Origin of the sequence: Caulobacter sp. UNC279MFTsu5.1, from assembly GCF_900114015.1 — a bacterium.
Lineage (GTDB): Bacteria > Pseudomonadota > Alphaproteobacteria > Caulobacterales > Caulobacteraceae > Caulobacter.
In genome coordinates this window covers 1-45,218 of sequence record NZ_FORN01000049.1, presented here as the reverse complement: position 1 = coordinate 45,218, position 45,218 = coordinate 1, and the positions used below count along the sequence as shown (strand labels likewise).

At 70.3% G+C, this 45,218-nt stretch carries 38 protein-coding genes; 19 read left to right on the top strand and 19 right to left on the bottom strand.

All coding sequences use genetic code 11. From position 1 onward, the window contains the following. Window positions 1-215: 215 nt before the first annotated feature. A complete protein-coding gene (locus tag BM066_RS21635) occupies window positions 216-2,180 on the bottom strand; it encodes a transglycosylase domain-containing protein (protein WP_018062169.1) in 1,965 nt (654 codons plus the stop codon). Between the two features lie 285 nt (window positions 2,181-2,465). On the opposite strand from BM066_RS21635, the gene recQ reads away from it, so the two are divergent. Both recQ and BM066_RS21625 read left to right on the top strand, forming a co-directional pair. After that, window positions 2,466-4,340, top strand: coding sequence for a DNA helicase RecQ (gene recQ, locus BM066_RS21630; RefSeq protein WP_177218523.1), 1,875 nt, complete (start codon window positions 2,466-2,468; stop codon window positions 4,338-4,340). Between the two features lie 74 nt (window positions 4,341-4,414). Continuing rightward, window positions 4,415-4,711 carry a hypothetical protein gene (locus tag BM066_RS21625; RefSeq protein ID WP_018062167.1) on the top strand — a complete coding sequence of 99 codons (297 nt, stop codon included), beginning with the start codon at window positions 4,415-4,417 and terminating at the stop codon, window positions 4,709-4,711. 2 nt (window positions 4,712-4,713) lie between these two features. Here the strand turns inward: BM066_RS21625 and mmcB are convergent, their stop codons facing one another. The 5 genes from mmcB to BM066_RS21600 all read right to left on the bottom strand — a co-directional run bounded on the left by mmcB (window position 4,714) and on the right by BM066_RS21600 (window position 7,622). Further along, window positions 4,714-5,187: a DNA repair putative endonuclease MmcB gene (mmcB, locus tag BM066_RS21620; RefSeq protein ID WP_089930237.1), complete on the bottom strand. Its 474-nt coding sequence runs from the start codon at window positions 5,185-5,187 to the stop codon at window positions 4,714-4,716. Window positions 5,188-5,226: 39 nt separating this feature from the next. Then, entirely contained in the window at window positions 5,227-5,493 is a 267-nt protein-coding gene (locus BM066_RS21615) for a Txe/YoeB family addiction module toxin (RefSeq protein WP_018062165.1), read from the bottom strand. Next, window positions 5,490-5,744 (bottom strand): type II toxin-antitoxin system Phd/YefM family antitoxin, encoded by a 255-nt coding sequence (locus BM066_RS21610; RefSeq protein WP_018062164.1) that lies wholly within the window; start codon window positions 5,742-5,744, stop codon window positions 5,490-5,492. The genes BM066_RS21615 and BM066_RS21610 overlap by 4 nt, the downstream gene beginning before the upstream one ends. 123 nt (window positions 5,745-5,867) lie before the next feature. Next, on the bottom strand, window positions 5,868-6,398 hold the full coding sequence (locus BM066_RS21605; protein WP_018062163.1) for a lipocalin family protein: 531 nt from the start codon (window positions 6,396-6,398) through the stop codon (window positions 5,868-5,870). Window positions 6,399-6,497: 99 nt separating this feature from the next. Next, complete coding sequence (locus tag BM066_RS21600; RefSeq protein WP_018062162.1) at window positions 6,498-7,622, bottom strand: ferritin-like domain-containing protein; 1,125 nt, start codon at window positions 7,620-7,622, stop codon at window positions 6,498-6,500. 158 nt (window positions 7,623-7,780) lie between these two features. On the opposite strand from BM066_RS21600, the gene BM066_RS21595 reads away from it, so the two are divergent. Then, window positions 7,781-8,488, top strand: coding sequence for an NAD-dependent deacylase (locus BM066_RS21595; protein ID WP_018062161.1), 708 nt, complete (start codon window positions 7,781-7,783; stop codon window positions 8,486-8,488). A 13-nt stretch (window positions 8,489-8,501) separates the two neighbouring features. Here the strand turns inward: BM066_RS21595 and BM066_RS21590 are convergent, their stop codons facing one another. Next, window positions 8,502-8,939, bottom strand: coding sequence for an SWIM zinc finger family protein (locus tag BM066_RS21590; protein WP_018062160.1), 438 nt, complete (start codon window positions 8,937-8,939; stop codon window positions 8,502-8,504). A 303-nt stretch (window positions 8,940-9,242) separates the two neighbouring features. Between BM066_RS21590 and BM066_RS21585 the strand changes: the two genes are divergently transcribed. The 5 genes from BM066_RS21585 (at window position 9,243) to BM066_RS21565 (ending at window position 18,751) form a co-directional block, all read left to right on the top strand. Then, window positions 9,243-9,824 carry an RNA polymerase sigma factor gene (locus tag BM066_RS21585; RefSeq protein ID WP_018062159.1) on the top strand — a complete coding sequence of 194 codons (582 nt, stop codon included), beginning with the start codon at window positions 9,243-9,245 and terminating at the stop codon, window positions 9,822-9,824. Further along, window positions 9,793-10,764: a FecR family protein gene (locus BM066_RS21580; protein ID WP_018062158.1), complete on the top strand. Its 972-nt coding sequence runs from the start codon at window positions 9,793-9,795 to the stop codon at window positions 10,762-10,764. Before BM066_RS21585 ends, BM066_RS21580 begins: the two co-directional genes overlap by 32 nt. 381 nt (window positions 10,765-11,145) lie before the next feature. Next, complete coding sequence (locus tag BM066_RS21575) at window positions 11,146-13,959, top strand: TonB-dependent receptor (protein WP_018062157.1); 2,814 nt, start codon at window positions 11,146-11,148, stop codon at window positions 13,957-13,959. A gap of 51 nt (window positions 13,960-14,010) precedes the next feature. After that, complete coding sequence (locus tag BM066_RS21570) at window positions 14,011-17,178, top strand: amidohydrolase family protein (RefSeq protein ID WP_018062156.1); 3,168 nt, start codon at window positions 14,011-14,013, stop codon at window positions 17,176-17,178. Between the two features lie 13 nt (window positions 17,179-17,191). After that, entirely contained in the window at window positions 17,192-18,751 is a 1,560-nt protein-coding gene (locus BM066_RS21565; RefSeq protein ID WP_018062155.1) for a flavin monoamine oxidase family protein, read from the top strand. A gap of 65 nt (window positions 18,752-18,816) precedes the next feature. On the opposite strand, the gene BM066_RS27385 is transcribed toward BM066_RS21565, so the two are convergent. Then, window positions 18,817-19,572, bottom strand: a complete 756-nt coding sequence (locus tag BM066_RS27385) for a metallopeptidase family protein (RefSeq protein WP_018062154.1) — start codon at window positions 19,570-19,572, stop codon at window positions 18,817-18,819. A gap of 137 nt (window positions 19,573-19,709) precedes the next feature. Between BM066_RS27385 and BM066_RS21555 the strand changes: the two genes are divergently transcribed. Next, entirely contained in the window at window positions 19,710-22,022 is a 2,313-nt protein-coding gene (locus tag BM066_RS21555; RefSeq protein WP_018062153.1) for a cell cycle protein kinase DivL, read from the top strand. 174 nt (window positions 22,023-22,196) lie between these two features. Here the strand turns inward: BM066_RS21555 and BM066_RS21550 are convergent, their stop codons facing one another. From BM066_RS21550 to sdhC, 6 genes are all read right to left on the bottom strand, one after another. Beyond that, entirely contained in the window at window positions 22,197-22,517 is a 321-nt protein-coding gene (locus BM066_RS21550; RefSeq protein ID WP_089930236.1) for a 2Fe-2S iron-sulfur cluster-binding protein, read from the bottom strand. Between the two features lie 45 nt (window positions 22,518-22,562). Beyond that, window positions 22,563-23,813, bottom strand: coding sequence for an NAD(P)/FAD-dependent oxidoreductase (locus BM066_RS21545; RefSeq protein WP_018062151.1), 1,251 nt, complete (start codon window positions 23,811-23,813; stop codon window positions 22,563-22,565). Between the two features lie 163 nt (window positions 23,814-23,976). Beyond that, entirely contained in the window at window positions 23,977-24,759 is a 783-nt protein-coding gene (locus BM066_RS21540) for a succinate dehydrogenase iron-sulfur subunit (RefSeq protein ID WP_018062150.1), read from the bottom strand. Window positions 24,760-24,770: 11 nt separating this feature from the next. Continuing rightward, entirely contained in the window at window positions 24,771-26,558 is a 1,788-nt protein-coding gene (gene sdhA / locus BM066_RS21535) for a succinate dehydrogenase flavoprotein subunit (protein WP_018062149.1), read from the bottom strand. Then, complete coding sequence (sdhD, locus tag BM066_RS21530; protein ID WP_026176558.1) at window positions 26,558-26,965, bottom strand: succinate dehydrogenase, hydrophobic membrane anchor protein; 408 nt, start codon at window positions 26,963-26,965, stop codon at window positions 26,558-26,560. The genes sdhA and sdhD overlap by 1 nt, the downstream gene beginning before the upstream one ends. Before the next feature lie 2 nt (window positions 26,966-26,967). Beyond that, the gene (gene sdhC, locus BM066_RS21525; RefSeq protein ID WP_018062147.1) at window positions 26,968-27,375 is read right to left on the bottom strand and encodes a succinate dehydrogenase, cytochrome b556 subunit; all 408 of its coding nucleotides are present in this window, start codon (window positions 27,373-27,375) and stop codon (window positions 26,968-26,970) included. Between the two features lie 236 nt (window positions 27,376-27,611). Between sdhC and BM066_RS21520 the strand changes: the two genes are divergently transcribed. After that, a complete protein-coding gene (locus tag BM066_RS21520) occupies window positions 27,612-29,795 on the top strand; it encodes a hybrid sensor histidine kinase/response regulator (protein ID WP_089930235.1) in 2,184 nt (727 codons plus the stop codon). A 26-nt stretch (window positions 29,796-29,821) separates the two neighbouring features. On the opposite strand, the gene BM066_RS21515 is transcribed toward BM066_RS21520, so the two are convergent. From BM066_RS21515 to BM066_RS21505, 3 genes are read right to left on the bottom strand one after another with little or no spacing between them, the layout of a single operon-like run. Further along, a complete protein-coding gene (locus BM066_RS21515; RefSeq protein WP_018062145.1) occupies window positions 29,822-30,406 on the bottom strand; it encodes an NUDIX hydrolase in 585 nt (194 codons plus the stop codon). Between the two features lie 9 nt (window positions 30,407-30,415). After that, the gene (zapE, locus tag BM066_RS21510; RefSeq protein WP_018062144.1) at window positions 30,416-31,534 is read right to left on the bottom strand and encodes a cell division protein ZapE; all 1,119 of its coding nucleotides are present in this window, start codon (window positions 31,532-31,534) and stop codon (window positions 30,416-30,418) included. A 41-nt stretch (window positions 31,535-31,575) separates the two neighbouring features. After that, window positions 31,576-32,487 carry a LysR family transcriptional regulator gene (locus BM066_RS21505; RefSeq protein ID WP_018062143.1) on the bottom strand — a complete coding sequence of 304 codons (912 nt, stop codon included), beginning with the start codon at window positions 32,485-32,487 and terminating at the stop codon, window positions 31,576-31,578. A gap of 126 nt (window positions 32,488-32,613) precedes the next feature. Here BM066_RS21505 and BM066_RS21500 point away from each other — a divergent pair, with 126 nt between their 5' ends. Both BM066_RS21500 and BM066_RS21495 read left to right on the top strand, forming a co-directional pair. Next, a complete protein-coding gene (locus BM066_RS21500; protein WP_018062142.1) occupies window positions 32,614-33,369 on the top strand; it encodes an SDR family oxidoreductase in 756 nt (251 codons plus the stop codon). An 83-nt stretch (window positions 33,370-33,452) separates the two neighbouring features. Then, a complete protein-coding gene (locus BM066_RS21495) occupies window positions 33,453-33,644 on the top strand; it encodes a hypothetical protein (RefSeq protein ID WP_018062141.1) in 192 nt (63 codons plus the stop codon). On the opposite strand, the gene BM066_RS21490 is transcribed toward BM066_RS21495, so the two are convergent. Then, window positions 33,641-34,276 carry a hypothetical protein gene (locus tag BM066_RS21490; RefSeq protein ID WP_018062140.1) on the bottom strand — a complete coding sequence of 212 codons (636 nt, stop codon included), beginning with the start codon at window positions 34,274-34,276 and terminating at the stop codon, window positions 33,641-33,643. The two genes, BM066_RS21495 and BM066_RS21490, sit on opposite strands and share 4 nt — an antisense overlap. Window positions 34,277-34,380: 104 nt before the next feature. Between BM066_RS21490 and BM066_RS21485 the strand changes: the two genes are divergently transcribed. The 7 genes from BM066_RS21485 to trxA all read left to right on the top strand — a co-directional run bounded on the left by BM066_RS21485 (window position 34,381) and on the right by trxA (window position 44,552). Next, window positions 34,381-35,235 carry a 1-acyl-sn-glycerol-3-phosphate acyltransferase gene (locus tag BM066_RS21485; protein ID WP_018062139.1) on the top strand — a complete coding sequence of 285 codons (855 nt, stop codon included), beginning with the start codon at window positions 34,381-34,383 and terminating at the stop codon, window positions 35,233-35,235. Further along, the gene (gene tsaE / locus BM066_RS21480) at window positions 35,232-35,687 is read left to right on the top strand and encodes a tRNA (adenosine(37)-N6)-threonylcarbamoyltransferase complex ATPase subunit type 1 TsaE (protein WP_018062138.1); all 456 of its coding nucleotides are present in this window, start codon (window positions 35,232-35,234) and stop codon (window positions 35,685-35,687) included. The genes BM066_RS21485 and tsaE overlap by 4 nt, the downstream gene beginning before the upstream one ends. Further along, the gene (gene amgK / locus BM066_RS21475; protein WP_089930234.1) at window positions 35,620-36,762 is read left to right on the top strand and encodes an N-acetylmuramate/N-acetylglucosamine kinase AmgK; all 1,143 of its coding nucleotides are present in this window, start codon (window positions 35,620-35,622) and stop codon (window positions 36,760-36,762) included. The genes tsaE and amgK overlap by 68 nt, the downstream gene beginning before the upstream one ends. Continuing rightward, a complete protein-coding gene (murU, locus tag BM066_RS21470; protein WP_018061078.1) occupies window positions 36,759-37,499 on the top strand; it encodes an N-acetylmuramate alpha-1-phosphate uridylyltransferase MurU in 741 nt (246 codons plus the stop codon). The genes amgK and murU overlap by 4 nt, the downstream gene beginning before the upstream one ends. Before the next feature lie 2 nt (window positions 37,500-37,501). Beyond that, entirely contained in the window at window positions 37,502-40,486 is a 2,985-nt protein-coding gene (addB, locus tag BM066_RS21465) for a double-strand break repair protein AddB (RefSeq protein ID WP_089930233.1), read from the top strand. Window positions 40,487-40,625: 139 nt separating this feature from the next. Further along, on the top strand, window positions 40,626-44,099 hold the full coding sequence (gene addA, locus BM066_RS21460; protein WP_089930238.1) for a double-strand break repair helicase AddA: 3,474 nt from the start codon (window positions 40,626-40,628) through the stop codon (window positions 44,097-44,099). A 117-nt stretch (window positions 44,100-44,216) separates the two neighbouring features. Beyond that, window positions 44,217-44,552: a thioredoxin gene (gene trxA, locus BM066_RS21455; protein ID WP_018061274.1), complete on the top strand. Its 336-nt coding sequence runs from the start codon at window positions 44,217-44,219 to the stop codon at window positions 44,550-44,552. Between the two features lie 226 nt (window positions 44,553-44,778). Here the strand turns inward: trxA and BM066_RS21450 are convergent. Next, window positions 44,779-45,218, bottom strand: a 440-nt coding sequence (locus tag BM066_RS21450) for an NPCBM/NEW2 domain-containing protein (protein WP_177218350.1), incomplete at its 5' end; no start/stop codon positions are given.

The window sequence follows — 45,218 nt, the reverse complement described above, 5'->3', positions numbered from 1 at the left end:
CGCGGGCTTCCGGATAACGACCGCGCGGAGCGATCGGGCTTCGTCGAAACGGTATTCTTTTTCCAAACTTCGGACGTCGTCCGGCGCTCCGCGACCCTTTCCGTACGCTCAGCGGGTTTCCGCGTGAGGATGAGAAGCCGTGCCGGTGAACACTTGCCCCCACCTGACCGCTTCGCGGTCTGTCCGCCCCAAAAAGGGGGCGGAGCCCGAGATCATCAGTAAGGCAGCTGCTCCGGCGCCGGGGTTCCGGCCGGCGGGACTTCGGCGGCGGGGCCTTCCGGCGTGGCGGACGGGTCCAGCAGGGCGCCGATCGGGTCGTCGGTGGCCGGGCCCGGCGGCTCGATCACCCCGCCGGGAATCGGCGTGGCCTTCAGGCGCGGCAGGGCCGCGGCCATGAAGTTATGCCAGATCTCGGCCGGGGCGCCGCCGCCGGTGACCCGCTTCATCGAGGTGTTGTCGTCCTTGCCGGTCCACACCGCGGTGACGAAGCCGCCCGTGTAGCCGACGAACCAGGCGTCGCGGTAGTCGCTGGTGGTGCCGGTCTTGCCGGCGATGTCGTAGCCCGCGACCTTGGCCCGCGCGCCCGTGCCGTCGGCCACCACCTGGCGCATCATCTGGTTCATGTACTGCAGCGACGGCGAGGCGATCACCGCCGGGCGCGGGCTCTTGTCGACGCTGTGGTCGTACAGGACCTTGCCGCTGGTGGTGCGGATCCGCTCGATGCCGTAGCCCTTGGCCTGGAAGCCGCCGTTCGAGAACGGGGCGTAGGCCTGGGCCATCTCCATCGGCGAGACCTCGACCGCGCCCAGGGCCATCGACGGGTCCAGCTGGATCTTGCTGGTGATCCCCAGCCGGCGGGCGGTGGCGGCGACGTTGCTGGTGCCGACCTCGCTGGCCAGGCGCGCGGCGACCGTGTTGATCGACTGGGCCAGGGCGGTCTGCAGGGTCATCGGACCCAGGTACTTGTTGGTGTAGTTCTTGGGCTCCCAGTTGCCGATTTTGACCGGCTCGTCGACGACCATGACGCTGGGATTGCGGCCCTGGTCCATGGCGGTCAGGTAGACGAACGGCTTGAAGGCCGAGCCGGCCTGGCGGCGGGCGCTGGTGGCGCGGTCGAACTGGCTCTCGCTGTAGTCGGCGCCGCCGACATAGGCGCGGATGCGGCCCTCGCCGTCCATGGCCACCAGGGCCGCCTGCTGGACGCCCTGGGTCTTGTGGCCGTCGACCCCGACCTGCACCGAGCGCTCGGCGGCCACTTGGATCGGCAGGTCCAGGGTGGTCTCGACCACCAGGTCCTCGGTCGGCTCGCCGACCAGCGAGCGCACCTGGGCGTCGACATAGTCGGTGAAATACTGGGCGCGCTGGTTGGCCAGAGTGGCCGAGACGCGGACCGGCTCCTTGAAGGCCTCGTCGCGCTGCTCGGCGGTGATGGCCTTCATCCGCACCATCTCGTCCAGCACGATGGTGGCGCGGCGGGCGGCGCGGTCGCTGGCCGAAACCGGCGAATAGCGGGCGGGCGCCTTCATCAGCCCGGCCAGCAGGGCGGCCTCGCCAACGGTCAGCTGCGAGGCGGGCTTGTTGAAATAGCGCTGCGAGGCGGCCTCGATGCCGTAGGCCCCGGCCCCGAAATAGACCCGGTTCATGTAGAGGGCCAGGATCTGCTTCTTGCTGAACTTCAGCTCCAGCCAGACGGCCAGGATCAGCTCCTGGGCCTTGCGGCGATAGTTCTGGGCCGGGCTGAGGAACAGGTTCTTGGCCAGCTGCTGGGTGATGGTCGAGCCGCCGCGCTGCGGGCCGCCCTCGTGGCTCAGGTTCCAGACCAGCGAGCGGGCGATGCCCCAGGGGTTGAAGCCGATGTGGTGGTAGAACTGGCGGTCCTCGATGGCGACGAAGGCGGCCGGCACGTATTCGGGCAGGGCGTCCAGGTCGACGGGCGGGGCGTACTGGCTGCCGCGCACCGCCAGCAGGGCGCCCGAGCGGTCGAGATAGTTGATCGAAGGCTGGCGCTTGACGTCGTACAGCTTGGAGGTGTCGGGCAGGTCGCTGGCGAACACCGCGAAGAAGGCGACGACGAAGATCAGGCCCCAGACGCCGAGCACGATCGTCCAGTAGAGCAGCGCCTGCAGGGGCGTGCGTTGCGGCTTCGCCGGCTTGTTCCCGCCGAAGGTACCGTTGGCCATGTCGTCCTTGTCCCGAAAGGCGCGGATATCCCGGGGGCGCGCCGAAATCCGTTTAGCCGAAGCTCACAAAAGGCGCGACAAGATTGACGAGAGATGAACGCCCATTCGCCCACCTTGCGCCCCGCGCGTGTTCATGGTTCGTTTCAGCTTCCGATCGTACCGCGAACACGCTGATGAGCCGCCTTGCAGACCCGATGAAGCCGATGTCCGCTTTCAAGCCGAATTTGAGGGCGGGATCGTGGCGCCGCGCTTGGCCTGGCCTCCGCGCGCTGTCAAAAGACGCTCGTGTACGATCATCCTGATTCCGCCTACGCCGCCCATTCTCATGGGGGGTCCGCTTCGCTCGACGCGGCGCGCGAGGTGCTGCGCCGCACCTTCGGCCACGCGGACTTCCGGGGCCTGCAGGCCGGGGTGATCGGCGAGCTGCTGGCCGGGCGCAGCGCCCTGGCCGTGCTGCCCACCGGCGGCGGCAAGAGCCTGTGCTACCAGATCCCCGCCCTGGTCCGTCCGGGCCTGGGCCTGGTGGTCTCGCCGCTGATCGCCCTGATGGCCGACCAGGTGGCCGGCCTGCAGCAGGCCGGGGTCGCCGCCGAGCGCCTGGACTCCAACACCCTGCCGGGCGAGCGGGCCGAAATCTGGCGGCGGATCGACGACGGACGCCTCGACCTGCTGTACCTGTCGCCCGAGGGCCTGATGCAGCCGTCGATGCTGGAGCGGCTGTCGCGCCTGCCCCTGGCGCTGGTCGCCGTGGACGAGGCCCACTGCGTCAGCCAGTGGGGCCACGACTTCCGCCCCGAATACCGCATGCTGGGCCGACTGGCCGAGGTGTTCCCGCACGCCCCGCGCCTGGCCGTCACCGCCACCGCCGACGCCCGCACCCGCGACGACATCCGCAGCGAACTGCGCCTGCAGGGCGCGGCCGAGTTCGTCGACAGCTTCGCCCGCCACGAACTGGCCCTGAACGCCGAGCGCAAGAAGGGCAAGGGCCACGACCGGGTCATCGAGCTGGTCACCGAGCGTCCCAACCGCGCCGGCGTGGTCTACGCCGGCAGCCGGGATAGCACCGAGAAGCTGGCCGAGAAGCTGATCGCCGAGGGGATCCCGGCCCTGGCCTACCACGCCGGCCTCGACAAGGGCGTGCGGGCCCGGCGGCTGGAGGAGTTCCTCGAGGCCGACGAGGCGGTCATGGTGGCGACCATCGCCTTCGGCATGGGGGTCGACAAGCCCGACGTCCGCTTCGTGATCCACGCCGACCCGCCGGCCGCCATCGAGGCCTACTGGCAGGAGATCGGCCGGGCCGGCCGCGACCGCCAGCCGGCCGAGGGCATCACGCTCTACAGCTCGGCCGACCTGGCCTGGGCCGTGCGCCGCATCGAGGCCCAGAGCGCGCCCGACGAGGTCAAGGCGGTTCAGCTGCGCAAGCTGCGGCAGTTCTACGCCATGCTGGAAGGCGTCACCTGCCGCGCCGCCGCCGTCCGCCGCTATTTCGGCGAGGAGGGGGTCGAGCGCTGCGGGGTCTGCGACATCTGCGTCTCGCCGCCCACCGGGGTTGATGCGACGCAAGCCGCCCAGAAGGCCCTGTCGGCCGCCCACCGAATGGGCGGACGGTTTGGGCGCGGCCGCCTGGTCGACCACCTGCTGGGCAAGACCAAGGACGTGACCCAGGCCGAGGCCCAGATGTCGACCTTCGGCATCGGCAAGGAGTTCAGCCCCCAGGGCTGGCGCGACCTGATCGACACCCTGGTGTTCGAAGGCCTGCTGCGCGAGGACCCCAACGACGGCCGGCCGCTGATCGGCCTGGGCGACGGCGAGGGCGTGCGCCAGGTCTATCGCGGCGAACGCCCGGTCTCGCTGCGCCAGCAGCCGGGCGCCGCCGACAGCCCGGGCCGTTCAGGGGCTGGCAAGACCGCCCGCAAGCGCCAGGCCCTGACCGTGCCGCTGGAGGACCAGGCGCTGTTCGAGGCCCTGCGCGGCTGGCGGCGCGAGGAGGCGGCGCTGCAGCACGTGCCGCCCTATGTGATCTTCCACGACGCCACCCTGGCCGAGATCGCCGCCGCCCGTCCGGCCACCCTGGGCGCCCTGGCCAAGGCCGGCGGCGTGGGCCAGGGCAAGCTGGACCGCTATGGCGAGGCGGTGCTGAAGGTGGTGCGGGACAACTAAGTGGCGCCGGCGAGGGAAACGTTTCGCGGCGCGATGTGTTAGGCTGGTTGGCGCCTCTATCCGCAGGAATTCGCATGACCGACTTCACGATCAAGACCCCGGCCCCCAAGGCCTCCGCCAAGACGACGGCCAAGGCCGGCGTGAAGCGCGCCAAGGCCGCCGTGGAGAAGGCGGTGGAGACCGTGGCCGAAAAGACCGAGGTCGCCCGCGCCTACGCCGCCGAGAAGGCCGAGGTCGGCAAGACCTGGAGCGTCGAAAAGGCCAAGGTCGCCCACCACCAGGCCGAGGAGCATCCGGTCGCCCTGGCGGTCGGGACCTTCGTGGCCGGCCTGGTGTTCGGCTTCCTGCTGGCCCGCAATTTCGATCGCTAGCCCTACAGCGACAGCCGCTCGGCGGTGACGCCGGCGGCGCGCAGGGCGGCCATCCTGGCGAAGGCCAGGGTCAGCGCCTTGCGCCGCGCCGGGGCCAGCGGCGCGACCGGCGCCTCGCGCACCACCGCGCCGCCGAAGCCGTCGGCGACGATCAGCCCCGGCTCGTCGGGCAGGATCCTTTCGGGAAAGTCCGGCGACACCGAGAAGTAGAAGGCGTCGCAATAGGGGGCGTATTCGGGCCACTTGCGATCGACCCGGAAGTCCTCCAGCCCCGACTTCACCTCGACGATCAGCACGTCGCCCTTGGGGCCCAGGGCCATCAGGTCGGCGCGGCGGCCGTTGGGCAAGGTGACCTCGGCCAAGGGCGCATAGCCCAGCGAGACCAGGAACCGTCCGGCCCCGCGGGTCACCAGGCCGGTGGTCTCGGGCCGCGAGGACCCCAATGGCGGCTGTTGAAGATCGATGACGACGTCCATGCCGGAACCTTGTTCCAGCTTTGTTCGGGGATCAAGAGGTCAGTAATGGTAGCGGCATTGCGCCAATTCCAGTCGCTGGTCATCACCTGAACCGGCGACGCGGTAGACCAGCCGGTCCTCCAGCGTGATGCGTCGCGACCACCAGCCCTTCAAGTCGCCTTTCAGCGGCTCGGGCTTGCCCGTGCCCTTGAACGGCGTGCGTTGGCATTCCTTGATCAGGGCGTTCACCCGATCCAGCGTGGTTTGGTCGCTAGCCTGCCAGTGCAGATAGTCTTCCCAGGCCTCCTCCGAGAAGACGAGCTTCACGGCTCGATCAGCGTCCGCTCGAACCCTTGTCCGGCATCCAGTTGGGCGATCGACCTGCGCAGGCGATCGGCGTTGGCCGGCGACGACAGGAGATGCAGGGTCTCCTCCATGGCATGCCAGTCCGACAGCGAGACCAGCACGACGGACTCGGCCTTCTGGCGCGTGACCACGACCGGTGCGCGATCCTCGACCACCCGGTCCATGACTGCCTTCAGGTTGGCGCGCGTGTCGGAATAGCTGATCACGTCCATTGCTGATCCTCCAAGGCCCCCAAATATGTACAAATTTACGTACACATTCAAGTCTGCACGCCCTCGAATCGGACGACCCCGCCATCGGGCGGATCGCGGTCGTCTTGGAGGAGCGCCCAGACGCTAGGCCGGCGGCTGCTGCGGGTATTCCAGCTTGGCGTAGCCCAGGATCTTGACGCGCTCCAGGGCCCTCGCCTTGGCCGTCGGGTCCATCACCGCCTTGCGCGACAGCAGCCAGACGAAGTTGCCGCCCGGGGTGGCCATGATCGCCCACGAATGGTCGTCGGCGCAGTCGAGCACCCAGTATTCCTGCTTCTTCAGCCCGCCCAGGAAGCTCATGGTGAAGCGGGTGTTCTGGGAATTGGCGATGATCCTGCCGGTGGTGTCGAACGCCTTGGCCGCGCCGCCGGCCGAGCCCTTGCGGCAGACCTGGTGCACGGAGAAGCCGTCGCCGCCCTTGCCGGTGAACTCGGTGGTCGGGGCCTCGCAGTCGCGCTGGCCGGCGTTGGGCGTGCGGGCGATCTCGTACCACTTGCCCGTATAGAAGCTGGCCGCGATCGGCCTGGCCGGCGGCTTGGCGGCCGCCAGGGCCTGGGTCGAGAGCATCGGGGTCGCGAGCAGGCCCGCGGCGATCAGGATCTTAAGTCTGCGCATGACGCCTATCTTGCCCCACAAGGCGCCAGAAACGCAAAGCGCCCCGCCGAAGTTCCCTTTCAGGTTTCGGTCGGAGCGCTCGCGGTCGGGTGGACCGGCCTATTCGGCGGCGATGGTCGCCGGCGTGGCCCGGTCCCTGAAGTTGATGGCCTGCAGGTGGCGGATGCCCTCCTCGGCGATGTCGTCGCCGACCATCCGCTCGCCCTCGCCCTTCAGCTCGTCCAGGTCGACGTACATGGCGTAGAAGGCCTTGGTGCGCTCGGTGATGATGCCGGCGTTCAGCAGCGTCTTGACCAGCACCCGGAAGATGTTGGTCTGCTCCTTCATGTGCTCGCGACGCACGTCGTCGGTCATGATCTTCCCGTACTCCTCGACCACCTTGTCGGGATCCAGGCCGAACTCGGCGTAGAGGTCCAGCTGCTGGTGCGGCGAGACTAGGTTGAACAGCAGGGTCTGGAAGCAGTGCGCCGCCCAGTCCTCGATGATCGCGTGCTCCTCGGGGCTCAGCTTGGGCACCGTGCGGTCGGCCCAGATCTTCCCGAACTTGTGGTGGAAGGCCTCGTCGGTCATCACCAGCTGCAGCATCTTCTTGCCCAGCGGGTCGTGGATCTGGGTGTAGAAGGTGGCGAAGGCGCCCATGGCCAGGCCCTCGACCAGCATCTGCATGCCGATGATCTTCTTGTAGACCTCGGGCGCGGCGATGATCTCGACCAGCAGGGCCTTCAGGGCCGGGCCGCAGGCGACCGGCTTGCCCCAGCGGGCCTTGATGTACTTGGCGAAGGCGGTGACGTGGCGGGCCTCCTCGCGGGTCTGGTTGGCGGCGTATTCCTGGGCGCCCTGGTCCTTGAGCACGTGGCACAGGCTGGCCGACAGGTTCAGCGCCCCCTGCTCGCCGTGCAGGATCGACGAGAAGCTGCGCAGCACTGACTGGTTGATGAAGCGGATGCGCTGCTTGGGATCGCTGAGATGGTCGGAGACGTAGTCGGTCGACAGGGCGATCACCAGGTCCTCGGGAACCAGCGCCTGGTTCTCCATGTCGAACGGCTCGTCGTAATCGATATAAGCCTTGTCCAGCGGATCCCAGAAGTGGTCGTGGGTCGCGGAAATGATCTTGTCGAAGGCGGTCGAGCGGTTGCTGTAGCGGTCCAGTTCGAGCATCGACTCGAAGTCGTCCGGCGCCACCGCGTCGTACATGGCGTCCTTGGTGATGTTCTTGTCCGTCACGGGAAGCTCCTCGCCTATGGGTCTGGACAGGATCCGTCTGACGCGGGTCTCTTGCCCATCTAAACACTGTCAACTCAAAGAGCCGGCGGGGTCAAATTAAAAATGACGACTGCGTCATGTTTGCAGCAAGCGCCCGGAGGGGCTGGAGAATCGCCGCCATGGGCCTGAACGTCTTCGTCCTGACCGGGGCCGGGATCTCGGCCGAGAGCGGCCTGGGCACGTTTCGCGACGCCAGCGGGATCTGGACGCGGTACGACCTCAGCGAGGTGGCCACGCCCGAGGGCTTCGCCCGCGACCCGGCCAAGGTGCGGGCCTTCTACAACGCCCGCCGGGCCAATCTGGCGGGCGCGGCGCCCAATGCGGCGCACGCGGCCCTGGCCCGGCTGCAGAAGGGCCTTGCGGCGCGCGGCGGGCGCCTCTTCCTGTGCACCCAGAACGTCGACGACCTGCACGAGCAGGGCGGCTGCGTCGATGTGATCCACATGCACGGCGAATTGCGGGTGACGCGCTGCCACGCCTGCGGGACGACCTGGCCGGACCTGGCGCCGCTGCGCGCCGACACCGCTTGCGCTCGCTGCGGCGAGACCGGAACGGCCCGGCCGCACGTGGTCTGGTTCGGCGAGACGCCGCTGTTCCTGCACGGGATCGAGGACGCCCTGGAGGACAGCGACCTGTTCGTCGCCATCGGCACCTCGGGCGCGGTCTACCCCGCCGCCGGCTTCGTGGCCCAGGCCCGGCGGCTGGGGATCCGCACCTGCGAGCTGAACCTGGAGCCCTCCGACAACGCTCGCGCCTTCGACGAGCGCCGCTACGGCCCGGCGACGGAGGTGGTGCCGGCCTGGGTGGACGAGGTGTTGGGCGGGTAAGGTTCGGGTTTCCCTACCCCTCCAGCCCCGCCAGGACCTTCGGGTCCTTCTTGGCCAGTTCGACGATCCGCTCGATCAGGGCGTCCTTGCTCTCCAGCGCCAGGCCGTCGCGCAGGCGCGCCAGACGGTCGCGAACATAGCCCCGGCCCGTCGCGTCCAGCAGGTTGGCGGCGACGACCACGGCCGCCTGGTGCTTGCAGGCCCCGAACTTGTCGAAGCCGGGGCAGGTGCAGGCGCCCTCTCCGTCCGGGGCGCGCAGGGTGACGACATAGAGGTCGCCGGCGCTGCCGGTCACATGGCCCGTGACGGCGTCGTCCTCGATCGCCACCAGGTCGACGGCCCCGGCCTCGGCCATGGCCGCGCCGCTCTCGAACCAGCGCTCGTCCATCCGGCCGCGCCAGGCGCCCTCGTCAAGGAAGGGGAGGTCGATAAGGCTGTCGCCGTGGCTCATGCTTCCTCCTCGAGGCGATGGATGTCGTCGTCCGGCAGGCCGAAGAGGCGGCCGATCTCGGACTGGGGACGATCCCCATACCGTCATTGGCGCGATCGGCCCATGGCTTTTCGACCGCCTTTCCCGCGCGGTCTCGCCCGGCGGGGCGCTCGCGATGGCGCGCCCGAGGCGCCGGGGACCGGGTTCTGCTCCCTGCGACGGCGCCGGGCCCGGCGCAGGGGCTAAGTGCCTGGCGACCTGTTGCCGGTCCTCTCTGGGGATCGGAACCTCGACCCAGCCTGGATCGTCATCGTCGAGGGGCCGTTGAAGCAGAGCCGCGCCGAGATCGTCGCCTTCGTTGGCGGCCAGATCCTTCCGCACGAGGCCGACGTGCGAGCCTGGCTGCGCCGGTCGGGCAGCTCGGCCGCCGACATCGACGACGTGGTCCAGGAGACCTATTGCCGCCTGGCCGGGCTGGACAGCGTCGCCCACATCACCAGCGGCCGCGCCTATTTCTTCCGGACGGCGCGCAACATCGCCATCGAGAAAATTCGCCGCGCGCGCATTGTTCGCATCGACTGCGTCACGGAAATCGACGCCCTGAACGTCGTAGATGATGAGCCTTCTCCGGAACGCGTGGTCGCCGGGCGTCGCGAACTGGGGCGGGTGCAGCAGCTGATCGAGGGATTACCCGAGCGGTGCCGACAGATCTTCACGCTTCGCCGGATCCACGGCCTGTCGCAGAAGGAGACCGCCCTGCGGCTGGGGGTGACCGAGAACGTCGTGGAAATGCAGTCGGCGCGGGGCTTGCGTTTAATCCTGCGCGCCTTATCGGAAGCGACGGCGCAGGATCGTCCGGTGGTCGGCAAGGCTCATGAACTCCATTCCGTCCGCAAGCGAGATTGACGAGGAGGCCGCCGACTGGGCCGCCCGCGTCGACGCGCGCGGCCTGGACGTGGACCACGACCCCGAGCTGCGGGCCTGGCTGAAGGGCGACGCGCGCCGGGCCGGGGCGCTGCTGCGCGCCCAGGCGGCGATCAGCTTCCTGGATCGCGGCCGGGCCCTGGCCGGCGCCGCGCCGCCGGTCGAGGCCGTTCCCGCCGAGCGCCCCAGCCGCCGCGCCCTGATCGCCGGCGCGGGCGGGATGGCCGCCGCGCTGGTCGGCGGGGTCGGCCTGTGGCGCGCGCGGCCCCAGCGGCTGGAAACCCGCCTGGGCGAAATCCGGCGGGTGCCGCTGGCCGACGGCTCGCTGGTGGCGATCAACACCAAGACCGCGCTGGACGTGGCGATGAAGCCCCGATCGCGGCGGATCGTCCTGAAGGAAGGCGAGGCCTGGTTCCAGGTCGCCAAGGACCCCGAGCGCCCGTTCGTCGTGGCGGCGGGTCCCGTCCGCGTCCGGGCCGTGGGCACGGCCTTCTCGGTGCGGCGCGGCGACGAGGCCGGGGCTGGCGTCGACGTGATGGTCACCGAAGGCGTGGTCGAGACCTGGGTCGAAGGCGATCCGTCGCCGCGGCGACGGGTGGCGGCCGGCGGCCGCATCGTCCTGGCCAGCGCCGTCTCGCCGACGGTGGCGCAGTCGCCGTCCGAGATCGAGCGCAGCTTGGCCTGGCGCAACGGCGAGATCGCCCTGGATGGCGAGAGCCTGGAGCAGGCCGCGCGGCTGTTCAACCGCTACAACAGCCGCCAGATCGTCATCGAGGATCCGGAGCTGGCGCGGGAACGCTTCGTCGGCCTGTTCCAGACCAACGAACCCGAAAGTTTCGCGGCCGCGGTCGCGGCCACGCTGGGCGCGGTCGTCGCCGACGACGCCGGATCCATTCGGATCAGCCGCGCTCATATTTCCTGAGCTCACATTTCAACCATTTCTTATATTCGAGAAGAATATCGCTCATTCGCCATGGCGATATGAGTAAATCTGCGCCTCCATGCATGTATACTGGCTTAGTATAGACAGACCCCATCGCCCTATTGTCCCGCGACCTTCGAAGCGGGGATGCTCATGAGAATTCAAAGCGACGAACGCGCGGCGGCCAAGACCGCCGCGCCGACGAAGGGCCTTGCCGACGCGCATGCGAAACGGGCGCCCGACGCCGAAGCTGGCGCAAAAGCGGGCGTGTCGGGCCGTGATCGGATCAATCGCGCCGGCGACTGCCGGAAATCGGCGTCCGACCCCTCGTCCTGTCAGGAGGCCGCGAGCGGCGGACTTCGCAACGATGGGGGATTGTCGATGCGTGACTGGACGAAACGTTCCGCCAGACGGCGGCTGCTGTGCGCGGCTTCGGCCCTCTGGGCGCTGAGCGCGGGCGCAGCCCTGGCCCAGGCCATGCCGTTTCGGATCGACGCCCAGCCGGCGGCGGCGGGCATCCGCCAGTTCGCGCGCCAGGCCGGCGTGCAGATCCTGGTCCAGTCCGACGCCGCCCAGGGCAAGCGCACCGCGTCGGTGCGCGGGGCTCTGCCCGTCGACCGCGCCCTGGAGCAGCTGCTGTCGGGCACCGGACTGACGGTGATCTCCAACGACGGCAAGACGATCATCCTGGCGCCGCCGCGCACGGGCCTGATCCGGACGGGCTGGTCGAACGCCGCCGCGGGCGTCCCGGCCCCGGCGCCCGAACCGGTCCCGCCGCCCGAGCCCGAGGCGCCGGCCATCATGGACGAGCTGATCGTCACCGGCACCCGCTCGACCTCGCGCACGGTCACCGAAAGCATGGCGCCGATCGACGTCATCTCGGCCGCCGAACTGACCAGGAGCGGCAAGCAGTCGACCCGCGACCTGATCTCGACCCTGGTGCCGTCGGCCAACACCTCCAACAGCGGCGCCGGCGCCAGCTTCGCGATCAAGACCGTGTCGCTGCGCGGCTTGTCGGCCGACCAGACCCTGGTGCTGGTCAACGGCAAGCGCCGGCACAACACCGCCATCCTGTTCGTCAACGGCACGACCCAGAACGGCCAGTCGCCGCCGGACCTGGACCTGATCCCGTCGGCCGCGATCGAGCGGATCGAGGTGCTGCGCGACGGCGCCTCGGCCCAGTACGGCTCGGACGCCCTGGCCGGGGTGATCAACGTGATCCTGAAGAAGAGCCCGCAAGGCGGCTCCCTCAGCGCGCTCTACGGCAAGACCGCCGAAGGCGACGGCGAGACCGGCCAGATCTCCGGCAATCTCGGCCTGAAACTGGGCGAGGCCGGCTATCTGAACCTGACGACCGACGTGCGGATCACCGACCCGACCGATCGCGGCGACAAGACGCTGAACACCACCCAGATGTACTTCCCGCTGAACGCCCAGGGCCGGCCGGTGCGGGTGGGGACGGCCGGTTCGACCCCGGACCCGCGCGAAGCCACCGCCAACCGCCACACCAGCCACCCCGGCTCGCCCCAGGTGCAGCTGTTCTCGCTGGGCTACAGCGCCGGCTCGCCGATCACCGACGACATCGACCTCTATTCGTTCGGCACCTTCTCCAGCCGCAACACCGCCGCCTGGCTGACCTTCCGCAACCCGAACGCCGCCAACAACAACATCGCGGTCAATCCCGACGGCTACACCCCGCGCCTGTTCCTGAAGGACCGCGACTTCCAGGTGGCGCTGGGCGCCAAGGGCGCGGACCTGCTGGGCTTCGACTGGGACCTGTCGACGACCTTCAGCCGCGACGACGTCGACTATTACGAGAATTCGTTGAACGCCTCGCTGGGCCCGGCCAGCCCGACCTATTTCTACATCGGCGCGCTGAAGTTCCAGGAGTGGACCAGCAACCTGGACCTGACACGCGAGGTCGAGACCGGCGTCTTCGCCGCGCCGCTGTTCGTGGCCCTGGGCGCGGAATATCGCGACGACAAGTTCGAGATCGTGGCCGGCGAGCCGGCCTCCTACATCAACGGCGGCTATGTCGCCCCGGCCGGCAGCCCGCAGGCGGGCGTGGTCTTCGCGGGCGGCTCGCAGGGGGTGACCGGCTTCCCGCCGTTCTCGGCCGGGTCGTTCTCGCGCGACAACGTCTCGGCCTATCTGAACGTCGAGCAGAAGGTGACCGACAAGCTGGAGTTCGCCCTGGCCGGCCGCTTCGAGCACTATTCGGACTTCGGGAACGCCAAGACCTTCAAGCTGTCCAGCCGCTACGCCATCCTGCCGGGCCTGGCGATCCGGGGCACGGCCAGCACCGGCTTCCGGGCGCCGTCGCTGCAGCAACAGCACTACGCCTCGTCCAGCACCATCGGCGTGATCGTGCCGCCGGCCACGACCACCCAGCTCTATCCGGTGCAACTGCTGCCGCCGGACAACCCGGCCGCCATCGCCCTGGGCGCCAAGCCGCTGCGGCCTGAGAAGTCTGTCAACTATTCGATCGGCGTCGTGGCCCAGCCGCTGCCGCGGATGAACGTCACCCTGGACGTCTACCAGATCAAGATCGACAACCGCATCCTGCAGAGCGGCACGCTGGGCCCGAACGCGGCGGTCAGCAACGCCCTGGCCAGCCAAGGCCTGAACCCGCAGCAGGCGGCCTTCTATTACGGCAATTTCGCCGACACCAAGACGCGCGGCGTCGATGTCGTGGTCGACTACCGCACCGATCTTGGCGACCTCGGCTCGGTGCGCTGGACCCTCTCGGCCAACCACACCAAGAACCAGTTCACCCGTGTCGTGCAGCCGCCGCCGGCCCTGGCGGCAGCGGGGATCGTCTATATCGACCGCGTGAAGATCGGCGACCTGACCGTCGGCACGCCCAAGGACAAGATCATCCTGGGCGCCGACTGGACCCTGGGCAAGTTCGACACCAACCTGCGCCTGACCCGCTACGGCCAGGTCATCCAGCGCACGGCGCTGGCGACCAACGACGAGACCGTCAGTCCCAAGCTGATCGTCGACCTCGACCTCAGCTATGCGGCGACCGACAAGATCACGGTCAGCGTCGGGGCCAACAACCTGCTGGACGCCTATCCCGACAGCGTTCGCGCCGCCAACCGGGGCACCCCCGCCTTCGCCTACTACAACCAGTACGCCCCGTACGGGATCAGCGGCGGCTTCTACTACGCCCGCGTCGCCGCCCGGTTCTAGGCTTGCCGCCGGCCCGGGCGCGCGTCCGGGCCGGTCCTCTCGGAGTTCACGATGACCAAGAGTTCCAGGCGCGGCGTCAGCCGCCGCCGGCTTTTCTCGATCGGCGGCGGGGCGATCGCCGCCTCGGGGGTCGCCGCCCTGACACCGCCCGGCGCGGCGGCGGCCGACCAGCCGCTGGCCGCCGACACCCGCAAGGTCACCGCCACCGAGGGCACCAATATCTGCGCCACGGTCTCGCCCGACGGCAGGACCGTGGCCTTCGACGTCTACGCCATGCTGTGGCTGGTCCCGATCGAGGGCGGCGCCGCCAGGCGGCTCACCGACGAGGTCTACGAGATCGCCCAGCCCGACTGGTCGCCGGACGGCAAGACCCTCGCCTTCCAGTCCTATCGCGACGGCAATTTCCACGTCTGGACCATCGGCGCGGACGGGGCGGGTCTGAAACAGCTGACCAAGGGCGCGTTCGACTGCCGCGAGCCGCGCTGGTCACCGGACGGCAAGACGATCGCCTTCTCTAGCGACCGCGGCGGGCGCTACGGCGTCCACCTGCTGAACGTCGCCAGCGGCGCGGTCACCGCCTTCAGTTCCGGCCCCGGCGACGAGTTCGAACCCTCCTGGGCGCCGGACGGCAAGAGCCTGACCTTCACCGTCGACAAGGTCCGCATCGACGTCCAGGGCCTGGACGGGACGCGGCGGACGGTGGCCAAGGTCAAGGCCTCGGCCGACCGCTTCAACGCCGCCTCGGTCTCCAGCCCGGCCTTCACGCCCGACGGCCAGGATGTGGTCTTCACCGCCATCGAGAACGGCAAGGCCGAGCTGCGCAACGCCGCCGGCGTCGTGGTCGGGGGCGAGGACGTCTTCCCGTTCCGCGCCTCGTGGCTGAAGTCCGGCGAGTTCCTCTACACCGCCGACGGCCAGATCAAGCTGCGCAAGCCGGGCGGCGAGGCCAAGGTCGTGGCCTTCACGGCGACCGTTCCCGTCCTGACGCCGCGCTACACCAAGAAGAGCCGCGACTTCTTGTCGGCCAGGACCCGGCCGGTGGTCGGCATCGGCAGCCCCACCCTGTCGCCCGACGGCCGCCAGGTGGTGTTCCGGGCGCTGAACGACCTCTACCTGCTCGACATCGGCGGCGGCCCGGCCAAGCCGCTGATCAACGACGCCTTCAGCAAGGTCGACCCGGCCTGGTCGCCGGACGGCAAGACCCTGGCCTATTCGACCGACAAGGGCGGCTCGCTGGACCTCTGGCTGCGCGACATGGCCACCGGCGCCAGCCGCCAGCTGACCCGGTTCGACGGGGCGGCGGTGTCCAGCGCCTGGTCGCGCGACGGCAAGTCGATCGCCTTCCTCAGCCAGAACGGCGGGCTGTTCGTCGCCGACGCCGCGACCGGCGAGACCCGCCGCCTCTATGGCGACCTCTGGGAGCCCGGCAAGCCGAGCTGGGGACCAGGCGACAGGACCATCGCCTATGCCGCCTTCAAGCCCTATTCGGCCCGCTTCCGCGAGGGGCTCAGCGAGATCCTGACCGTCGACGTGGCCAGCGGCAAGGGAACCTACGCCCCGATCCTGCCCGACCGCTCGCTGGGCACGCGCGGCGACGACGGCCCGGCCTGGTCGCCGGACGGCAAGGCCCTGGCCTATGTCTTCGCCAGCCGGCTGCACGTCTCGCCGGTCGACGAGACCGGCAAGCTGCTGGGAGCGCCCAAGGCGCTGAACGACGAGGTCACCGACGCCGTCAGCTGGAGCGGCGACGGCAAGAGCCTGATCTACCTGTCGGCCGGCCAGCTGAAGCTGATCGCGGCGACCGGCGGCGCGCCCAGGACAGTTCCGCACGGCCTGACCTGGGCCAATGTCCGGCCCAAGGGACGGATGGTGGTCCGCGCCGCCCGCCTGTGGGACGGCCGGTCGCCGACCTTGCGCGAGAACGTCGACGTCCTGATCTCCGACGGCCGCATCGCCGGCGTCGCGCCGCGCGGCGAGGTGGCGGCGGACGTCCAGGTGATAGACGCGCCGACCGGCACGGTGACGCCCGGCCTGATCGACATGCACACCCATCGCCAGATGCAGGGCTACGGCTATGGCGACCGGGAGGGGCGGCTGTGGCTGTCGCTGGGCGTGACCACCACCCGCTCGCCCGGCGGCCCGGCCTATCACACGGTCGAGGACCAGGAGGCCATCGAGTCCGGCAAGCGGATCGGCCCGCGCTACTACGCCACCGGCGAGGCGATCGACGGCTCGCGGATCTTCTACAACTTCATGCGGCCGGTCACCGAGCCGGGCCAGATGGCGCTGGAGCTGAAGCGGGTCGAGGCGCTGTCATACGACCTGATCAAGACCTATGTCCGCCTGTCGGGCGAGCGCCAGAAGGAAGTCATCGCCTGGGCCCACGCCAAGGGCCTGCCGCTGACCTCGCACTACCACTATCCGGCCCTGGGCCTGGGCATGGACGGCATGGAGCACCTGGGCGCGACCAGCCGCACCGGCTACTCCCGCACGGTCAGCGCCCTGGGGAACATCTACCAGGACGTCAACGCCGCCTTCGTGGCCAGCAAGGCGGCGCGGACGCCGACCCTGTTCACCTCGACGGCCCTGCTGGGCGACGACCGCTCGCTGGTCGACGACCCGCGCGTCAAGGCGCTGTATCCGCCGTGGGAATATGCTCGCCTGCTGGAGCGGGCCAAGCAGATGGCGGCCATGGACCGCACGCCGATCCTGGCCTCACTGGCCCGCAACGTCGCCGAGGTGGCGCGCACCGTCCGGGCCGGCGGCCGCATCACCACCGGCACGGACTCGCCGATCGACTTCAACGCCGTCAGCCTGCACATGAACCTGCGGGCCATGGTCCGCTACGGCATGACGCCGTTCGAGGCCCTGGTCACCGCCACCAGCGCCTCGGGCGACTATCTGGACGAGCCGCTGGGGTCGATCGCCACCGGGAACTACGCCGACCTCGTCTGGGTCGACGGCGATCCGCTGGCCCGGATCGAGGACGCCGCCAAGGTCGTCAAGGTGATCAAGCACGGCCAGGTCCACACGATCGCCGATTTGATCGGTCCGTTCGCGGACCCTGCGCGGCATGCGTCGCTGGAAGGCGGCCGACGCTTCGTCTGCGAGGCCGCGGCCGAATACTGGTGGCACGAACCCGACTTCCTGGCCCAAGCTCGCGCTTCGTGCTGCGACGGGGCCTGCGGCTTCACGCCGACCTTCAGCCTTCAAGTCTAGCGAGGGGACGACCATGGGGATTTCGCGACGCCGGTTTCTGACGTCGGTGGGCAAGGCCGGCGGCTACGGGGCGCTGTACACCACTATGATGGGCATGGGCCTGCTGGCCGCGCCGCGCGCCTATGCCGGCGCGCCCAGGCTGGGCCTGGCCGGCGGCAAGGGCGCTTCGGTGGCCATCCTGGGGGCGGGCGTCGCCGGGCTGGTCGCCGCCTACGAGCTGCGCAAGGCGGGCTACGCGGTCACGGTGCTGGAGGCCCGCGACCGGCCGGGCGGCCGGGCCTGGTCGGTGCGGTCGGGGTCGAAGATCGTCCAGACCGGGCGGCCGGACCAGGTAGTCGACTGGGCCAAGGGACCGAACGACTATTTCAACGCCGGCCCGGCCCGCATCCCGCAGTGGCACCACGCCATCCTCGGCTACTGCCAGGAGCTGGGCGTGCCGCTGGAGGTGATGGTCAACGCCAACCGCTCGGCCAAGCTGGACTTCGGCGGCCAGGTGGTCACCGAGCGCCAGGCGGTCAACGACACCCGCGGGGCCTTCACCGAGCTGCTGGCCAAGGCCGTCGACAAGGGCGCCCTGGACCAGGAGCTGACCGGCGTCGATAAGCAGAAGCTCCTGGGCTACCTGTCGGCCTACGGCGACCTGTCGAAGAACACCTACGAGGGCTCGACCCGGGCCGGCTTCCTGGCCTCGCCCGGCGGCTACGACCATCCGCCCAAGGGCGGGCCGCCGCTGCGCATGGCCGACATGATGAAGGCGCGGTTCTGGGGCGCCAGCCTGATCTTCGAGGAGATCATCGACATGCAGGCCACCATGCTGCAGCCGGTCGGCGGCATGGACCGGATCTCCTACGCCCTCTACGAGCAGGTGAAGTCCGCGGTGAAGTTCGAGGCCGTGGTCAAGGAGCTGCGCAAGACGCCCAAGGGCGTGAAGATCGTCTATGCCGACAAGGCCGGCGCGCAGACGCTGGAGGCCGACTTCTGCCTCTGCACGATCCCGCTGCCGGTGCTGGCCAAGATCCCGTCCGACTTCAGCCCGCGCGTGAAATCGGCGATCGCCGCGGCCGAGTACCACCATGGCACCAAGGTGGCCTGGGAGAGCCGGCGGTTCTGGGAGCAGGACGACTTCCAGTACGGGGGCCTCGGCTGGACCGACGAGGCCAACGAGCTGGTCTGGTATCCCAGCGGCGGCATCGGCGAGAAGACCGGCATCCTGGTCGGGGCCTATTCGATCGGCTTCTCGGGACCCGACAATCCGGCCAAGTACGCGGCCATGTCGTTCGACGAGCGCTTCGCCCTGTCGCGCAAGGTGATCGACAAGTTCCACCCCGGCCACGGCCAGGAACTGGCCAGGCCCTTCACCGTCTCGTGGAAGCAGACGCCCTACAGCGAGGGCGTCGCCGTGGGCTGGAAGGAAGAACAGCGCGCCACCGACTACGCCGAACTGTGCAAGCCCGACGGCGCCTTCTACTTCGCCGGCGAGCACATGAGCTACATCAACGCCTGGCAGGAGGGCGCGGCCCTGTCGGCCCACGAAGCCCTCCGGCTGATCCAGGCGCGGGTCTCGGCGGCTTAAAACAACGGTTGTCATCCCGGACGAGCGCGCGGCGCGAAGATCCGGGATGACAACCGCTAGGTCCCCTACGACTGCTCGACGTGCTCGATGCCGGCGTCGCTGAAGCCGAAATGGTGGGCCGCTTCGTGCACGAAGACGTGCTCGACCAGCGCCTGGAAGCCGACTTCGCCCTCGCACCATTCGTCCAGGATCGGACGGCGGAAGAGCCGGATGCTCGAGGGCGACGGCGCCACGTCGAACACGCTGCGCCGCGGCAGGTCGACGCCCTCGTAGACCCCGGTCAGCTCGAAGGCGTCTTCGATCTCCAATGCATCGAGCGTCTCGTCGTCGGCGAAGTCCTCGACCCGGATCTGGACGTCCCCGACCGCCGCCTTGATCGCCAGCGGAAGGTTGGCCAGCGCATGGGCGGCGAGCGCCGCGAAATCCGCCAGCGACGGCGATCGGACCCCGCTCCAGCCTTCCCCGGGCCAAGCGCCGGACGGCGCGACCTGGCCCAGTTCGTCCGCCACCACCTGGGCGACCAGCTCGCCCAGGGCGATGTCGCCGCGCTCGCACCATTCGTCGAGGATCGGCCGGCGATAGAGAACCAGCGTCGGCGGGCCAGGATGGCCGCCCTGGAGCAGGCCCGTCAGCGCGAACGGATCCTCAACCCCTTGCTCGTCCAACACCGCGTCCGTGGCGAAGTCGTCGATGCGGAAGGCCAGCGCGCCGGCTTGGCGGCGGAAGTCTTCGGGCAGGTCGTCGAAAGCCCGGCGCGCCAGGGCGGCGAAGTCGTCCGGCGACGGGGCCAGGGTCGCGGCCAGGGGATCGGTCCAGGTCATGGTCGCTAGATAGGCCGCCGTCGTCGCCTCGGAAAGGCCGTGACGGCGGCGCTCATCGCGCTCTGGCCACGCGCGGCCTAATCTGTGAATCTGATTCGCTAACCACGTCAGCAGCCCGGGGGCCGACGACAAGCCTGATGACCTCGTCCGACTTGATCCTGGCCGCGACGGCCGGCGCGGTCTGCCTGGCCCTATGCGCCACCCTGTGGGCCATGTCGCAACGACGGCGGTTCGAGGACCACCTCGCCCGCCTGAAAGCCCGCGCCACGGCGCTGGAGACGCGGCTGATGGACAGCCAGGGGGCGGCCGAGGCCTTCGAGACCGCGGTGGTCGTCCTGCACGACCACGGCGTCGACCTGGTCTCCGGCGGGGACGCCCTGGCCGAATGCGCCGGGATCCTCGACGTCGCCGCCGACGCCCAGGCCGTGGTCGTGGCCCTGACGCAGGCCGATCCGTCCCACGCCCACAAGCTGAAGGCCCTGTTCGAGCAGGGCGAGGCCTGCGCCTTCGAAACGCGCGGCGCGCGCGGCGGCGTGGTGGTCGAGGGCCGGGCGGCCGGGACCCGGGCCTGGCTGCGCCTGGCCGCGGCCGCCGCCGACGAGACCGGCCTGCCCGACGCCCATCGCTTCGCCGCCTTCATGAACGGCCTGGTCGAGCCGGCCTGGATCTCGGGCGCCGACGGCGCGCCGGTCTGGGGCAACGCGGCCTATCTACGGGTCGTCGGGGTCGAGACGGCCGCCGACGCGGCGCGCGACAACAAGTCGATCGACCGGGCCGCCGACGCCCTGGCGATCGAGGCCGCCAAGGCCGGCGAGCTGCGCGAGCTGGTGCGCTGGGTGCCGCTGGACGGCCGCCGCCGCGCCCTTCGCTTCTCGGCCCAGCCGTTGGACGGCGGCGGGGTCGGGGTGTTCAGCAGCGACGTCACCGAGGTCGAGGACATGCGCGACGCGCTGAAGAAGCACGTCGCCGCCCACGACGAGACGCTGAACCACATCGCCGACGGCGTGGCGATCTTCAGCGCCGGTCGGCGCCTGGCCTTCCACAACACCGCCTTCGCCGAGCTGTGGGGCCTGGAGCCGGCCTGGCTGGCCGAGCGCCCGACCCACGGCGAGGTCTTGGACCGCCTGCGCCAGCGCCGCAGGCTCCCCGAAACGGTTGACTATGCGCGGTGGAAGGCCGCCGAGCTGGCGCGCTACGAGGACCTGGGGCCCCAGCCCGACGAGATGTGGGACCTGCCCGACGGCCGCACCCTGCGCGTCGTGCGCCAGCCCCACCCGCTGGGCGGCATGCTGCTGCTCTATTCCGACATCACCGGCGAACTGCGGCTGAAGGCCCAGTACAACGCCCTGATCCAGGTGCAGCAGGCCACGTTGGACAAGCTGAACGACGCGGTGGCGGTGTTCGGCTCGGACGGCCGGCTGCGGCTGCACAACGAGGCCTTCGAAAGCTTCTGGAACGTCTCGGCCCAGGCCCTGGAGGCGGCGGTCGACTTCGAGGGCGTGGTCGAGCTGTGCGTGCCGCGCCTGCACGACCTGAGCTTCTGGCGCGAACTGAAGGGCCGGGTGGCCGATCCCGACCCGCAGATGCGCGCCCCGACCTCGGGCGAGACCCGCACCTCGGACAACCGGATCGTCGTCTATCAGAGCCGCCCGCTGCCGGACGGCGCGACCCTGATCGCCTTCGCCGACGTCACCGACACCCGCGCCCTGCAGAACGCCCTGGACGACCGCTCGGCGGCCCTGACCGAGGCCGAGCGGCTCAAGCGCGACTTCGTCGGCAACGTCTCCTATGAGCTGCGTACCCCGCTGACGACGATCATCGGCTATTCGGAGCTGCTGGAGCGGGCCGACGGCCTCTCCGAACGCAGCCGCGGCCACGTGGCCTCGGTGCGCGCCGCCGCCACCCAGCTGGCCCGCTCGATCGACGACGTGCTGGACATGGCCCAGATCGACGCCGGCGAGATGGCGCTGGAGATCGAGGACATCCGCGTGGCCGGCCTGCTGGCCGACGCCCAGGAACGCTCGCTGAAGCCCGCCCAGCTGGGCGGGGTGACGCTGTCGGTGGAATGCGACAAGGACGTCGGCCTGATCCGCGGCGACCACAAGCGGCTGTCGCAGATCCTGGACCACCTGATCGAGAACGCCCTGCGCCAGACCCCGCCGGACGGGGTGGTCACCCTGTCGGCGCGGCGCGCCCTGGGCGAGGTGCGGCTGGACGTGTCGGACACCGGCCGCGGCGTGCCCTTCCACGTCCAGGCCCACATCTTCGACCGCTTCGTCGGCCGCGACCGCGGCGGCCCGGGCCTGGGCCTGGCCCTGGTCAAGGCGCTGGTCGAGCTGCACGGCGGCTGGGTGGCGCTGGAGAGCGAGCCCGGCGCGGGCTCGACCTTCACCTGCCATTTGCCGGAGACCCAGCAGCCGGGAGCGGCCCAGCCGGAGTTCGGGTTCTAATTTCCTTCTCCCCTTGCGGGAGAAGGTGTCAGCGAAGCTGACGGATGAGGGGTCGTACAAACGCAAAACGCCGCGACAGCGGAAAGGCTGGTCGCGGCGTTTCTGGTCTTCAACCCCTCGCCCGACCCCACTCCGTGGGGCCATCCTCTCCCGCAAGGGGAGAGGGAAACAGGATCAGTGCTGGCTTTCCGGCAGCCGCACCACCAGCCCGTCCAGGGCGTCGCTGACCTTGATCTGGCACGACAGGCGGCTGTTGGGCTCGACGTTCTCGGCGAAGTCCAGCATCGACTCTTCCATGGCCGACTTGTCGCCCGTCTTGGAAAGCCAGGCGTCGTCCACATAGACATGGCAGGTGGCGCAGGCGCAGGCCCCGCCGCAGTCGGCGTCGATGCCCGGCACGTTGTTCTTCACCGCGCCTTCCATGACCGTCAGGCCCGGCTTGACGTCGATGACGTGTTCTTCGCCGTCGTGCTCGATATAGGTGATCTTGGCCATGGGTCCCCTGGACTGGTTTGCCTGTCGTATTTTTGAACGGTCGTTTTACGCCGCTACTTCCTTCATGGAAATCGTCGGATCCGCCAGCTTCTCGACGCTGACCGGCGTGCGCCTGGCGATCAGCTGCTTGCCGGCCATGAATTCGGGCGGGGCGTTGACGGCCTCGACGGCCTGGACCAGGTCGCCCTTCAGGTGGAAGACGGCGAACCGGGCGGCGGCCACGTCGCCCCGCACCACCTGGCGGTCGGCGTCGAACGGCAGGCCGGCGATCTGCAGTTTCAGGTCGTACTGGTCGGACCAGAACCACGGGATCTCGTGCGGCGGCATCGGCCGGCCGGCGATGGCGGCGGCGGCCTGCTTGGCCTGCTCTAGGGCGTTGGGCACGCTTTCCAGGCGGAACTGGCGATCGTAGGTCGGCAGCGGCCGGTGGGTCAGGTCGCCGATGGCGAACACGAACGGGTCGGCCGTGCGCGCCTCGATGTCGACCACCACGCCGTTGGTGCAGTCCAGCCCCGCGTCGCGGGCCAGCTCCTCGTTGGGGATCGCCCCGACCCCGACCAGGGCGACGTCGCAGGCGATCACCGAGCCGTCGGCCAGCCGCACGCCGGTCACATGGCCGTCCTCGCCGTCGAAGCCGGCCACGTTGGCGTCGAGCACGAAGCTCACGCCGCGCGCGCCGTGATAGTCCTGGAAGAAGCGCGACAGGGTCTCGCAGGCCACCCGGGCCAGGACGCGCGGCTCCCGCTCGATGATCGTGGCCTGGCCGCCCAGGGCCATGGCCGAGGCCGCCGCCTCCAGCCCCACATAGCCGCCGCCGACCACCGCCAGCCGCTTGCCGGGACCCAGGGCGCTCTTCAGGGCCTCGGCGTCGGCCGCCGTGCGCAGCGCCAGGACGCCGGCCAGGTCGGCGCCGGGGATCGGCAAGGCCCGGGCCCGGGCCCCGGTGGCCAGGATCAGGTAGTCGTAGGGCAGGGTTTCGCCCGAGGCCAGGGTCACGGTCTTGGCGCCGCGATTGATCGAGGTCGCCACGCCGCCCAGGCGCAGGGAGACGCCGGCCTCCTCGTACCAGCTGCTGGGCTTGAGCTGCAGGCTGTCGGCGTCGGCCTCGCCCTTCAGCCAGGCCTTGCTGAGCGGCGGGCGCTGATAGGGCAGCAGGGGCTCGTCGCCGATCAGCACGATCGGGCCGGTGTGGCCATACTGGCGAAGGAACGCCGCCGCCGAACCGCCGGCATGACCGGCCCCGACGATGACGACGCGGCTGTTCAGATCGCCCGTGCCTGCTTCACTCAACGCCATCGTCCTCCCGTTCGAGCAAAGATGACGACCGCGTCACCTTTTTGCAAGCCGATCGGCCTTGGGCTCGAAGACCGGTCCCTAGCGCAGGGCGGGCCGGACTTCTACGGCGATGGAACAGGCCTCGTCCCGAGCCCGTCGAAGGACGAGGCGAGAGCGCGTCGTCCTAGACGACGCGCTCGACCAGCATCTTCTTGATCTCGGCGATCGCCTTGGCCGGGTTCAGGCCCTTGGGGCAGACCTGGGCGCAGTTCATGATCGTGTGGCAGCGATAGAGCTTGAACGGGTCCTCGAGGTTGTCGAGGCGGTCGCCCGTGGCTTCGTCGCGGCTGTCGATCAGCCAGCGATAGGCGTGCAGCAGGGTGGCCGGGCCCAGGTACTTGTCGCCGTTCCACCAGTAGCTGGGGCACGAGGTCGAGCAGCAGGCGCAGAGGATGCATTCGTAGAGGCCGTCCAGCTTGGAGCGGTCTTCGGGCGACTGCTTCCACTCGGTCTGCGGCTCGGGCGTCACGGTGTGCAGCCAGGGCTCGATCGAGGCGTACTGGGCGTAGAACAGCGTCAGGTCGGGGATCAGGTCCTTGACCACCGGCTGGCTGGGCAGCGGGCTGATCTGCACGGCCTTGCCGGGCGTGTCGGCGTGGCCGTGGGTGCAGGCCAGGGTGTTGCGGCCGCCGATGTTCATCGCGCACGAGCCGCAGACGCCCTCGCGGCACGAGCGGCGGAAGGCCAGCGTCGGGTCGATCGTGTTCTTGATATAGAGCAGGGCGTCCAGGACCATCGGGCCGCAGGCGTCGACGTCCACCTCGTAGGTGTCCCAGCGCGGGTTGCGGCCGTCTTCCGGATCGTAGCGGTAGATCTTGAACGACCGCGTGTTCTTGGCGCCGGCCGGGGCGGGCCAGTGCTTGCCGTTCTGGACGGTGGAGTTCTTCGGGAGGGTGAGCTGAACCATCGATCGTACCCTCAGTACACGCGCTGCTTGGGCGGGATGTAGTCGATGTCTTTCGACATGGTGTAGCTGTGCACCGGCCGGAAATCGATCTTCACCTGGCCGGTGCCCTGGTCGAGCCAGGCCAGGGTGTGCTTCATCCAGTTGGCGTCGTCGCGCGTGGAGAAGTCCTCGCGGGCGTGGGCGCCGCGGCTTTCGGTGCGGTTGACCGCCCCGGCCACGGTGACCACGGCCTGGCCGATCAGGTTGTCGAACTCCAGGGTCTCCATCAGGTCGGTGTTCCACACCAGCCCGCGGTCGCTGACCTTGATGTCCTTGGCCTTGTCCCAGACCGCGCCCAGGCGCTTGACGCCGCTTTCCAGGCTCTCGCCGGTGCGGAACACCGCGGCGTCCTCCTGCATGGCCTTCTGCATTTCCAGGCGCAGGGCCGCCGTCGGCGTGCCGCCATTGGCGTTGCGGAAGCGGTCGAAGCGGGCCAGGTGGGCGTCGGTCATGCTGTCCTTCAGCTCCGGCTGGGTGGCCATCGGCTTGAGGATCTCGGCGCAGCGCAGGGCCGCGGCGCGGCCGAACACCACCAGGTCGATCAGGCTGTTGGAGCCCAGGCGGTTGGCGCCGTGCACCGACACGCAGGCCGCCTCGCCAACGGCCATCAGGCCGGGGATCACCTGGTCGGGATTGTCGCCCGACTTGGTGACGACCTCGCCGTGATAGTTCGTCGGGATGCCGCCCATGTTGTAGTGCACGGTCGGCAGCACCGGGATCGGGGCCTTGGTGACGTCGACGCCGGCGAACACCTTGGCGGTCTCGGAGATGCCGGGCAGGCGCTCGTGCAGGATCTTCGGGTCCAGGTGGTCCAGGTGCAGGAAGATGTGGTCCTTGTTGGGGCCCACGCCGCGGCCTTCGCGGATCTCGATGGTCATGGCCCGGCTGACCATGTCGCGCGGGGCCAGGTCCTTCACCGACGGAGCGTAGCGCTCCATGAAGCGCTCGCCCTCCGAGTTGGTCAGGTAGCCGCCCTCGCCGCGGGCGCCCTCGGTGATCAGGCAGCCGGCGCCGTAGATGCCGGTGGGGTGGAACTGCACGAACTCCATGTCCTGCAGCGGCAGGCCCGCGCGCAGGGCCATGGCGTTGCCGTCGCCGGTGCAGGTGTGGGCCGAGGTGGCCGAGAAGTAGGCGCGGCCGTAGCCGCCGGTGGCCAGGATTACCATCTGGGCCTGGAACCGGTGCAGGGTGCCGTCGTCCAGCTTCCAGGCGGTGACGCCGCGGCAGACGCCGTCTTCCATGATCAGGTCGAGCGCGAAGTACTCGATGAAGAACTCGGTGTCGTGGGCCAGGGACTGGCCGTACATCGTGTGCAGCATGGCGTGACCGGTGCGATCGGCCGCCGCGCAGGTGCGCTGGATCGGGCCCTCGCCGAAGTTCTTGGTCATGCCGCCGAAGGCGCGCTGGTAAATCTTGCCGTCGACGGTGCGCGAGAACGGCACGCCCCAGTGCTCCAGCTCGTAGACCGCGGCCGGGGCGTTGCGGGTCAGGTATTCGATGGCGTCCTGGTCGCCCAGCCAGTCCGAACCCTTGACGGTGTCGAACATGTGCCAGCGCCAGTCGTCCTGGCCCATGTTGCCCAACGAGGCCGAGATCCCGCCCTGGGCGGCGACCGTGTGGCTGCGGGTCGGGAACACCTTGGTGACGCAGGCGGTCTTCAGCCCGGCCTGGGCGCAGCCGAGCGCGGCGCGCAGGCCCGAGCCGCCGGCGCCGACGACGACGACGTCGAACTTGTGGTCGATGAACTTGTAGGCCGACATCAGAGGGCTCCGGTGAAGGCGACCTTGAGGATCGCCACGACCCCAAGAGCGCCGCCGAGGACGCAGACGAAAAGATTGGCGAGGACCAGCACGGTCTTGGTCGTGAAGTCCGGGACGTAGTCCTCGATCACCACCTGCACCGCGCCCTTCAGGTGGATCAGGGCGACGACGATCAGCAGGCTGAGCAGGACGGTGTTGTGCGCGATGGCCACCCATTCGGCGGCGCCGTCGAAGCCCAGGCTCGCCAGCCGCAGGCCGGCGAACAGGCCCCACAGGGCCAGCGGGATCAGGGCTATGCCCGACACGCGCTCGGTGACGAAATGGCCGACGCCGTGGTGCGAGGCGCCCAGGCCGCGGGCCCGGGACATCGGCGTGCGGAAGCGGGCGGAGGACGAAGGACCAGCCATGATCAGAGCGCTCCGGTTTGGGCGGCGATGACCCAGACGACGATCGCGCCGACCACCGCGAAGGCGATGGCGCCGACGCCGGTCATGTCGGCGGTCTTGGGGGTGAAGCCCTTGCCCATGTCCCAGAAGGATTGCCGGACGGTGTAGGCGACGTTGTAGAGCAGGGCGACCGTCAGGCCGAACAGGACCAGCTTGCCGAGGAACGAGCCGAGCAGGCCGGTGTAGCAGGCGTAGGCGTCGGGACCGGAGGCCAGGGCCACGGCCCAGCCGGCCAGCAGCAGGACGCCGACATAGAGCGCGAACACAGTGGCGCGGTGCAGGATCGAGCAGGCCATGGTGATGTGCCAGCGCCAGACTTGCAGGTGCGGCGACAGGGGGCGGTCGGGAAGTCCCCCGCGGGTGTCGGTCATGGTTGCGTCCAACCTTTGGCTTTGTGCGTTGCGGGATGCTTTTAAGCGCGACTCCGGGGGTGTCAACGCGGCCGCCCTTGTTGAGAAACGTTCTCAAGGCATGAGGATGGACGCGATGGAATCCGTAAGCTGGGGCGTCGGCCAGGGCCGGGCCGATCGACGTTCGCCGACCACGTTCAACCTTTCGTTCAATCCTGAACGGTAAATAAGCCGTTGACGGGGTTAGGGTGCGTTCAATGGCTGCGGGGATTTCAACGGGCGCGCCGGCGGCTGGCCGCTGGCGACGCCGGCTCGGCGCGGCGTGCGACCTGCTGCGGGTCTCGGGTCGCGACACCGGCGGGATGGGCGCGCGGCTGGTGTTCTCGGCCGTCGTCTTCTGCGCCACCCTGCCCTATTCCAACGATCCCGCGCCCTTTCTCTGGATGGCGGCGATGGCCGCCCTGGCCGTCGCCGAGGCGCGCGCCTCGGACGGGGCCGCCGACCTCTTCGCCTGGATGCAAAGCGCCGGCTACGCCCTGGCCGGCTTCTATCTGACGTTCTTCCAGATCGGCGCGGCCCAGACCTTCGGCGTTACCCTCTACGGCGTGGTCATGTTCGAGATCCTGGTGCGCGACTACGCCCGGCCCCGGCGGCTGCTGACCAATCTGACGCCGATGCTGATCTCGATGGTCGTGGTCCAGTTGGGGGCGGGCGTGCGGCTGGTCGAGCGCGACCAGCCCTGGCGGATCGCCACGGTGCTGGCCACCACCTATCTGGTGTTCCGCGTCTTCCGTTCGCTGCAGATCGACCTGACCCGGGCGCGTCGCGACCTGGCCGAGGCGCGGGGGCGGGCCGAGGCCGACGCCCGCAGGATCCGCGAGGCCCACCGCATCGCCCTGATGGCCGAGGGCATGGCCGGGGTCGGTCACTGGCGCGTCGACCTGGCGAGCGGCGAGACCACATGGTCCGAAGGGGTGTTCCGGATCTATGGGCGGGAGCCCTCGGCGGGAGTCCCCAACCTGGGAACCCAGATGGCCCATTTCGACGTCGCCGACCGTCGCCGCTGGCGGGCCGGCCTGAAGATCGCGGCCAAGACGGGCGAACCCTTCGAATTCGAGGCGCGCCTCAGGCGGATGGACGGCGCGGCGCGCCACGTGGTCTGCCACGCGGCGGTCGAGCTGGGCGCTGACGGCGAGGCCGCCACCCTGTTCGGCGCCCTGATGGACGTGACCGAAGCCCGCGCCCGCGAGGTCGCCTTGCTGGACGCCAAGCTGCGCGCGGAAGCCGCCGCCGAGGCCAAGGCCGAGTTCCTGGCCAATATGAGCCACGAGATCCGCACGCCGCTCACGGCGATCAACGGCTTTTCAAGCCTGTTGAGCGACCTCCACGACCTGCCGCCCGACGCCGGCCTCTATGTTCGGCGGGTCAAGACGGCGGGCATGACCCTGCTGACCGTGGTCAACGACATCCTGGAATTCTCCAAGCTGGAGTCCGGCCACGTGGCCCTGTCGCCCCAGCCGTTCGCCGTGGCGCCGTTCCTGGACGATGTGATGGCCCTGTTCGCCGAGCAGGCCCGCGCCAAGAGCCTGGCGCTGTCGCTCGACCTCGACCCCGGCGTCCCCGCGGCCCTGGAGGCCGACGCCAACCGGCTGCGTCAGGTGATCGTCAACCTGGTCAGCAACGCCATCAAGTTCACCGAGACCGGCGAGGTGCGTCTGAGCGTGCGCCATGCTGACGGCGTGCTGCGCGTATCGGTGCGCGACACGGGCTGCGGCGTGCCCGAAGACAAGCGCGACGGCCTGTTCCAGCGCTTCTTCCAGATCGACGGATCGAACAGCCGCCGCTACGGCGGCACGGGTCTGGGCCTGTCGATCTGCAAGGGCCTGGTCGAGCTGATGGGCGGCTCCATCACCATGGAGTCCGCGCCGGGCGGCGGCTCGATCTTCGCCTTCGACATCCACGCCCAGGAAGCCGCGCCGGCGCCGACGGGCGTCAGCGCCGAGCGGGCCGGACCCGTCGCCCGCGCCCAGATCCTGGTGGTCGACGACGTGGCGGTGAACCGCGAACTGGTGCGCGCCATGTTGCAGGCCGTCGGCCACGAGGTCTCCGAAGCCGCCAGCGCGTCCGAGGCGCTGCGCCTGACCGCCTGCGAGCGGTTCGACCTGATCCTGATGGATCTGCAGATGCCCGAGGTCGACGGCTTCGCCGCCGCCCGCGCCGTCCGCGCCCAGGACAGCGCCAACCGCGACACCCCGATCATCGCGCTGAGCGCCGACGTCCTGCCCGAACATGTGGAGGCCAGCGCCCAGGCCGGCATGAACGGCCACATCGGCAAGCCGATCTCGCCGTTGGAGCTCCTGGGCGCCATCGAGCGCTGGAGCGGCTCGCGGGCGCCGGCCGATGGGGCGGTGGATCGGGAACGGAAGATCCCTCTCTCCTAGAGAGGGAGGGATCAAGAAGCAGCCCCCTACGCCCGAAACAGCGTCAGCGCCGCGTGCTGCAGCAGCATGATGGTCTTGGCGTCGCGGATGCGGCCGTCGGCGACCATGGCCAGGGCTTCGTCGATCGACAGCTCCAGCACCTCGATGTCCTCGCCCTCGTCCGGGTGGCCGCCGCCGTCGCCGATGCGCATCGCCGCGTCGTACTCGGCGACGAAGAAGTGCAGGATCTCGGTCACCGAGCCGGGGCTCATGAAGGCCTCGAAGACCTTGGTCACCACGCCGAGGCGATAGCCCAGCTCCTCCTCGACCTCGGCGCGGATTCGCACCTCCGGCTCGGCGTCGTCCAGCAGGCCGGCGGCGGCCTCGATCAGCAGGTCGTCATGGCCGTTGACGAAGGCCGGATAGCGGAACTGCCGCACCAGCAGCACGGTGCGCCGGGCCAGGTCGTAGGGCAGCAGCACCGCCCCGTTGCCGCGGTCGTAGACCTCGCGACTCTGGGTCTGCCAGGTCCCGTCGCGGCGCTTCCAGTCGAAGGTGGTCGTCTTCAGGACGTACCAGTTGTCGGAGAGCAGCCGGGTCTCGTGGACGCGGACACGGTCTTTCACGCTCATGACACTCTCCTAATCCCGCACCCGCGCCACGTAGTCGGCCGAGCGCATCTCCTGCAGGCGCGACACCGTGCGCTCGAACTCGAACGCCCCGTCGCCGGCCGGGTACAGCGCCTCGGGCTCGCCGTGGGCCAGGGCCACCAGCTTGGCGTCGGCCTCGTAGAGGGCGTCGACCAGGGTGTTGAACCGCCTGGCCGCGTCGCGCCGCTCGGGCGTCAGCAGCGGCACGTCCTCGAGGAACAGGGTGTGGAAGCGCTCGGCGATGGCCAGGTAGTCCTGCGGCCCCAGGGCCTGCTGGCACAGGCTGGCGAACGAGGCGCGCAGCAGGCCGCCGGCGGCGCGCGGGAAGCGCATCTTACGGCCGAGAACTTCCACGGTGGCCCCCGTCTCCTCGGCCCCGTCCAGCATGTCGGTCCACAGGCGGTCGAATTCGGCGAGGCTGGCCTTGTCGTCCGGGGCCAGCCAGGTGCGGGCCGCGCGCAGCCGGTCCAGCCGGAAGTCCACCGGCCCGCGCACGGCCACGACTTCCAGCTTCTCCTTCAGCATCTCGATGAAGGGGACGAAGAGCTGGCGGTTCAGGCCGTCCTTGTAGAGGTCGTCGGGCGGGCGGTTGGAGGTGGCGACCAGGGTCACCCCCTGGGCGAACAGGGCCTCGAACAGCCGGCCCAGGATCATGGCGTCGGCGATGTCGGTGACCTGCAGCTCGTCGAAGCACAGCAGGCGGGCGTCGGCGGCGATCAGGTCGGCGGTGGGGGCGATCGGGTCGTCGCCCCGGTGCTGGCCGAAGCGCGCCTTGCGCTCGGCCGCGTCGCCCTTGCGCCAGGCGTTGATGTGCTCGTGGACCTCCGCCATGAACACGTGGAAGTGCACGCGGCGCTTGCGGTTGACCGGGGCGCTGTCGAAGAACAGGTCCATCAGCATGGACTTGCCGCGCCCGACCGGCCCCCACAGATAGACGCCCTTCTGGCCCTTGGGCTTGCGGCCGAACAGCGAGAAGCCCGGCTCGCCGGCGTCGTTGAGGTCGGCCTCCAGCCGCGACAGGGCGTCGACCGCGGCGGCCTGGGCGACGTCGGGCTTGATCTCGCCCTGGGCCAGGCGTTCTCGGTAGGCGGTGCGGACGGATGTGGGCATCGGCGCTCCGGTTAGCGCGGCGCGGCCGGCGGGGGAAGCCCCTACGCCCGTCCCGGCGCGCGCAGGCGGCCGCGCATGAACTCGACCAGGGCCCGCAGGGCGGCCGAGGCGCCCAGGCGGCTGGGATAGTAGAGGTGCCAGGCCGTCGGTCCGGCGAGGTAGGGGTCCAGCACCCGCTCCAGCCGTCCGGTCAGCACGTGCGGCATGGCCAGGGGCTCGGGCTGGTAGGTCAGGCCCAGGCCGTCCAGCGCGCCCTTCAGCAGGAAGTCGAAGTCGTTGACGCTGATCGGGCTGTCGACCGCCACCTCGAACTCGCGGCCGTCCTCCTCGAATTCCCAGCGGTAGTTGTTCAGGCGGGTGGTCTGCAGGACGTTCAGGCAGGGATAGCCCTTCAGGTCGCGCGGATGCCCCGGCCGGCCGTGGCGCGCCAGCAGGGCGGGCGAACCGACCACGCAGAACTGGAACGGGTGCGACACGCGCACGGCCACCATGTCGGGCGCGATCATCTCGCCCATCCGCACCCCGACGTCGAAGCCCTCCTCGATGATGCTGATCTGGGCGTCGTCGACCACGATCTCCAGCCGCACGTCCGGATAGGCGCGGCAGAAGTCGGTGATCACCGGGGCCAGCACCATCCGCAGGGCCAGGCGCGAGGTGGTCACGCGCACCGTGCCCGCCGGACCCTCGCCGAGCGACCGCGCCGAGGCGGTGGCGGCCTGCATCGCCTCGACCGCCGGCTGGGCGCCTTGCAGGTAGCGCCGCCCCGCCTCGGTCAGCCCGACCTCGCGCGTGGTGCGGGCGAACAGCGCCACGCCCAGCCGGGCCTCCAGCTGCTTGACCGCGTGGCTGACCGCCGCCGGCGTCACGCCCAGGTCGGCCGCCGCCGTGGTGAAGCTTCGCCGCCGCGCCACGGTGGTGAACGCCACGACGCCGTCCAGCAGGTCGCGCTGCATTATCAAATCCTGTTTGAAACCGCATTCAAACTATCAAGGATTATCGCGGACGGGTCGAGCTCTCATCTTCCAGCTCACGGGGACGCCGACAGCGACGCCTACCCCGAGACATCAAGGAGAAATCGCATGTCCGCCAACCTCGAATCCAACATCGCCGGCAAGGTCGTGGTCGTCACCGGGGCCAGCAGCGGCCTGGGCGAAGCCACCGCCCGCCACCTCGCCGCCAAGGGCGCCCGCCTGGTGCTGGCCGCCCGCCGCATCGACCGGCTGGAGGCCCTGGTCGCCGAGATCACCGCCGCCGGCGGCCAGGCCATCGCCGTCCAGACCGACGTCACCGTCAAGGCCGAGGTCGAGGCCATGATCGCCGCCGCCGTCCAGGCCTTCGGCCGCGTCGACGTTCTGATCAACAACGCCGGCCTGATGGCCATCGCCCCGATGTCGGCCGCGAAGACCGACGAATGGGACCGGATGATCGACATCAACATCAAGGGCGTGCTGTACGGCGTCGCCGCCGCCCTGCCGGTGTTCGAGGCCCAGGGCTCGGGCCAGTTCGTCAACATCAGCTCGATCGCCGGCCGCAAGGTTTTCAGCCCGGGCGGCACGGTCTATAGCGGCACCAAGTTCGCCGTCTCGGCCATCTCCGAGGGCCTGCGCCACGAGGTCGGCGGCAAGATCCGCGTCACCGTGATCTCGCCCGGCGTGACCGACAGCGAACTGCGCCACGGCAGCTCGGACCCCGAGGCCCTGAAGGGCCTGGAGGACTTCTACCAGATCGCCATCCCGGCCGAGGCGATCGCCCGCGCCATCGCCTACGCGGTGGAGCAGCCGGCCGACGTCGACGTCAGCGAGATCGCCGTCCGCCCGACGCTGCAGGATTTCTAAACGTCCAAGCGCTCGCCTCCAGCCATGAAACGTGGCTGGAGGCGACGTCGTTGTTTCCCTGACATCGTCAGAAGGAGACCGACATGGCCCAACCCGAAGACCGGACGATTCCCTCCGACCTCGCCCCCGAAGGGGCGACCGCGGCGCTCTATGACGACGCCGACAACCTGGATCTTGACGCTGGCGCGGCCCCCCACGACGGCGACCTCGACCACCGCCCCGGAACCAAGACCCGCCAGGCGCGGAAGGCCGAGATCAGCAACCGGCCGGTTTAGACCCCCAGGTCCTTCCGCACGAAGCGGTAGGTCTCGCGCCGCTCGCAGGCGCAGGCCTTCATCGTCCCGTCCTTGGTCCACCAGACCAGCAGCGGATAGGCGAAGTTGACGCCATTGGCCTTGAGCAGCGGCCGCAGGTCCTCGACGGTCTTGCGGCCGGCCTCGATCACGGCGGTGCGGGCGACGTCGCCGTCGGCGGGGGCGATCCCCTTGGCCGTCCAGGCCTCGACCGGCGTGGCGTCCCACCTTTCCGACAGCGCCCAGCTGCGGTTGACCCACAGCTCGGCGACGGTCGCCCGCTCGGCCGGGGTCGACTTCGGCACGCCGTTGCGGTCGGCGCGGGCGATCTCGATCAGCCGGGTGTCGACGCCGGCCTTGTGCAGGCCCGGATATTCCTCGTACTTGAAGCGCACGCAGTCGGGACAGGTGCGGAAGCTGACCATGTAGAGCTTTTGCCCCTTCAGCCCCGGCGACACCCAGCCGGCGGTCTCCAGGATTTTGGCGATCTCGGCCTGGTTCCTGGTGATCGTCTTGGGCCGCCAGCGCAGCTCGACGTTCCAGTAGGTCAAGGCGCCCGCCCCGACGGCGGCGACCACGACGACGGCGACGAACCAAAGGCCGAAACGCTTCATGCGGGAATCCCCTCTCTACCGCCCCAACCTCCGACGTCGCGGCCGGTCCGTCAAATTTCCCGCCTCGCCTTGGAACCGCGCGGCGGCTTCTCTAGAGTCGGCGGATGAGCACCTCGCAGGCCGTCGATCCGGCCCGCCCCCACATCATCGACACCCTGATCGCCGAGCGGGCGCCCAAGCTGTGCGGCTCGCCGGCCTGGCCGCTGGCGCGCGGGCCGCTGCACGCCCTGCTCAGCTACGGCAAGGCCCGGGCGCTGGCGCAGGCCGTCGCCCCGATGGGCGGCCACGAGGCCCTGGCCTACGTGTCCGACCTGCTGAGCCTGGACGTGACGGTCCAGGGCCTGGACAACCTGCCCGCCAAGGGCGCGGCCCTGGTGGTCTGCAACCACCCGACCGGCATCGCCGACGGGGTGGCGGTCCATGACGCCCTGAAGGCCCGGCGCGCCGATCTCGTCTTCTACGCCAACGCCGACGCCGTGCGGGTCTGCCCGCGGCTGGACGAGGCGCTGATCCCGGTCGAGTGGGTCGAGGCCAAGCGCACCCTGACCCACACCCGCGGCGTGCTGGAGCGCACCCGCGCGGCGCTGAAGGCCGAACAGGCCCTGGTGATCTTCCCGGCCGGCCGCCTGGCGACCAAGGTCCAGGGCCGGCTGACCGACAAGCCCTGGCAGGCCTCGGCCGTGTCGATCGCCCGCTGGAGCGGCGCGCCGATCGTCCCGCTGCACTTGACCGGCCCGTGGTCGACCCTGTTCCACCTGTTCGACGGCCGGTTCCAGGAGCTGCGCGACATCACCCTGTTCCACGAGATGCTCAACAAGCGCGGACGGCGCTTTTCCCTGATCGTCGGCCGCCCGATCCCGGCCAAGGCCCTGGACCCCGACGCGGCCATGGCCACCGGGGCGCTCAAGCACTTCGTCGAGCGCGTGCTGCCCGCCAACCCCGACGCGGTGCTGCGATGATCGAGATTTCCCTGCCCGACGAGGCCGCCACCCAGACCCTGGGCCAGAGGCTGGCCCAGGCCCTGCGCCCCGGCGACGCCGTCTGCCTGACCGGCCCCCTGGGGGCGGGCAAGTCGACCCTGGCCCGGGCCCTGGTCCGCGCCCTGACCTCGCCCGACGAGGAGGTGCCCAGCCCGACCTTCACCCTGGTGCAGTTCTACGACGGGCCCGACTTCCCGGTCGCCCATTTCGACCTCTACCGCCTGACCGACCCGGACGAGGCCTACGAGATCGGACTGGAGGAGGCGCTGGAGGACGGCGCGGCCGTGATCGAATGGCCCCAGCGGCTGGAGGGGCGCCTGCCGGCCAACCGACTCGCTATAGACATCGTCCCCACGGGCGACGATGGGGAGGCGCGGCGCGCCACCCTCGTCCCGCACGGAACCTTCGAAGGACGCAAGCTTGAGCTCTGATCGCGAAACCCCCAAGGCGGCCTTCCTGGCGGCCCACGGCTTCGGCGACGCCCGCCGCGAGCCGCTGGGCGGCGACGCCTCGACCCGCAGCTACGAGCGGCTGCATAGGGGCGACCAGAGCTTCATCTTCATGGACCAGCCGCCGTCGGTGGAGACCGCGCCCTGTCCGCCGGACGCAACGCCGCAACAGCGCGCGGCCCTGGGTTACAACGCCCTGGCCCGCCTGGCCGCCGGCCGGGTGGACGCCTTCGTGGCCTGCGCCGGCTGGCTGAGAGCCCAGGGCCTGTCGGCCCCCAAGGTGCTGGCCGCCGACCCGGGCGCGGGCCTGGCGGTGCTGGAGGACCTGGGCGACGACCTCTATGCCCGGCTGATCGCGGCAGGGACCGACGAGGCCCCGCTGTACGACGCCGCCATCGACGGCCTGCTGGCGATCCACGCCGCCCCGACACCCGGCGTGCTCGACTTCGACGGCTCGACCTGGCCGCTGCTGACCTATGACGACCTGGCCCTGAAGACCGCCCACGACATCTTTGTCGAATGGCAGCCGAAGTTCCGCGGCCTGACCTTCGACGCCGCCGCCCTGGCCGAATGGGAGGCCCTGTGGGCGCCGATCCGGGCGCGGGGCGAGGCCGGGGCCACCGTGTTCTGTCACCGCGACTATCACGCCGAGAACCTGATCTGGCTGCCCGCGCGCGACGGCGCGGCCCGGGTCGGGCTGCTGGACTTCCAGGACGCGGTGCTGGCCCATCCGGCCTGGGACCTGTCGATGCTGCTGCACGACGCCCGCCGCACCGTCTCGCCCGAGCGCGAGGCCGCCGGCCTCGACCGTTACCTGGCGGCCCGCCCCGACCTCGACCGCACCGCCTTCCTGGCCGACTATCACGCCCTGGGCGCGCTCAACATCGTGCGCATCCTGGGCATTTTCGCCCGGCTGGTGACCCGCGACGGCAAGCCCCGCTACGCCGACTTCATTCCCCGGCTCTGGACCTATCTCGACGTCTGTTTCGCCAATCCGGCGCTCGCGGGCCTGAAGGCCTGGTTCGACGTCCACGTGCCGGCGGAGGCCCGTCGATGACCGTCGCGCCCTCGCAGGCCCCGAAAGTCGCCATGGTCCTGGCCGCCGGCCTGGGCACCCGCATGCGGCCCCTGACCGACGACCGGCCCAAGGCCCTGGTCGAGGTCGGCGGCAAGGCGCTGATCGACCATATGCTGGACCGCCTGGCCGCCGCCGGGGTCGAGACCGCCGTGGTCAATGTCCACTATTTCGCCGACCGGCTGGAGCAGCATCTGGTCCGCCGCGCCGCCACCCACCCGCTGCCGCACATCGTCATCTCCGACGAGCGGCCCCAGGCCCTGGAGACCGGCGGCGGCGTCAAGCACGCCCTGCCGTTGCTGGGCGAGGACCCGATCTGGGTGGCCAATATCGACTCCGTCTGGATCGAGGACGCCTCGGCCATCAAGGCGGTGGCCCGCGCCTGGGATCCGGCGGCCATGGACGTCTGCCTGATGCTGGCCTCGACCAAGGCGTCGCTGGGCTTCCACGACAGCGGCGACGTGTTCCTCGGCGAGGACGGGGCGGTACGGTTCAAGGCGGCCGGCGAGACCGCGCCGCTGGTCTATGTCGGCGTCCACATCTGCAAGCCGCAGGTCGTGGCCGACGGTCCGGACGGACCGTTCTCGCTGACCCCGATCTGGAAGGCCCTGGCCGCCGATCGCCGCGTGCACGGCGTCGCGCCGTCCGGGGTGTGGATGCATGTCGGCGATCCCGACGCGCGGGAGGTCGCCGAGGCCCGCCTGGCTGGACGGACCTGAAGATGGCCGGCCCCTTCGATCATCCGGGGCCGCGCTGGTTCTCGATCCCCGCCCACCGGCCCTTCGTCGAGGACCTGGCGCGCGGGCTGCTGGAGGCCCTGGCGCCGCTGGGTCCCGAGGCCCTGCCCGCCGCCACCGTCCTGACCCCCACCCGGCGCGGGGCCCGCGCCCTGGCCGACGCCTTCGTTTCGGCCGGCGGCGGCAAGGCCCTGCTGCTGCCGCAGATCCGGCCGCTGGGCGACCTGGACGAGGGCGAGCCGCCGTTCGAGCCGGGCGAGCTGAGCCTGGACCTGCCGCCCGCCGTCTCCTCGCGCCGCCGCCGGTTCGAGCTGGCCCGACTAGTGGCCGATCACGCCCACCTGCTGTCGTTCCAGCCCCAGGCCGGCCAGGCCCTGGAGATGGCCAAGGCTTTGGCCGAGTTCCTCGACAGCTGTCAGATCGAGGAGGTGGTCACCGACGACGGCCGGTTGGACGGCCTGGCGGAAGGCGACCTGGCCCGGCACTGGCAGGTCTCGGCGCGGTTCCTCAAGGCGGTGCTGACCGCCTGGCCCAAACGCCTCCTCGAGATGGGGCTGATCGACGTCAGCGACCGGCGGGTGCGGCTGCTCAACGCGCTTTCTGACCAGTGGGAGACGAACCCGCCGCAAGGCGTGCTGGTCGCGGCCGGCTCGACCGGCACGGCGCCGGCCACCGCCCGCCTGCTGCGGGTGATCGCCGGCCTGCCGCGGGGCGCGGTCGTGCTGCCCGGCCTCGACGACGGCCTGGCCGACGACGCCTGGGACAAGATCGAGGGCCTGCCGGGCGAGCAGCATCCGCAGGGGGCGATGAAGCGCCTGCTGGTCGGGGCCGAGGTGACGCGGGCCGACGTCCGCCCCTGGTGGCCCGAGGCCGACAGCCGGGGCCGCTGGCGCCGCCGCCTGATCAACGAGGCTCTGCGTCCCGCCGAGGCCACCGCCGACTGGCTGGCCCAGATCGACCGGCTGCGAGCCGAGGCCCCGGGCCTGGACCCGATCAAGGAAGGGCTGAAGGGCCTGTCCCTGGTCAACGCCCGCACCGAGGAGGAGGCCGCCGTCGCCTGCGCCCTACTCCTGCGCGAGGCTCTGGAGACCCCCGGCCTGACCGCCGCCATGGTCACGCCCGACCAGGAGCTGGCCCGGCGGGTCAACGCCCGGCTGGCGCGCTGGGGCGTGATCCCCGACAGCTCGGCCGGCGCGCCCCTGGCCGCCAGCGCCGCGGCGATCCTGGCCCAGCATGTCGCCGGTCTCGCCGTGGAGTCGCTGGATCCCGTGCGCCTGCTGGCCGTGGCCAAGCATCCGCTGCTGCGCGCCGACGCCCAGGCCGCGCGCGACCTGGAGCGCTACGGCCTACGCGGCCCGGCCCCGCGCGACGCCGCCAAGCTTCTGGAGCGGTTGGAGAAACATCCCGACGCCAAGGCCCTGGTCGAGCGCGTACTGGCCGCCGCCCACCGCGTCGCCAGGCCCTATGTCGCCAATCCGAAAGCCGGGCAGCCGGCCGCCGCCGCCCGGGCCCTGGTCGAGGCGCTGGAGGCCCTGGCCGACCCGACCGACCTGTGGGCCGGTTCGGCCGGCGAGAGTCTGGCGGGCCTGCTGTCGTCGCTGATCACCGACGGGGTCGCCCTGCCGCCGGCCTCGGCCCAGGGCTTCGCCGACCTGCTGGACCGGCTGGTCAACGAGGAGACCCTGCGCACCGGCGGCGCCACCCATCCGCGCCTGCGGATCTTCGGGGCCATCGAGGCGCGGATGGTGCGGGCCGACCGGCTGATCCTGGCCGGCCTGGAGGAGGGGATCTGGCCGCGCGGCGCGCCGATCGACCCGTTCCTGTCGCGGCCGATGCGCGCCAAGCTCAACCTGCCGCCGCCCGAGCGCCGCATCGGCCTGACCGCTCACGACTTCGCCCAGGCCGCCTGCGCGCCCGACGTGGTCCTGGTCCACAGCGAACGCCGCGGCGGGGCGCCGGCCGTCGAGAGCCGCTGGCTGTGGCGGCTGAAGACCCTGGCGCGCGGCGCCGGCCTTTCCCTGACCGAACGGCCCGACGTGCTGGCCTGGGCCCGCGACCTGGACGCCCCCGGACCCTACGACCCGATCCGGCGCCCGGCCCCGACCCCGCCGGTCGCCGACCGTCCGCGTCGGATGGCCGTCACCCGGGTCGAGGCCCTGACCCGCGACCCCTACGCCGTCTGGGCCCGCGACATCCTCAAGCTCTATCCGCTGGACCGCCCCGACGAGCCGGTCGAGGCCCGGGCGCGCGGCACGGCGATCCACGCGGCGTTCGAGACCTTCGCCCTGGAGCACCCCGGCCCCGTGCCGGCCGACGCCGCCGAGATCTTCGCCGGCCTCTATCTGGGCGAGCTGGAGAAAGCCGGCATGCCGGCCGCCGCCCTGGCCCGCGAGCGCGCCCTGGCCCGCGAGGCGGCCCTGTGGGTCGCCGAGCTGGAGACCCGCCGCCGGGCCGGGGCCGAGCGGATCGTGGTCGAGGCGGCCGGCGAGCTGACCTTCGACATCGGCGGCCGGCCGTTCACCGTCACCGCCAAGGCCGACCGCATCGAGCCCACCGCCGACGGCCTGGCCCACATCCTCGACTACAAGACCGGCGCCGCGCCGTCGAAGAAGCAGGTCGAGACCGGCTTCTCGCCGCAGCTGACCCTGACCGCCGCCATCCTGCGCGAGGGCGGCTTCCCGGACCTCGGCCCGCGCGAGCCGGGCGAGCTGACCTATCTGCGGGTCACCGGCCGCAGGCCGGCCGGCGTCGAGGAGGTGCGCGCCGCCGCCGGGGCCGAGGCGAGCGAGGCGGCGGTCAAGGCGCTGAACGGCCTGCGGACGCTGATCGAGCGCTACGACAATCCGAGGCAGCCGTACCTCTCGCGGGTGGCCCCGCAGTTCGTGCACGACCACGCCGGCGACTACGGCCACCTGGCGCGGGTGTTCGAATGGTCGACCAGCGGCGACGACGGGGAGGGGGTGGAGTGAGGTCCCTCCTCACGCAGATCCTCTCCCTCTGGGGGAGGTGGCCCAGAGGGCCGGAGGGGGTTCATCCCCGCCGGCTCAGCAATACCCCCTCCGTCAGCTTCGCCGACACCTCCCCCAGAGGGGGAGGATCTTGATGACCATGTCCGACGCCCCGACCTTGCAACCCGACCCCCAGCGCGTCGCCGCCGACCCGGCCATCTCGGCCTTCGTCACGGCCAACGCCGGCTCGGGCAAGACCAAGACCCTGATCGACCGGGTCGCGCGCCTGCTGCTGGCCGGCTCGGCGCCCGAGGCCATCCTGTGCGTCACCTACACCAAGGCCGCCGCCGCCGAGATGCAGCGGCGGCTGTTCGAGCGGCTGGGCGAATGGTGCGTCACCCCCGACGTCAAGCTGCGCGAGCAGCTGGGCGCGCTGGAGGGCCGCGAACCGGCCGGCTTCGACCACCGCGAGCTGTCCAAGGCCCGGGGCCTGTTCGCCAAGGCGCTGGAGACGCCGGGCGGGCTGAAGATCCAGACCATCCACGCTTTCTGCGAGAAGCTGCTGCGGCGCTTTCCACTGGAGGCCGGGGTCTCGCCGGGCTTCCAGGTGATGGACGACAGCGCCAGCGCCGCCATCGCCCAGGGCGCCCTGCGGCAGGTGGCGGCCTATGTCACCGACCACGACGATGCGTTCGCCCAGGCCTATGCCCGGTTCTCGACGGCCCTCGACTTCGCCAGCTTCGAGGCGATGTTCGCCGCCTTCGAAAGCCGGCGCGGGGCGATCGGGGAGTATCTGGGCGCGGACCACGGCCCCTCGGGTTTCATTGGAGATGTCTGGAACGCCTGCGGCTTCCAGGCGCCGTCCAGCGCGGGCCGCATCGCCGACGAAGCCATGGCGGAATTGGATCCGGACCTCTGGGAAGCCTGCGCCAGCCTTTTGGAATCGAGCGGCAAGATCCGCGACACCGAACACGCCGAGCGACTGAGGCGGACGCTGGCGACAGGCGCGTTCGAGGACGCCCTGGCGGCCATCTTCACCGACAAGGGCGAACCCAGGAAGCACTACGCCACGACGACGACATTCAAGCCGCGCGAAGACCTGCGCGCACGCCTGCTCGGCGAACAGGAGCGCCTGGAAGAGGCCCGTGAATGGCTGAACGCCGCGCGCGTCGCGGAAGACAGCATCGACGCATTGCTGCTGGCCGGCCTCTACATCGACGAACACAACAAGGAGAAGGCCGCGCGCGGCGCGCTCGACTTCGCCGACCTGATCGACAAGACCAAGGAACTGCTGACGAAGAAAGTCGATGCTGCTTGGGTGCTCTACAAGCTGGACGGCGGCATCGAGCATATCTTGCTGGACGAAGCCCAGGACACCGCTCCGGAACAATGGGAGATACTCGGAGCCCTCACCTCCGACTTCTTTGCGGGGGCCGGTGCGGTTCGATGGCGGACTCAACACCAAGAAGCTCAGAATGCTCGCACGCTATTCATCGTCGGCGACCCAAAGCAATCGATCTACTCGTTCCAGGGTGCCGATCCGGCGAAGTTTCTGGTCGAGACCCAGAACTACGTCGCCCAGATTACGGCGGTGGACCTGCCGAATTTCGCCATCACGTTGGACCGGTCCTATCGTTCGACCCGAGATGTCCTGAGCTTCGTGGACGCCCTTATGAGCGCTCCGGGGATCCGCGAGGCGGTAGCGGGGCCAACAGCGGACGTCATCCAACACAAGGGCTTCCTGCCTCACGCCGGCTGCGTGGATCTTTGGCCGTTGGAGCGCGAACTTCCTGGTGAGGAGCGGGAGGCCTGGGACGCGCCGCTCGACGCTCAGGGAGAGCAGAGCGCCAACCGTCGTCTTGCCGAAAAGATCACCGCCGAGATCAAGGCTTTGATCGCCCGAGGCGACGAGGTGCTCGACAAGGAGACAGGAAAGCCACGTCGAGCTCACCATGGCGATATCCTAGTGTTGGTGCGCCGCCGCAAAGCGCTGTTCGAGGAAATATTGCGCGCTCTTAAGCGCGGTGAAGTGCCGGTGGCCGGGGCCGACCGCCTGAGCCTGTCGGCCCACATCGTGTTCGACGACCTCTTGGCCCTGGGCCGCTTCTGCCTGTTCCCCGACGACGACCTGACCCTGGCGGCCCTGCTCAAGAGCCCGTTCTGCGGCCTGTCGGACGACGACCTCTACGCCCTGGCCAGGGGCCGGCCCGCCACGCTGTGGAAGGCGTTGAGCGACCGCGCCGCCGAGCAGCCCCGGTGGACCGCCGCCCACGCCCTGCTGCGCTGGGCGCTCACGGAATCGCGCCGCAAGCAGCCGTTCGAGTTCTACGCCCTGCTGCTGGGCCGGGTGGACGACACCACGCGCTCCAACCGCGCCAAGGTGCTGACCCGCCTGGGCGAGGAGGCCGCCGAGGCCCTGGACGAATTCCTGGCCCAGGTCCTGGCCGCCGAGCAGCGCGGGGTGCGCGACCTCGAAGCCCTGGTCGCCGACTTCGCCAGCCTGGACATCGTGGTCAAGCGCGAGATGGAGGGCGCCCGCCACGAGGTGCGGGTGATGACCGCCCACGGCTCCAAGGGGCTGGAGGCGCCGATCGTCTTCCTGCCCGAGACGACGATGAAAGGCGGGGCGCGCGGCTCGCCGCTGATGCGCACGGCCGAGGGCGGCTTCCTGTGGTCCGCCAGCAAGGCCAACGACTGCGAGGCCTCGGCCCGGGCCCGCGAGCTGCGCGAGAAGAAGGACGCCGAGGAGGCCCTGCGCCTCTACTACGTGGCCCTGACCCGGGCCCGCGACCGGCTGGTCCTGTGCGGCCGGATCGACGCCCGCACCAAGGCCGAGAACGTCGGCGGCTGGTACGCCGCCGCCCAGGCCGCCTTCGCCCACGCGGACATCGCGCCCCGGGTGCGCGAGATCTCCGACGACGGCCGCCGACGCTTCGGCCCCGACCCGATGCGGGCCGAGGCCCCGGCCCCGCGCGCCGCGCCGGCCCCCGTCCCGACCCCCGCCTGGACCCTGGCCCCGGCCGCGCCCGAGACGCCCGCCGCCCGCTACGCCGCGCCCTCGACCCTGGAGGACGAGGCCCGGGGCAGCGCGCCCTCGCCCCTGGCGGCGGTGGCCGGCCTGGGCCGCTACCGGCGCGGCGAGATCATCCACCGGCTGCTGCAGCTGCTCCCGGACCTGGAGCCGGCCGCCCGCCGCGCCGCCGCCGGCCGCCTGCTGGCCGCCGAGCGCGACCTGACCGACGACCAGCGTGCGGAAATGGCGTCCGCCGCCTTCGGGGTGCTGGAGGATGATCGGTTCGCGGCGGTGTTCGGCCCCGGCTCGCGGGCCGAGGTCTCGGTGGCCGGCGGGGCGTCGACACTGCCGCCCGCCCTGCGGATCGCCGGCCGGGTCGACCGGCTGGTGGTTACGCCGGATCGCGTGCTGGTGGTCGACTACAAGACCAACCGCCCCTCGCCCGACCGCATAGAGCACGCCGATCCGGCCTATCTGTCGCAGATCGCCGTCTACGCCGCCGTGCTGGCCGAGGTGTTCCCCGATCGGCCGATCGAGGCGGCGATCGTCTGGACGGACGGTCCCAAACTCATGGCGGTTCCAGAAAAGGTGATGGCCGCCGCCCTGGCCCGGCTGTTCTAGATCATTGCCGAGGGGGGCCCGGCCCCCTAAATCTTGACGCAAGACGGGGAGCGAATCCCCGATGACGACAGTTTTCTAGCGCGCCCCTAACCCTCCGGGCGCAGATGGAGCCAGACGATGAGCACCGTGACGGTGACCGACGAGTCCTTCGAAAAGGACGTCCTGCAGGCCGACAAGCCGGTCCTGGTCGACTTCTGGGCCGAATGGTGCGGCCCGTGCAAGCAGATCGCCCCCGCCCTGGAGCAGATCTCCGAGGAGCTGGCCGACCACGTCACCGTGGCCAAGGTCAATATCGAGGACAGCCCCACCACTCCGTCGCGCTACGGCGTGCGCGGCATTCCGACCATGATGCTGTTCCGCGGCGGCCAGATGGCCTCGATGAAGGTCGGCGCCATGCCCAAGGCCAAGATCCTGGAATGGCTGAACGAGGCCGGGGTGCATCAGCCGGCCTAAGCGTTCGCCGCTTTTGAGTTTGATTGGCGGCCGCCCGTCTCGCGCAAGCGAGGCGGGCGGTCTGCGTTTGGGGGATGATGATTAAGGTCGCCTGGCGGCCGCTCTACTGATCTTGCCCGGCGCCCTAGAGCGTTTCCCGACCTGATTGCATCAGGCCGGCGCTCTAGGTTTTTGTTTTAGCGCATTTTCTTCACGCGAACCGGTGTCCACTTCGCTCGAAAATGCCCTAGTCGCCGAGCAGCGCCGCGTTGCCCCAGGTGACGACCGTGGGCGCCTTGTTCTTGGCGGAATTGCCGCGCGCCACCAGCTCGACGATCTTCACGCCGGCTATGTTGGCGCTCAGGGGCTGCGCCGCTTGACCGAAACGGGTCGGCTTGGACGTCGCCAGGAGCTTGCCGTCGCCATAGACGGAGAAGGTCACGGCGTCGTCCGTATCGAACGTCGAGTCGTCGACTCCGACTTCGGCGACGAAGCGACGGAATTGACCGTCGGCCCGAACCTCGAACCGCGAGTTGGCGAGCACGCCCAGGCCCGTCCCGTACGCTCTGCCGTCGACGCGCAAGGTCTGCCGGTAGGGCGTGGCGTCGGCCTGCGCGCCGCCCCATCCGGTATAGGCCGGCGGCTCGCCGTCGTCGGTCGTGCCGCCCCAGGGATTGCGCATCCGAT

What these genes read in the sequence shown, in the direction of transcription:
- BM066_RS21635 (WP_018062169.1), bottom strand. Translation starts at nt 2,180, where the DNA reads ATGGCCAACGGTACCTTCGGCGGGAACAAGCCGGCGAAGCCGCAACGC.
- BM066_RS21625 (WP_018062167.1), top strand. Translation starts at nt 4,415, where the DNA reads ATGACCGACTTCACGATCAAGACCCCGGCCCCCAAGGCCTCCGCCAAG.
- mmcB (WP_089930237.1), bottom strand. Translation starts at nt 5,187, where the DNA reads ATGGACGTCGTCATCGATCTTCAACAGCCGCCATTGGGGTCCTCGCGG.
- BM066_RS21610 (WP_018062164.1), bottom strand. Translation starts at nt 5,744, where the DNA reads ATGGACGTGATCAGCTATTCCGACACGCGCGCCAACCTGAAGGCAGTC.
- BM066_RS21605 (WP_018062163.1), bottom strand. Translation starts at nt 6,398, where the DNA reads ATGCGCAGACTTAAGATCCTGATCGCCGCGGGCCTGCTCGCGACCCCG.
- BM066_RS21595 (WP_018062161.1), top strand. Translation starts at nt 7,781, where the DNA reads ATGGGCCTGAACGTCTTCGTCCTGACCGGGGCCGGGATCTCGGCCGAG.
- BM066_RS21590 (WP_018062160.1), bottom strand. Translation starts at nt 8,939, where the DNA reads ATGAGCCACGGCGACAGCCTTATCGACCTCCCCTTCCTTGACGAGGGC.
- BM066_RS21580 (WP_018062158.1), top strand. Translation starts at nt 9,793, where the DNA reads ATGAACTCCATTCCGTCCGCAAGCGAGATTGACGAGGAGGCCGCCGAC.
- BM066_RS21575 (WP_018062157.1), top strand. Translation starts at nt 11,146, where the DNA reads ATGCGTGACTGGACGAAACGTTCCGCCAGACGGCGGCTGCTGTGCGCG.
- BM066_RS21570 (WP_018062156.1), top strand. Translation starts at nt 14,011, where the DNA reads ATGACCAAGAGTTCCAGGCGCGGCGTCAGCCGCCGCCGGCTTTTCTCG.
- BM066_RS21565 (WP_018062155.1), top strand. Translation starts at nt 17,192, where the DNA reads ATGGGGATTTCGCGACGCCGGTTTCTGACGTCGGTGGGCAAGGCCGGC.
- BM066_RS27385 (WP_018062154.1), bottom strand. Translation starts at nt 19,572, where the DNA reads ATGACCTGGACCGATCCCCTGGCCGCGACCCTGGCCCCGTCGCCGGAC.
- BM066_RS21555 (WP_018062153.1), top strand. Translation starts at nt 19,710, where the DNA reads ATGACCTCGTCCGACTTGATCCTGGCCGCGACGGCCGGCGCGGTCTGC.
- BM066_RS21550 (WP_089930236.1), bottom strand. Translation starts at nt 22,517, where the DNA reads ATGGCCAAGATCACCTATATCGAGCACGACGGCGAAGAACACGTCATC.
- BM066_RS21545 (WP_018062151.1), bottom strand. Translation starts at nt 23,813, where the DNA reads ATGGCGTTGAGTGAAGCAGGCACGGGCGATCTGAACAGCCGCGTCGTC.
- BM066_RS21540 (WP_018062150.1), bottom strand. Translation starts at nt 24,759, where the DNA reads ATGGTTCAGCTCACCCTCCCGAAGAACTCCACCGTCCAGAACGGCAAG.
- sdhA (WP_018062149.1), bottom strand. Translation starts at nt 26,558, where the DNA reads ATGTCGGCCTACAAGTTCATCGACCACAAGTTCGACGTCGTCGTCGTC.
- sdhD (WP_026176558.1), bottom strand. Translation starts at nt 26,965, where the DNA reads ATGGCTGGTCCTTCGTCCTCCGCCCGCTTCCGCACGCCGATGTCCCGG.
- sdhC (WP_018062147.1), bottom strand. Translation starts at nt 27,375, where the DNA reads ATGACCGACACCCGCGGGGGACTTCCCGACCGCCCCCTGTCGCCGCAC.
- BM066_RS21520 (WP_089930235.1), top strand. Translation starts at nt 27,612, where the DNA reads ATGGCTGCGGGGATTTCAACGGGCGCGCCGGCGGCTGGCCGCTGGCGA.
- BM066_RS21515 (WP_018062145.1), bottom strand. Translation starts at nt 30,406, where the DNA reads ATGAGCGTGAAAGACCGTGTCCGCGTCCACGAGACCCGGCTGCTCTCC.
- zapE (WP_018062144.1), bottom strand. Translation starts at nt 31,534, where the DNA reads ATGCCCACATCCGTCCGCACCGCCTACCGAGAACGCCTGGCCCAGGGC.
- BM066_RS21505 (WP_018062143.1), bottom strand. Translation starts at nt 32,487, where the DNA reads ATGCAGCGCGACCTGCTGGACGGCGTCGTGGCGTTCACCACCGTGGCG.
- BM066_RS21500 (WP_018062142.1), top strand. Translation starts at nt 32,614, where the DNA reads ATGTCCGCCAACCTCGAATCCAACATCGCCGGCAAGGTCGTGGTCGTC.
- BM066_RS21495 (WP_018062141.1), top strand. Translation starts at nt 33,453, where the DNA reads ATGGCCCAACCCGAAGACCGGACGATTCCCTCCGACCTCGCCCCCGAA.
- BM066_RS21490 (WP_018062140.1), bottom strand. Translation starts at nt 34,276, where the DNA reads ATGAAGCGTTTCGGCCTTTGGTTCGTCGCCGTCGTCGTGGTCGCCGCC.
- BM066_RS21485 (WP_018062139.1), top strand. Translation starts at nt 34,381, where the DNA reads ATGAGCACCTCGCAGGCCGTCGATCCGGCCCGCCCCCACATCATCGAC.
- tsaE (WP_018062138.1), top strand. Translation starts at nt 35,232, where the DNA reads ATGATCGAGATTTCCCTGCCCGACGAGGCCGCCACCCAGACCCTGGGC.
- amgK (WP_089930234.1), top strand. Translation starts at nt 35,620, where the DNA reads ATGGGGAGGCGCGGCGCGCCACCCTCGTCCCGCACGGAACCTTCGAAG.
- murU (WP_018061078.1), top strand. Translation starts at nt 36,759, where the DNA reads ATGACCGTCGCGCCCTCGCAGGCCCCGAAAGTCGCCATGGTCCTGGCC.
- addB (WP_089930233.1), top strand. Translation starts at nt 37,502, where the DNA reads ATGGCCGGCCCCTTCGATCATCCGGGGCCGCGCTGGTTCTCGATCCCC.
- addA (WP_089930238.1), top strand. Translation starts at nt 40,626, where the DNA reads ATGTCCGACGCCCCGACCTTGCAACCCGACCCCCAGCGCGTCGCCGCC.
- trxA (WP_018061274.1), top strand. Translation starts at nt 44,217, where the DNA reads ATGAGCACCGTGACGGTGACCGACGAGTCCTTCGAAAAGGACGTCCTG.